Genomic DNA, 57,671 nt, shown 5'->3' on the forward strand with positions numbered 1-57,671 from the left:
TTATATTTGCGCGTTCGTTGACGGGTTTGTCCTCGTGCGTTAACAGCATTTTGGGTTTCGCCGTTGAGAGAGTGGGTGCCGGGGGGGGGGGGGGGCCCCCCCCCCCCCCGCCCCCGGGGAGATGACAGTGCAGAAACCGAAGCTGATCGCCGCTGGTGTCATCCTCGTCGTGGCCGTCGCCGCCGGGGTGTGGGCACTTGTGGCCACCGAGGACGAACCCGACGCGGGTCGCCCGGCGGCGTCGGCGGCCCCGACCGACGGGGTCGGTGTGCTCAAGGCCGCCGCCGGGAAGGTCGACCAGCAGACCTACAAGCTGACGTTGAGCAGCGGCGGGACGACGGGCGGGGACGGCACTGTGGTGCTCTGGGACCCGACGGCGAAGCGTGGTCTGGAAACCACCTCCCTGAAGGTGCCCACCGGCGAGGTGAAGATCGAACGGCTCACCACCGGGTCGGACGTCTACGTGCGGATCAGCGCCCCGGACCGGCGCGTTCCGGTCTGGGACGGCAAGACCTGGTGGCATGTCGGCGCTCCGGGTTCACCCCCCGCCAAGCAGGGCCTGGACAACACCAAGCTGGCCGACACGCTCAGCACGGCGACGGCCGTCCGGCAGACCGCCGCCCGGGAGTACGCGGGCACGCTGGACCTGCGCCAGAGCAGCGCGGTGCTGGGCGAGGGGGTCGGCGGCGTGCTCGGTGACCGGGCCGGGGCGGTGCCGTTCACCGCGACAGTCGACGAGCAGGGTCGGCTGGTCCGCTACCGCATCGAGTTGGACAGCAAGCAGTCGGAGGTCGCCCAGCTCGACCTGACGTACTCGGATTTCGGGTTGTCGGTGTCGGCGGACCCGCCGGCGGCCGACCTGGTGGGCGAGGATCCGCCGGCGAACATTCCCGGCGCCTGAGGTCGGCTACTCCTCGACCGCGCCATCGACCGGGGTGACCAGGAAGTCGTAGACGGTTCGGGCCATCCGCCGGACCGTCTCGTCGCCGGTGGCCATGGGTCCGGCGGTGAGGAACGCGACGGCGGTCTCGGTGCCGGGAATCAGGTAGTAGCCGACGTCGTGTGAGGCGTCCGGCAGGTCACCGGTCTTGTGGGCCACCGGCACGCCGGGTGGCAACGCCGCCGGGATCTTCGTGTTCAGGGTCTGTTCCCGCATGAACCCGATCATCAGATCGCGGGAGGCCGGGGTGAGGATCTCGCCGTCCCAGACGGCGCCGAGCAGTGACACCACGTCGTCCGGGCTGGTGTAGTTCTCCTCGCCGCGTTGCGCCGCCGCGCTGTCGAGCATCCGGCGGGCCAGGATGGTGGAGCGCTGGTTCATCGAGTCGATCAGCGCGTTGACCGGGGCGAACCCACCCAGGTAGGTGATCAGCACGTTCGCGGCCACGTTGTCGCTGTACTTGATCAGGTACCGGGCGAGCCGGTGCACCGTGACCACCTGCGGGAACGTCTCGAACTGCAGTTGGCCGGTGCCGCCGACCACGTCCTGGGGGGTGACCAGCACCCCGTCGTCGAGGAAGACCTGTCCACAGTCGACCCGGCGCAGCAGCTCGACGAGGATCCACAGCTTGATGACGCTGGCCGCCTTGGGGCGCAGCGATCCGTTGACGGCGATCTGCTGGTCGCCGTAGCGACCGGACAGGTCGCGGACGGTGACCCCGGCCGGGTTGAGGCTCGCGTCGGCGACCACCCGGGCGAGCTGCCCGCTGAGCGGGAACAGCCGGGCCCCGGCCACCGGGTCGGTGGGTGGCTGCGGGCTGGTGACCACCACGCCGGTCAGCGTCGTCGGCGGGCGATGCCGTTGGATCACCTCCAGCGTGCCCTCGCTGCGCCCGACCAGCGGCACCCGGTAGCGGTAGGCGGTGCCTCCGACGACGACAGCGCCGCTGGCCACCCCGGCGGCGACCCGCATGGTGGGGTCGGCGACCCGACCGGTGTCGCCGTCGCAGGCGCGGTAGCGCACTGTGCGCCCGAGCGAGTCCACGGCGAACACCCCGCCGGGAAACGACAGCCAGGACACCTCGCTGGTCGGTGGGCGCTCCGGCGTCGGGTCCACCCCGGGCTCGTGGCTCTGACCGTCACCGGGCTCAACCCCGTACCCCGGCCCGGTCGTCTGCGCCGGGTCCGCGACGGGCGCGCGGCCCGGACCGTCCGCGGTGGCCGGCCCGGTCGTCGCGAGCACCGCGAGCGCGACCGCCGTCGTCAGCATCTTCAGGGGTACGCGGGCAGAGTTCCCCAGCAGGGAAGATGAGCGCCTCTTGTCGCTTTTTCTCACGTTTGCACGATATGAAGCGCCGGAGGCTGGTGAGACCGGCGGGACCGGTGTCACCCGTCCGGGCGGCGATGTCCCGGCGAGCGTCACGCCCCACGGGTATAAAGATGACCCACAGGCATCAACCTGCTCAGCTACACAGCCCGGAGGACCCTTTGCTGATCATCGCCGGCAGTCTGCAGGTCGAACCGGCCAGCCGCGAGGCCTACCTGTCCGACTGCGAACAGGTCATCGCGCGGGCGCGCGCCACCGCCGGCTGCCTCGACTTCCTGCTGGCGGCCGACCCGTTGGAGCCCGGCCGGATCCACGTCTACGAACGCTGGGAGTCGCCGGAGCAGTTGGCCGCGTTCCGTGGCTCCGGACCGGACGACGCGCAGGAAGTGGCCATCCTCGACGCCGACGTGCGGCGCTACCTGATCGCCGGCGTCGAAGCGCCCTGACCCCACCGCTCACGTCGGTGGTGAGGGGCCGGTGGGGAGGCCGGGTGCCATCCGACGGATCGAGGCGAAGGTGGGCGTGAGGGCCTCGTACAGCTCGGCGAAGAGCGGCAGCAGCGCCGCGTAGGTGGCAGCGGCGGCCGGGTCCGGGCGGACCGTCTCCTCGATGCGCACCAGGTCGGCGGCGACGTCGATGCTGGGGATCAGCCCGAGCGCCTCCATGCCGAGCAGCGCCGCCCCGAAGCTCGACCCCTCGTGCGCGGACGGGAAGCTCACCGGCAGGCCGAGGGCATCGGCCAGCATCTGCCGCCACAGGCCGCTGCGGGCGAAGCCTCCACCGGCCCGGACCTCCCGGACCTCGTTGCCCGCCGCGCGCACCGAGCTGAGCACCAGCGCGAGCTGTTGGCAGACGCCCTCCAACGCGGCCCGCACCAGATGCTCACGGCGGTGTGCGTGGGTCAACCCCACGTACGCGCCGCGCGGCAGGGCGCTCCAGTGTGGTGCCCGTTCGCTGTGCAGGTACGGCAGCATGATGAGCCCGCCCGAACCGACCGGCGCGCGGGCGGCGAGGGCGACCAGGTCCTCCTCGGAGTGCTCGCCGAGGTCCGGGGCGAGCGCCGCGCCGGCCCACTTGAGCACGATGCCGCCGTTGTTGATCGCGCCACCGACCGCCCAGCGATGCTCGGTCAGCGCGTAGCAGAACACCCCGCCGAGCGGGTCCACGCCGGGCCGCTCGACCATCACCCGCATCGCGCCGCTGGTGCCGATCGAGCAGGCCACCATGCCGGGGTGCACCGCGCCCAGGCCCAGGTTCGCCAGCGGTCCGTCGCCCGCGCCGACCACCACCGGGGTGCGCTCCGGCAGGCCGGTCTGGGCGGCGGCCTGCGGGGTGAGGTTGGGCAGCACGGCGGTGGTGGCGACAAGCTGCGGGAGCTGCTCCGGGGTGATGCCGGCGATGGTCAGCGCCTCGCGGTCCCACTCCAGCTTGTGGATGTCGAGCAGGCCGGTGGCCGAGGCGATCGAGTGGTCGGTGACCAGCGCGCCGCAGAGCCGCAGCAGCACCCAGTCCTTGATGCCCACCCAGTGCGTCACCCGCTCGAAGAGTTTCGGCTCCTGCTCGGCGAACCAGAGCAACTTGGGCAGCGGCGACATCGGATGCATCGGCGTGCCGGTGCGCCGGTGCAGGGCCAGCCCCGACGGGACTGCCCGCAACCGCTCGGCCTGCCGGGTGGACCGTGAGTCGGCCCAGGTCACCGAAGGGGTCAGCGGATTTCCGTCCCGGTCCAACCCGATCAGGCTGTGCATGGCGGAGCCGAACGACAGCCCGGCCACCGGCTGGACCAGCTCGGCCACGACGATGCTGATCGACTTGAGCACCGCTTCGAGGATGAGTTGCGGGTCCTGCTCGGCGTAGCCGGGTTGCGGGTTGTCCAGTGGGTAGCCGAGCAGGTGACTGCCGAGCTGCCGCCCGTCGGTGTCGTACGCGACGGCCTTCGTGCTGGTGGTGCCGATGTCGACCCCGATCACGACCCCGGGCAGCGTGACTGCCGGCACGACCGCCACCCCCTCAGGAAACGTGAATCTACGACGATAATTCCGCCTCCGCGCCGCAAGGCGGCACTCCGGCCGGGATGAACGTCGGCAACACTATCCCCCTATCGTGCTGGTTGCTCCGCCGATCGGGTAGTTCGCCCGTTTCGGCGTGTCCGGGCGCCGCGCCGCACCTGTTAAACCTCGTGACACCCCAGATTGGTGGCCAGCGCGGCGAAGGAGTCGGCGTGGCGAAGACTGATTCGACGGGTTCCACATGGCGGTACCGGTGGGCGCACCGGCAGAACGTGCGGCGGGTCAGCACGTACCGCGGCGCTGAGGCGGCGTGGCGGCGACGCGACGACGAGTTACGGCGGCTGCGCGCCCTGGCCGCCGACTTCCAGGGCTCGGCAGCCGCCGGCGCCGGGCTGGCGTTGGAGTTGGCCAGCGACGAGGTGGTGCTCTGGGCACTACCCGCCGCGCAACTGGTCGAGGTACGGCACACCGCAGTGCTGCCCGCGCCGGACCTCACTGTCGCCCCGGGGACCGGGCCGCTGCGCCCGCGCCGCCCGGACGGCGTACGCGTCACCGACGCCGGCATGGCCGTGATCACCAGCCGTCGACTCGTGCTGCTCGGCGGGCGGGGCCGGCGCGACTGGGCGTACGGCCGGATAACCGGCCTGGCCCACGACCCGGCGGCGCCGGTCACACTGATCCAGGTGCTGGACCGGCGGCGCACCTCCGGGTTGTTGCTGCCCCCCGACGCCGCGCCGGACTTCCGCTTCAAGCTCACGCTGGCCTTCGCCGACGCGATCGAACAGCGCGCCGCGGTGATCGCCCAACTCGACGAGCTGATCGCCGAGCACGCTCAGCTCAAGCCGTTCCGGCCATCCGCTGCCACCCCCGGGCAGGCCCGACTGTCGTCGTTCGTGCCTGGTGGTCGCAGGACCATCGCGGTGGCGGCTGCCATCGCGCTGCTGGTGCCGGCGGCGCTGATCGAGTCGGACCCGTCCGACCCGACCGGTGGCGCGGAGGTCGCCGTCGCCGCCACCCCGGCGCCCACCACCAGCGTGGCACCGGCGCTGGTCCGCCCGGCCGGCCCGGCGCTCGCGCTGAAGAACCCACCGCCCAAACCGGCAAAGTCGCCACGCCCGTCGCCCAGCGCGACCCAGGGCCCGCGCTGCGGGGCACCGGAGAACCCGCTGGGGTACGGGTTCTGTGGCGGCACACGGATCCGCAAGCCGGCCGCCGAGGTGTGCGACTGGTTCGACTGCGTACCGCAGTTCTGGGCCGGACGCGGTTACCTGGTGCAGTGCCGCGACGGTTCGGTGAGCCTGGCCGGCGGCCGGTCCAACGCCTGCGCTGAGCACCGAGGCGTGCGGCGGATCATCACGAAGTGACCGATTCAGGACCTGAAGTCCGCTTCGCTCGGCCAGAATGATCGAGTGGAGATCCGGTCTGACGATGGCGCTCGGGTGCGGGTACGCCCCGTCGGCTACCAGCCCGGCATCGACCCGCCCGACGACCCCGACGGGGCCACGCCCGGCTGGCACGACTGGCTGCTCATCGAGGTGGACGCCCGCACCGCCGACGGTCAGACCTGGTCGCACCACTACCCGAGCCTCATGGTCGAGGAGGCCCGCGCGCTCGGCGGCTGGTTGCACGGGCAGGCCACCGCCGCCCTCGGGCTGAGCGCGCCACCGGCGATGGTCCGCTTCACCGAACCCAACCTGGCCCTGCGCAGCCGGGTGCTGCGCCGCCGCCGGCTGGAGCTGATCGTGGAGTTCTCCGCCGAGTCGCTGCCACCGTGGATGCGCCGCCCGTCCACCGCGATCTACCCGCTGATCCTCACCGTCTCCGCGGACGCCCTGGCCACCGCCGCCGAACACTGGGCCGAGCACTGCGAGGCGTACCCGCCGCGTACCCAGTCGCGGTTCCCGACCCACGGCCCACAGCCGTACCGGCGGCGGGCCGGCTGATCACCTGCGTCAACGGTTCAGCGACGCCTTGACGGCGTCGATGGCGTCGGACAGTTCCTCGTTGTACGGGAAGCCGTCCTCGACGATGGCCATGTCGACCCCGCATTCGCGCTGCCGCGCCCGCAGCAGGGTTTCCTCCACCGGGGCCACCGGGAAGGCCAGCGGGTCGAGACCCGGGGCAGAGTCCAGGTCCTTGATCTGGAGCCACTTGTTGTACTCGCCGTCGTAGACGATCAGACCGGCGGCGATGCCCCGGGTCCACTGGTCGAAGAGCGTGGCCAGGCTGGTGGCGGCCCGCACCGAGTCCCACGCGTCGGGTGAGATCTCGTAGCGCCAGATCTCACCCTCGTGCTCGCCCGCCAGGACGAAGGTGAAGATGGCGTACTCGAAATGGAACAGCGGCAGTTGCTGCCGCCAGGGAAACGGCGTGCCGATCGCCAGCCACAGATAGTCCAGCACGTCCGGGCCTTCCGGCCAGGACATCAACCATCCGCCGTTGGGCAGCAACCGCCGCTCGGGCCAGCGCTGCGCCTGCAACCAGGTCAGCTGCTCCGCCACGTGATCCACGCCGAAGATCCGGTGGACCTGCTCCGGCGGCTGTCCGGCCGGCGACTCGCTCTCGTCCGGCCAGTCGAGGCCGGCAGCCGTCGCCGCCAGGCGGTAGTCGCGTACCGCGTCGCGCAGCACGCGCATGTCATCAAGCATCGGGAAGCTCCTCGGCCGCCGGGGTCCTGGGCAGGCTAGCTTCGCCGCCCCGACTCTGGTGTCCGTCAATACTCTTCTTTCGGGCGCAACGGGATACATCGATACTGGTCGCGTTGCCTGTCACGTACGTGAGCGGTTGTACCGCGTGTGACCGTGACCTCTGTGGCCTGCGCACCCTGGCGGATCGCCTGGGCCGAGCGCGAGAACGAGCGCCGGCAGCGCGCGTACCGCGACGCCACCGACGCCTGGCGGCACCGCGACGACCACCTGGCCCGACTCCGCATCGAAGCCGCCAGCTTCCTCGGGTGTACGCAGCCCCGCACCGGTCTACCGGTGGAGCTCGACGACGACGAACTGGTCTTCCGTGTCCTCCCCGTCGCCCAGCTCGTCGAGGCCGAGGCGCGACACATCCCCGGCCTGCCCAGGCCGGGCGGCTTCTGTTCCTTCGCCGAGGCTTCTTCTCAGGCGTTGCCGGCGGGCCTGCGTGTCGTCGACACCGGCATGGCCGTCGTGACCAGCCACAGAGTGGTCTTCGGCGGCCGTGAGCACCCCCGCGAGTGGCGGTACGCGGACCTGGTCGGCCCAGCCCACCACCCCGACGTGCCGGTCACCCTGCTGCCCGACCGTGGTCGACTGCAAGGGCTGCTGGTCCCGGCCAACGCCGTGGTGAACTTCCGCTTCTATCTCACGCTCGCCGCTGCCGCGGATCGTGCTGCCGTTGTCGCACAGGTCGACGCCCTGCTGGACGATCATCAGGGTGCTCGGCCTGCTGTGCTGCCGCTGGTGGAACCCGACGAGGCGCCGCTGACCGCGGTACGCCCCGACCGGCGGGCGCTCGGCGCTGCCGCCGTGGCGGCCGTGGTGTTCGTGACGCTGGGTCCGGGCGCTCTGGGGCCTGACGCGTGGGGTCCTCGCGGGCCGGTGCACTCGGCGGAGATCGTGACCATGGAGGTTCCGAGGGCTGGGGCGGTCCTCGTTCCGATCGGTCCCGTCGGGCCGGTGGCACCCACGTCGCGGGTCGGCTCGGCCGACAGTGCCGTATGGAGCCCGCCGAATGTCCCGGCTGTACGGCCGTCGGCTATCTCTACAGTGGCGGAACCTGCTGTCGCGGTGGCGCTGCCGCCGGCTGCTCCGCCGTCCGCTGCTCCCGCACCGTCCGCCAGTTCGGTGCCGACGCCTGGGCCGGTTCCCACCACCGACCCGCCAGCGCCGGCCCTGCCGACGCCACCCGTCGCGCCGGCCTCGCCGACGCCGACCCCGACCGTTACGGCTACCGCGACGCCTTCGCCGGGCCCGGGGCTGCTGGCGATCTGCCTGGATCCCCTTCAACTGCCGTTGCTGGACCCGCTGCTCTGCCCGTCTGAGGCGCCCTGAACTGCGTTTTCTTTCCTGCCGGGCTTAGTTCGTGGCGCTGAAGTCGGGGACTGTGAGGGAGCCGTCCTCGGCGAGGGCGAAACCGGGGTTCCAGGCGATCTCCCAGAGGTGACCATCCGGGTCGGCGAAGTAGCCGGCGTAGCCGCCGTAGAAGGTCTCGCGCGCCGGCTTGGTCACCGTGGCACCGGCCTTGGTTGCCGTCGCGATCACCTCGTCGACCTCGGCCCGGGAGCGGACGTTCTGGGCCAGGGTCATCGCGCCGGTGCCCAGCTCTCCGACGCCCGCGTCGTCGGCGAGCTTGTCGCGGCCCCAGAGGACGAGGGCCAGGCCGCCGGCCTGGAAGAAGACCGTCTCCTCGACCTCCTGACCCTGCCAGCCGAGCTGCTCGTAGAACGCCTTCGCGCGGGCCACGTCCGCGACTCCCAGGGTGATCAGACTGATGCGCTGCTCCATGGTCTTCAACCTAACGCGCGATCAGGCGGGGGCGTGGCAGGTTGCCGTCGGGTCGCAACATAGACGTACGTTATAGGTCTTCGTCCGAAAAAGGCGGTGCGGCTCATTCGCGCGTTCCGTCATCTCCTGCACCCCCGCATAGCACTCTGCTACCGATCCGCGCCGTCCCGTAGCGCCATAGATTGAGGATGGCGAATTTTTTAATCAATGCAGGCAGTGAATCTGCTCAATGCTTGAGATCGTCCTCTCCGTTGTTGTCAGCCAGACGGGGGAGGAAAACTGACAATGCGCTATCTCAGCATGTTCACCGTCGCGGCGGTATCCGCCGCGATGCTTGCGGTACCGGCCGCTCCGGCGGCCGCGGACCCGCCGAGGACGGGTGGCCGGGCACAGTCGACTCCGGCTCAGCCAGGCTCTCCAGGCAAGGGCAAAGTGGCCCTTGGTCCGAGCGGCGGTCAAGTCTCGATGCTGGCCGGGCCGATCGAAGTGCCAGAGGGGACCGGTCCTCAGCACAACGCCACCTTCACCAGCTTCGACCTCAGCGACCGCGTCAAGTTGCAGGTCAACGCTGGCTCCGGCAACCTGCTCATCCAGACCACCGACCTCGTCCTGCCGGGCCTAAAGGACAATCTCGCGCTCGGCACCGCGTTCAACAGCCTCCTCGTCGGCAGCGACCTGGATGTCGGTGCCCACGGCCGCGGCTGGCGGTCACGTGGCGCGCCGGACCTGAAGCTGATCAAGGCCGACGACGACTCGGTCACCTACGTGGCCGCCGACGGCGTGGTGGGCCGGTTCACCTTGGCAGGCAGCGGCTACGACACGCCCAAGGAGTTCAAGGCCACCCTTCGGCGCGACGGCGAGGGGTGGAAGCTCACCGAGCACGAAAGCGGGCGTGACCTCTACTTCACCTCCGCCGGTCTGCTCGACAAGGTGGAGGATCGTAACGACAACGTCACCGACTACTCGTACGACGCGTCGGGTCAGCTCACCAAGGTCACCTCGGATCGGGGCAGCACGGGCGCCCGGACCGTGACAGTCAGCTACAGCAAGGGCCGGATCACCCGCCTGCAGCAGTCCATCGACTCCGTCAACGCCCGGCAGGTGCAGTACTCGTACAACGCCGCCGGCAACCTCACCCAGATCCTGCCCTCCTCGGGCCATGCGGTGAAATTCACCTACGACTCCTCGCAGCGGGTCGCCAAGGTCGTCACCGGGCAGGCCTCCGAGCCCGGCACCGAAACCCGGATCGACTACGACGGCCAGCACCGGGTCTCCGCGGTGTCCCGGGTCATCCAGAACGAGTCGACCGACAACCCGGACGGCCGACTGGCGATCACGCGGTGGGCGTACCTCTCGGCGACGGAGACCAAGGTTGCCGACGCCAACACCGACTTGACCAAGCGGGTCAGCGACGTCGCGCACACGACGTACACCGTGAACGGCGACAAGCGGATCACCAAGACGGTCGACCCGGACGGGCATGAGCGGGACCGTGAATACACGCCGTACCACGACGTGGCCACCTCCACCGATGCCATGGGGCAGACGAGTTCCAGCACGTACGGCGCGAACAGTGGGCAGTCGCTGACCCAGACCGCCTCACCGACCGGCGCGGGCGCCTCGGCCAGCTACGGCAACGCCGCGACGCCGACCAACCCGACCGGCAACTTCCAGCCTTCATCGAGCACGGACAGCCAGCAGAACAGCAGCACATACACCTACAACGGCGCCGGCAACAAGACCTCCAGCAAGGACGCCGAGGCGGCGGACGCGAAGGTCGACTACAACAGCGACGGTACGGTCAAGACCGCCACCGACCCCAACAACGGCACCAACTCGAGCAACTTCGGCTACGACGGCGACAAGCAGCTCACGTCGATCGCCCCACCGACCGGCAACAGCCTCGGTAAGAAGACGTTCACCTATGACGCCTTCGGCCGGATCCGTACCGCCTCCGACGGCGGCGGCCGGACCCTCACCTACGAGTACGACCTCGACGACCGGACCACCCGGGTCAGCTTCTCCGACGGCACCCAGGCGGTGGACTTCGAGTACGACGGCTCCGGCAACATGACCGTCCGCGACGACGCCCAGGGCTCCGAGACGTTCGTGTACGACCGGCTCAACCGCCTGGTGCAGCGGGGCGACGAGTGGCTGCCGATGCAGTACACGTACGACCCGGTGGGCAACCTGACCAAGCTCTACGACGCGTCGCGCGGTGCCACGGAGTACACGTACGACAAGCGCAACCTGCTCACCAAGATGGTCGTCGACGACTGGACGGAGTACACGTTCTCCTACGACGACGAGGGACGTCGCACCGACACGAAGATGATCCCCGCAAACGGGCCGGCGGTGAGCGCGCACACCCACGTGACGTACGACAACTCGGGCCGGATCACCCGCACCACCACCAAGCGCTGGGAGCGGATCTCCGGCACCGACCGGGAGTCGGTGGTCTACGACGTGTCGTACTGCTACGCCAAGCGGGTCGGCACCTCCGCCTGCTCGACGGCCAAGGTGGACGACACCGGGCTGCGCCAGTGGCAGACCGAACACCATCGGGGCGGCGTGGTGCAGGTGTACACGTACGACCGCAGTAACCGGCTGACCAAGGCGACCAACCTGGCCAGTGGTAGCTACGACTACACGTACGACAGCAACGGCAACCGGACCTCGGTGAAGCTCAACGGCACCGAGACGCAGCGCCTGACGTTCAACTCCGCCAACCAGATCACCTCCAGCGGCTACAGCTACGACGGAGCGGGCAACCAGACCAACGGCTCGGTGACCCCGGGGGCGACCTACAACGCGGCCGGGCAGACCACCGGCAAGAAGAACAGCGCCGGACAGATGGTCGACTACGAGTACAGCGGCCTGGACCAGGTGGAGCTGCGGTCGTTCTACCAGCACGACGATGACAACACCCAGGGCTATTACGACTGGGGTCGGGTCAACCAGCAGGGGCAGCCGAGCCTGGAGCGCTATCAGGCGGAGAACTACGACACGCACTACTTCGAGCGTGACGGTCGGGGCGACCCGGTCGGCGTTCGGGTGCTGTCGAAGAAGACGTACGACTGGACCGACTACTTCTACGTGCTCGACGGGCTCGGGTCGGTGGTCTCCATCATCAACGAGAACGGCAGCCTGGCCGGCCACTACACGTACGACCCGTACGGACGCACCACAAACGTCACCGCCAACGATCCGGTGGTGACGTACCAGCCGATCGGTTTCGGCGGCGGGCTGCGCACGGGCGACTGGGTTAAGTTCGGCAAGCGTTGGTACGACCCGAACACCGGTCGGTTCACCCAGCAGGACAGCGTGAACCGGATCGGCGACCCGGCCAGCGGGAACCGCTACGCGTACGCCGCGGACAACCCGGTGAACTACGTCGATTCGACCGGGTTGAGCTGGGAATCGGCGGTGGTCGGCGGCGCGGTGGGCTTCATCGTTGGTACGGCCGCATGGGGTCTGTCGGGCGGCAATCCCATCATCGCCGGCGCGGCTGGTGGTGCGGCGGCGGGCTTCTTCAGCGCGATGGTCTCCTCCTATCAGGAGGACGGCAGCGTGAACTGGGGTGAGGCCGCGATCGAGGGTGCCATCGGCGGTGGGTTCGGCGCGCTCGGCGGTTGGGCGACCAGCGCCAAGCTCGCCGGAATGACATGATAGATAGCCGACGATGCGGGGGGTTGTCATGACAGCGCGACGCACAGCCGGAAACGGCTCTCCGCGGGCCGGTCGGCTGTTCACCGCAGCCCTCGTGGGCTTGGTGATTGCCGCCATCCTGGTGATCTCGGCGGCCCGCGACCAGTTCGGCAGCGGCATCGCGGTGGCCGTCGCGGTGATCACGGTCTGGTTGCTGGCGACGTTCCTCCCGCTTCGTCGGCGCTGAGGATCGACGGCGTGCCGGCCGGGCTGCTGACCCGGCCGGCACGCCGACCCCCGCCGCCCCTACGGCGGCCCGTTTCCGGGAGTCGCGGTGCAACCCAAGAAACTCGACATGCGTACGGCGAACCTGTGGCTCGCCACCCTGCTGCCGTTCTTCATCGCCGTGGCGGTGGGGGTGCCGCTGCTGACCGGCGTCGACGGCACCGCCGAGCGCGTGACCCGGCTTGTGGTCGTGCTGCTCTGCCTCGGCGTCTGCGTCCTGGCTGGCTGGTCGTTGGCCCGTGGCCGAAGGCGAGCGGGCCGACCGTGATCCAGGAGGTCTCCATGTCCGAACCGGCCGACGGGCGACCGTCCGACCCGATCGCCCTCCGGCCAGCCCAGCAGGGGTACGACCGGGCCGGTGTGGGCCGACGGCTGGCAGCCGTCCTGATCGCTCTGATCACCCTCACCCTGGCCGGCTGGCTGCTCCGGTCGGCACCGCCCGGTGTGGCGGTCGCTGGCTCGGGCGGTGAGGCGCCCCGGGTCTCCGATCCCACGCCCGGCGAGGTCCCCACGGCGGGGTCCGGGCGGGATCCGTTGACACCGACGGAGGTCGCGCTGGCCACTCGGATCGCGACCGACCCGGCGCTGTCCGGCCAGGCCCGCGACGTGACCGGTGCCGCCGGACCGGAACTTCTGTCCGTGGAGCTGGCCGACCCGTCCGGCGCCGACCGTCGGCACGCCGACGTTCTCCTGTACGACTACGCCACCGATCAGCTCGTCAAACGCGTCATCGACGTGCCCGGCGGACGAGTCGAGGCCACCTTCGCCGCGACCCGGATGCAGCCACCCGCCACCGCGCGGGAGACCGAGGCGGCGCTCGCTCTGCTGCTCGCCGACCCGGCCGCCGAGCTGCTGCGGCAGCGCTTCCGTACGGCCACCGGCACGGAATTCACCTCGCCGGGCCAGCTCTCGATCGAGGCGCAGGTCTTCGTGGCCCAGGGCGGCGGCCCGAAGGCGCGGGGCGGGGCGGCGGCCGACGCGTGCGGCGAGCACCGGTGCCTGATGCTCCTGCCCCTCCCGGCGGGGCAGCCGTACCTGGACCTGACCGACGTCGTGGTGGATTTGTCCGGGCGCACCGTCGTCCGGCTCGGCTAAACGAACACCTCGGGGGACGACATGCGCAAGTTGACGATCGCACTGACTGCCGTGCTGGCCCTGACCACACTCGGGGCGGCTGCACCGGGCCGGACCGCGCCGCCCGCCGGGCAGTGCGGGGACGGCGCCATGGTGCGCGAAACGCTGCCCGGCGGCACCCGGTGGCAGCTCTGCTGGCGCATCGACGCTCGGACCGGCCTGGTGCTGGAGCAGGTGGCGGTCGCCTTCCGGGGGCACCCCGAGCGGTTGCCGGTGCTGAAGTCCATCACCCTGGCGCAGCTCAACGTCCCCTACGACTCCGGCATGACGGAGTGGAACGACATCACCTCCTTCGGCTTCGGCGGGGAAGCCGTGCAGCCGCTGGCACCCAGGGAATGCCCGAACGGGTCACGTCGACCCACCTACAGCGGCGCCGGAGAGCCAGGGGCCCGGGTGCTCTGCGTGGTCGTCGACGACCTTGGCCCGGCGCAACGATCGCTGGACACCGACTCCGGTCAGGCGCTCACCCGGCAGGGCCACGACCTGGTGCTCCGATCGGTCTCCAAGGTCGGCTGGTACGAATACGTCACCGAGTACCGCCTCGCCGACAACGGACGCATCACCGCCCGGCTGGGCGCGACCGGTGACTTGTCGCCCAACGACTACACGATCTCCAGGGCGGGATGGCCGATCGGCCCCGGCCAGACGGATTACGCCACCGCACACCACCACAACGCCTTCTGGCGGGTCGACTTCGACCTCGCCGACCAGGGCCAGGAGCGAGTCGAGCAGTACGACACCGCACCAACCGGCGACCAGGGCCGGCGCGCACCAATCCTGGCGACCACCCGTACCGACATCGCTGTCGAGGCGAACCTGCGGTCGGCCAACCGCCGGTGGTGGCGGGTGGCCAGCCCGAGCAGCCCGAACAGCGACGGACACCCCCGGTCCTACGAGATCGACCTGGGCGCTGGTGAGGTCTATGAGGCGCGCCCCGAGACGGTGCCAGACGTCACCTTCACCCAGCAGCGCAGCTGCGAGCGCTTCGCCACCTTCAACATCGACCCGGAGTGTGTCGGACGCTCGATCCTCCAGTACGTCGATGGCGAACCCTTGACCGATCCGGTGGCCTGGGTCCGGGTCGGTTTCCACCACATGCCGCGGGACGAGGACCAGAGCCCGATGCCCATGCACTGGCAGGGCTTCGACCTGCTGCCGCGCGACCTCACCGCGACCAACCCGTTGGCGCCCAGCGTCCGCGCCTCGATCAACGGCCGGCCATAACGGAGAACCCAAGCCAGATCCCACTCGACGACCCGACGGCGGTGGGGCGTACGACGAAGCCTGGCTAGGCGGCGATCGTTCGGGCGGTGGCGTACACGTCGGCGGGTAGGGGGTGGCGGAGCTGCCACAGGACGCGCATGGGTCGGTCACCGCTGTGCGACTCGTACGTCATGGTGCCGGCGTAGAGGTACGGCGGTGCGCCCAGGTCGCGGTCGGCGATGCGGGTTTCCCGAACGAAGAGGTGCACGGTCGAGCCGCCCGACGTGTAGCGCTGCCCGGTCGCCGATGACGCAGAAGTCGTGCTCTGCGACTCCCACTGGAACAGGGTGTCGGTGATGGCCCGGTCGGCGTACATGGTGGTGGGGGAGTAGTGGGCCTCGGACTTGACCAGGGTGACGAAGAACAGGTCGGCCTGGGCGTCGGGCAGCCACTTCACCCCCTCGCGCAGTGACCCGGGGTTCGTCATCCCGAAGGCGGCGCAAGCCTCGTTGCGGCTGTAGCGGGCGTGCACCCGCAGCGGCACCGCCCCCGGAGCCGCGGTCGGCGTCACCCGGTGGATGCGGTCCCGCAGCACCTCGGCGACCTGCCGCAACTCGGCACAGCGGGCCGGTTCTTTCCACAGTCGCGTCAGCCGTTCGTCGCGCGTTGCGAGGGGGACGTTCGGTCCCCAGAGGCTGAAGTGCAGCATGTCCAGCAGTCGGCTGTTGCCTGCGTACACCTGCTGACCTGGCGCGGACGGTCCGGCCGCGACCCTCGTCAGCAGCTCTAGCCGGTCGACGTCGTCGGTGTGCAGCATGCGACCGATGGCCCGGCCCAACTCCCGGTCATCGGGACCGGGTGTGACGTCTCGATGCCGGCGAACCGCCGCAGCCCCGTCCAGCCGCCGATGCTGGCCGAGCGGTACACGTCCTCGATCTCCAGGCCGGTCTCCCTGAGGAACGTCGCGAGGCTGACGTCACCGAGTTGCCGCAGCTCAGACACGAGGCCGGCCTTCGAGGTGGGCAGCGCCGATCGCAGGTTGGCGAGCACCACCTCCTTCGCCACCCGATCCAGCTCGACGTGACAGCCGCTGGGCAGGCTCGGGAAGTCGTCGCGGACCGCCTCGGTGATCGCCCGCCGGCTGACCCCGGTCAGGGCACGCCAGCGCAGGTCGAACCGGAAGTTCGCGTGCTGCCCACCGATGAAGTCGAGCACCGTGAGGCAGGGCTTGTCGTCGTCGAGGCGCAGGCCACGGCCCAGCTGTTGCAGGAAGATCGTGGCGCTCTCGGTGGGCCGCAGCATCAGGATCGTGTCGACCATCGGCAGGTCGACGCCCTCGTTGAACAGGTCCACGGTGAAGAGCACCCGCAGCTTGCCGGCCTTGAAGTCCCGCAACAGCCCAGCCCGATCGGTGCCGGCCCGCGAGGTCACCGCCGCCGACGGTACGCCGCGCTCACTGAACCAGGCGGCCATGAACTCGGCATGCCCGATGCTCACGCAGAACCCGAGCGCCCGCATCCGCCCGACGTCAACCTTCTCGCGGAGCGCCCGCAGCACCGTCCGCGCCCGCGCATCGTTGCCGGTGTAGATGTTGCTCAGCTGCGTCGGGTCGTAGCCCTGGCCGCGCTTCCAGGTGACGTGCGACAGGTCCACGTCGTCGTGCAGCCCGAAATACTGGAACGGCGCCAACAACTGCCGCTCCAACGCGTCCCACAGGTGCAGCTCAACGGCCGCGCGCCCGTCGAACCACCGGCGCACGTCGCCGCCGTCGGCCCGGTCGGGGGTCGCGGTCAGGCCCAGGAGTACGCGGGGACGCAATCGCTCCAACAGTCGCGTGTACGTCGGCGCTTCCGCGTGGTGGAACTCGTCCACGATCACCATGTCGTACGCCTCGGGGTCGACCTCGCGGCGGTGCAGCGACTGGATGGAGGCGAAGACGTGCTTCCAACCGTTCGGCTTCTCGCCCGCGACCAGCGTCTCGCCGAAGCTGCCGTCGCCCATGACCTGCCGGAACGTCGACAGGCTCTGCCGCAGGATCTGCTCCTGATGAGCAACGAAGAGCAGCGAGTCTGCGCGACCCGCCTTGTGTAGCCGGCGGTAGTCGAGGGCGGCCACCACCGTCTTGCCGGTCCCGGTGGCCATCACCACCAGGTTGCGCCAGCGCCCGTGCACCAGCCGCTCGGCGTCCAGGTCGGCGAGGATCTCGGCCTGATAGGGGTACGGGCGCACATCCAGGTTTGAGATCTCGGTCGGGGCATCGTCGCGGCGCTCGCCGCTCAACGCGTGCCGTAGCCGTTCGGCGTCCCTGGTCGCGTCGTACGCCTCGAACGCGGGGTCGTTCCAGTAGTCCTCGAACGTCGCCGTGAACGTGTCGATGACGTGCGGCTGCTCCATGTTCGAGATGCGGACGTTCCACTCCACGCCGTCCACCAGGGCGGTCTTCGACAGATTCGACGAGCCGACGTACGCGGTGGTGGTGCCGTTGTCGCGGCGGAAGAGCCACGCCTTGGCGTGTAGCCGGGTGGTCCGCGTCTCGTAGGACACCTTAACCTCGGCGCCAAGCTCTTTGAGCCGGTCCAATGCTCGCTGATCGGTCGCGCCGAGGTAGGTCGTGGTGATGACGCGGACTCGACCGCCTCGGGCGATCAGCTCGCGGATGGCCGGTTCGACGATGCGGAGGCCGTGCCACTTGATGAACGCGCAGAGCAGGTCGACGCTCTCGGCCGACGCCATCTCGTGGTTGACCTCGTGGCCGATGCGGGGCTGGTGGCGGCCGTTGACCAGGAGCGCGCCGGTGGAGAGCGGGGTGGTGGGGCGCTGCGGAAAGGCTGGTAGCGCCGGTGGTGTGGGTGGGGCGGCGATGGCGTGCAGCAGGTGCTTGGCGTCGGTCACCTGGTCCTGATCGGTCGCTGCCTTCGGGCTCAGGGCGGCGATGGCTTCCGCGATCTGGTTCGCCATCGCGATCTGATGGTGGAGCTTGTCGTCGCCGTTGGGGAGGGCTTGCAGGGCTCTCGCCGCCAGGGTCGCGATGTGGCGGGCGAGGGTGGTGTGTGCGTCGGCAGGGTCGAGTTTGTGGTGCTGGATCAGGGCGGGGTTGACGTGCTGGAGGCGATCAGCCAGCTCGCGGGTGATCAGGTGCTCGTAAACACCTCGCTCAAGATCCGTCATCCGAGCAAACTAACGGCGCCGGCCCGGGGGCGCTGCCCCCTGAACGCCTGTCTCCACTGTCGGGACGGCGACAAGAAGCCTCACGTCGATGCAGGTGTTGCTTGAGCGGGCGGCGAACCCTTCCTGCTCGACGCGCTCGTTGACAGGAAGGCCTACGGAGTCGTGAGCGACTTTGTCCTCAGCCAACCGGTCAGAAACTCGATCAAGTAAGGGGTGGTTCGGGGCCGTACGGTTCTCGCTTCGGGAGCGTGACGCTACGTATCGTTGCTTCTGCAATAGTCGATTGTCGGGGATTGCTGGGAAACACTGGAACTTGTACCATGCTGATCGTGGCTGACTCCATTGAGAACATCGAGCGCCGGATCGAGGAGCTGCGAGCCGCGGTCCGCCGGGCGGTGATGGCCCGTGACCCAGCCCGAGCCCGGGGGCTACGGGCTGAGCTGCGAAGTGCTGAAAGGGATTGGGAGCAGTCCCTGACGGACCTCGCCGACGAGGCGGAGCTTGACACCGCGCCGTCGAAGCCGCAAGCGCCGTTGGTGCCGGTGCGCGAGCAGGTCCACCACGCGCTCACCCTGCTGTCGGTGCCGGCCGCGCCGAAGCTGATCGCCGAGGTGCAGGCCGCCTTCTACGGAGCGAGTGCAACCGGGATCGTAGCGGGCAAGCTCACTCACCTGCGTCGGGACGAGGAGCGGTCCTTCCGTACGGCACGGCACTCCCGGCCGTACTACCTCTGCTCTGCGCTCACCGCCGAGCACCTGGCCCCGGCCCGGGGCCTGCTCGCGATTTCCACCTGGCCGCTAGAGCGGCGCATCATCGGGCCGCTCAGCCTCCGTGTCGACTTCCTGACAGCCGCCATCAAGGTGGCGGAACGGGCGACGAGGATGCTTGAGGAAGATTCGGGGGTTACCCGGCTGCTCTGGCGGTTCGCCACCACCATCCCGGGAGCGGCCCAACCGCACGGGGCGGTAGACGCGGCCACCGTTATCAAGGCCGCCCAGGCCGAACTCGACGTTCATGTGGTGGCCGACCAGTCGCAGCGGGAAGCGGCGGCCGACCGTGCCCGCCGGCAGATGGACGAGGCCGAGCAGCTTTTCGGCAGCAAGCTGCGCGTACTCAGGGGGACGGCATGACCAACGTTGGCCAGCGGCTGGCCGCGATTCGGGGCGGAGGCGTCCCGAGCCGGCACAACGCCCGGACCATCGCCGCCCTGACCACGAACCCGGGCTGCGCTCGTCGGGCGGTGCTCGACTGCGCGGGCGTCGACAAGCAGCGGCTGGCCGCCTACGTCGACTACCCGGCCCGCTTCGGCCAGTCGCAGTTCGCCATCACCCGCGGCAACGTCTTCGAGGCGCAGGTCAAGGCGAACGGCTGCGCCGAGCTGCTGCGGCTGCTGCGTGAGCGGCTCGACCTGGAGATCCCCGAGGTCTCCTACGACGACCTGGAGTCGGTCGCCGGCCACGAGAGCCAGGACCTTCGGTACGCCCGCTCGCGCGCCCTGCTCACCCGGGCCGCCGCCCAGGCCGAGGGTGCCGGCACCCTCTTCGACCACCCGCTGCTGCGGCTCGAGGTCGCCGGCCAGCAGGCCTACCTGGAGCCGGACCTGATCGCGTTCCAGCACGACGGGCAGTTCCACGTGGTGGAGATCAAGTCGTTCGCGGTCATCGACGGGCAGGCCGACCCGGGCAAGGTCGCGGCCGCCGCGATCCAGGCGGCCGTTTACGTGCTGGCCATGCGCGAGCTGCTCGGCGAGGCCGGGTACGACCCGGAGATCGTTTCGCATGACGTCGTACTGGTCTGCCCCCGGGACTTCTCCAACCAGCCGATGGCGGTGCGGATCGACGTTCGCAAGCAGCTCGCCGTGCTGCATCGGCAGTTGTCCCGGATGACCCGGATCGACGCGCTGCTGGCCGAACTGCCGGCCACGCTCAGCTTCGACTTCGCGCCCGACGACAACGGGGTGCCCACCCGCTCGCCGGCCGCGCTGGTCGCCGCCCTCGAGGCCGTCGAGGCCCGGTACTCGCCGGAGTGTCTGGCCAGCTGCGAGCTGGCGTACTTCTGCCGGCACGAGGCTCGCGGCTGCACGTCGGCGCTGGGCAAGTCCGCGCGGGATGAGATGGGTGGCATCGAGCGGGTGGAAACGGCGTTGGCTATCGCCCGCAACCAGCTCGCGCCGGCCGAGGATCAGCAGGAGGCCGCCGAGCTGCTGCGCGCTGCCGCGCGGCTGCGGGCCGAGCTGATGAGCGGGGTGGCCGGATGAGCACCCTGACCAGCCTGGCGCGGGCGGAGGCCGTGGTCGAGGGCGTCGCCCAGCGCACCACCACCGTGCGCCATCTGCACATCGCTGACCGACCCCTGGTCTTCATCCCGCTCACCATGGCGGGCGAGGCCAACGCGCCGCTCGCCGCGATGGTGGGCGACAACCTGAACGATCCAACGCTGCTGATCGTGCCGCAGCCCCGGAACCGCGACCAGCGGTTCGCGTTCGCCGCCGAGTTGGCCGGGGTCGTCGTTCCCTACGTCCATGGCTTCTACAGCGACGTGGAGGCGGTGCCGACAAATAAGGGCAAGGACACTCGCCACCGGTACGCCGACGCGCCACAGCTCCTCGTGCCCAACCCCGGCGGAGTCGGCTTTACCCGGCTCTTCGGCCGGTCCACCCGATTCCGCCGCACCGACGGCGACTACCCGGTGGATCCGTCGGTGCCGCTGCTCGGCCGCTGGCTAACCTATTTCGCCGAGCAAGCCGAACATCCTGGCTCCTCGACGCTGCTGGCGATGACCCAGTCGCTCTCGATGCACTGGGCCACCGGGCAGAGCCCACTCGAGGACGCCCAATTGGCCGCGCTCCTGGCCTGGATCACGCCTCCGCCGGGCATGACCGGCGCCGAAGCGGCTGTCGCGGCCGAGGATCCCGTGAACTGGCCGCCGGCGGGTCCGGCCACCGACCCGACCTTCGACAACGAGGTGCTGGCCCCGGCCATGGCCGCGTACGACCGGGCGGTGGCCACCGACTCGCAGGTGGCTCGGCGTCGAGACGAGCTGGAAGACATCCTGCGTTCGCAGCTTGAGCCGACCTGGCGACAGATGTGGCAGGCCATCTCGCTGCTGCGGGAGCTGCCCGCCGGAGCGCACGTGCCCAAACGCTGGGCGGAAGACCGGGACGCCTTCACCAACTTCACCGAGCACCTTGACGAGGACGGGTTCCCACAGCCGCGGCGCGACGGAGCGGTCGCCGCGGCCAGGAAGCTGCACCGCATGGAGCGGGCGCTGACCTCGTACGACGTGCAGCGGGCCTACGACGACCCGATGGTGATGGCCGACTACCGGCTCACCGGGGAGGCGTTCGTCGGGGAGGTGACCAGCGCCCACCCGACGCGGATTGACGACAGCGGGAAGCGGCGCGCGCTGCGGCCATGGATCGCGGTGACCACCGACGACCCGGTGCTGGTCACGCCGGGCACGACGCTGTTCTCGCCCGAGCAACCCAACGGGCAGAAAGCGCGGGTGATGTCGGTGGCTCAACGCGACGACGGGACGACTGCGGTCGTGTTGGAGCTGACCGGCGGGATGGGGCGCTCGCTCACCCCGGCCCCTGGCACCGTGCCGGAGGTGGGGAAGCTGATCTGCTACACCACGCTGAGTGACTCCTTCATGCCGCCGGGCGCCTTCCCGTCCCGGGAGGAGACGCCGTGGACCCACGGCGGCCCGCCGGCGCCGTACGAGGACAGCGCACCGACCGCCGAGGACGCCCGCGAGGATTGGTCGTGATCTAACCCGCACGCCGCACCAGCACTTGATGACCAAACGTTCAGATCCGTGGGGGAACTGACATGAGCAAGTTGGGCACCATCCTCGACCAGATCGACTCGGGCACCGTGCTGTTGCCCGAGTTCCAGCGCGGCTACGTGTGGAACCGGGATCAGGTACGCGGCCTGATGCGCTCGCTCTACCTCGGCTTCCCCGTCGGCGGGCTGCTGGTGTGGGAGACGGAAGCCGACCATGGCTCGGTGCGGGGCAGCGACCACGTCGGCGGTGGGGTGAAGCTGCTGCTCCTCGACGGCCAGCAGCGGATCACCTCCCTCTACGGAGTGGTCCGCGGCAAGCCGCCGGCGTTCTTCGAGGGTGATCCGGCCGCCTTCACCGGGCTGCGGTTCAACGTCGAGGAGGAGACCTTCGAGTTCTACGCGCCGGCGAAGATGAAGGACGACCCCACCTGGGTCGACGTCACTGCGCTCTTCGTCGAGGGACTGGAAGCGCAGATCGGGAAGCTGAACGCCGACCCGTCCGTTGCGCCGCGAATCGTGCCGTACATGACCCGGCTCAGCCGGCTGCGCAATCTCCTCGAGCGCGAGTTCCACCAGGAGAAGATCACCGGTGCGGACAAGGGTGTCGAGGTCGTCGTCGACATCTTCAACCGGGTCAACTCGGGCGGCACCAAGCTGTCCAAGGGCGACCTGGCACTGGCGAAGATCTGCGCCGACTGGCCCGAGGCTCGCTCGACGATGCGCAAGCACCTCGGCACCTGGTCGACCGCTGGGTTCCAGTTCAACCTCGACTGGCTGCTGCGGAACGTCAACGCGGTAGCGACGGGCCGGGCCCAGTTTGAGTTCCTGGAGGGGGTCGGCTCGACCGACTTCGCGCAGGCTCTGACCTCGAGCGAGCGCTACATCAGCGGCTTCCTCGACGTGGTCTCCGGCCGGCTCGGTCTGGACCACGACCGGGTGCTAATGGGTCGCTACGCCTTCCCGGTGGTCTCCCGCTTCCTGCACCTCAACGGCGGCACGTTCGCCGACGCGACCCAGCGCGACCGGATGCTCTTCTGGTACATCCACGCCGCGCTGTGGGGACGCTTCGCCGGCTCGACCGAGACGATCCTGACCCAGGACTACGAGACGGTCGCCCGCAGCGGCATCGACGGCCTGATCACCAGCCTGGCCCGTTGGCGCGGCGGCAACCTGGTCATCGACGGCCAGGACTTCGAGGGCTTCGGCCGCGGCTCCCGCTTCTACCCGCTGCTCTACCTGCTCACCCGGGTGCTCGGCGCCCGCGACTTCGGCTCCGGCCTGGAACTCAAGAGCGAGATGCTGGGCCACCTCACCTCGCTGCAGGTCCACCACATCTTCCCGAAGGCGCTGCTTTACAAGCACGGCTACGGCCGGTCCGAGGTCAACGCCGTCGCCAACTTCTCCTTCCTGACCCAGCAGACCAACCTCGCGATCGGCAAGCGGCCGCCGGAGGACTACTTCGCCGAGACCGAGCAGAAGCACCCGGGCGCTCTCGAATCCCAGTGGATCCCGACCGACCCGCAGCTGTGGCGGCCCGACCGCTACCTGGACTTCCTCGCCGCCCGCCGGGAGCTGCTGGCCAACGCCGCCAACGGGTTCCTCGCCGGCCTCCGGGACGGCACCAAGCCGGCCGCCGAGCCGCTGCGACCGGTGGTCGTGGTCGCCGAGGAGGAGGGCGACGACGTCCGCGCGGGGCAGGTGAAGGCCCTCGTGGAGGAGCTCGTCGGTGCTGGCTGTGCCGAGCCGGCGCTGGACAGCGAGATTGCCGATCCGGCCACCGGTCGGTCTCTGGGCGTCGCCGAAGCCTACTGGCCGGACGGGTTGCAGCCGGGGCTGGGTAACCCCGTCGTGTTGGAGCTGGACACCAACCCGGAGCTGGCCCGGATGGAGGAGCTCGGCTACGAGGTCTTCACCTCGGTCGACGCCCTCCGCGGTTACGTGGCCCGGCGCAACGAACAGGCGGCGGGACTCGCTGACGCTGAGCCGCTCGTCGAGGAGCCGGACGCCGACGCCGAGACGACCAACGGTTCGGAGGATGCGCCGATCGTGCCGGCCCAGTCCGGCGGCGGCCAGGGGACGGTCCCGGACTTCGAGCGGGCGATGCGCGGGGTGTACGAGGCGGCGCGGCGCGAGGCTGCCTACAACGCCACCTACTTCCTCGGCATGATCGCCGAGCACGGTGGGCTCACCACCGCCAGAAAGCTGCTCGCCAGCCCGGTCGTCTCGGACGGGTTTGCGGCGCTGTGGGAGCGCGGGCGACTCGACCTCACGGTGGAGGCCCTGGTGGTCACGGACGAGTACGCGTCGCTCTTCACCCCGGACGAGCTCGACATCGCCCGCCACCGGCTGCGGCAGTTCGACTTCGACACCGCGACGCGGCGGTGACCACCATGACCACCCTGCTCTTGCCGGACGCGCCGGCGGACCCGCCGTCGGTCCAGGCCGAGCGCGTCATCACCGACGTGCTGGCCGACCTACGCTCCGGCCTGCACCGCGGCGTCGTGGTCGATTCGCCGCCCGGGGCTGGCAAGTCGACCCTCGTCGTCCGCGCCGCCGCCGAGCTGGCCCGCGCCGGCGAGGCGCTGATCGTGATCGCGCAGACCAACGAGCAGGTCGACGACCTGATCGACCGCCTGGCGCAGAAGGCGCCCGAGCTGCATATTGGGCGGCTCTCGGCGACCGACTACAGGGCGACCGACCGGATCAAGCAGTACACCACCGTCCGGGTCGCCGCTAAGGTCGCCGACCTCGGCGGTCCGTCCGTCATCATCGGTACGGCCGCGAAGTGGGCCATGGTGTCCGAGGGCTGCTGGCCGTGGGCGATCGTCGACGAGGCGTACCAGATGCGGTCTGACGCCCTGCTGCGCGTGGCGGGCCGGTTCGAGCGGGCGCTGTTCGTCGGTGATCCCGGTCAGCTCGACCCGTTCTCTACCGTTGACACCGAGCGGTGGACCGGGCTGACCTGGGACCCGATGCAGTCCGCCGTCGCCGCACTGCTGCGGCACAACCCGGAGTTGCCGGTGCACCGGCTACCGGTGTCGTGGCGACTGCCTCCTTCGGCGGCGCCGGTGGTGGCTGAAGCGTTCTACCCCTTCACCGGGTTCCGGGCCGGGACGACCGATGGCGAGCGGTCGCTGTCGTTCACCACGACCGGGTTTGGGTATGGGCACGTCGACGCGGCCGTGGAGACGGCGGCGGCGACCGGGTGGGCGCTGTATGAGCTGCCAGCGCGGCACACGCTGCGGACGGACGCGGAGGCGGCCGGGGCGTGCGCTGCCCTGGCACGGCGGGTGTTGGAACGGGGAGCGGTTGCGGTCTCGGAGCGCGAACCGGGGGGAGCGCCGGTCACCGCGGAGCGAATTGCTATCGGAGCCGCGCACCGGGACCAGGTGGCGGCCATCCGCGCGCAGCTTGGCGCGGCTGGCGCGGACATCACCGTTGACACCGCGAACCGGCTCCAGGGCAGGGAGTACGACGTGACGATTGTGCTGCACCCGCTGTCTGGGCGACGGGACGCGAGCGCCTTCCATTTGGAGTCGGGGCGGCTGTGCGTACTGACGTCCCGGCATCGGCAGGCTTGCGTCGTGGTGGCCCGGGCTGGGATCGCGGAGCTGCTCGACGCCCACCCGTCGGCGGAGCCGATGCACCTAAACGTGCCGGTCAAGTTCCCCGACGGATGGGAAGCGAATCAGTCAGTGCTGGCTCGGCTGACGGCCCACAAAATCCCATCAGGCCATACGTGATCGTTCACTTCTATCCCGTCTGTTGCCAATGACCGCCGAGGAGTCGGCCGAGGGAGAAGAGAGTAATGGCCTTCCAGACCCCGGTAACGGTAGAAGAGATCCTGAGCGCAATCCACCGCAAGGAGTACCTTCTTCCCGCCATCCAGCGTGAGTTCGTTTGGAACCCTGACCAGATTCGCCAGCTCTTTGACAGCCTCATGCGTGGCTACCCGATCGGCTCCTTCCTGCTTTGGAAGGTAGGGTCGGAAATCGTCACCAACTTCACCTTCTACGACTTCCTCACCCACTACCACGAGCGCGACAAACCCTACGCAATGAGGGCAACTGTGCCGGCAGGCAGCGGCGTCACGGCCGTGCTTGACGGCCAACAGCGACTCACCGCTCTCAACATCGCGATCTATGGCAGTCACGCGGAGAAGCGGAAGTACGCGTGGTGGAGCAGTTCCGACGCGTTCCCCAAGAAGTCGCTTTACTTGAATCTGCAAGAGGCCGCGGACACTAATGAGTTGGGGCTGCGATACGACCTGAGGTTCCTCACCGACGAGGAGGCTCGGCCAAAGGGCGGCGAGCCTGACCGCTGGTACCGCGTGGGTAGGGTCCTCAACCTTGCTAACGCCGGACCGGCTCTGTATGGCGAGCTCACCAGCCGCAACCTCGACATGAGCAGTGCGGACTGCTACCAGCGGCTCTACGACCTCTATGAGGCGGTCCGGGTTCGAAAACCGATCAATTACTTCCTCGAGCAGACCCAAGACGCAGACAAAGTCCTCGACATCTTTGTGCGAGTCAACAGCGGCGGCACGACGCTGTCATACTCCGATCTGCTGCTGTCGATGGCCACCAATCAGTGGCGGCACCTCGACGCTCGCGAGGAGGTCCGCAAGCTGGTACAGGAGCTCAACACGGGGGGGTCGAGGGCATTCTCCTTCTCGAAGGACGTAGTTCTCAAGACCGCTCTGATGGTGGCAGGCGTCGACCTGCGGTTCCGGGTCTCCAACTTCACCGAGAGCAACATGCGCAAGGTCGAAGACTCGTGGGGTGCCACTCGGGCCGCTCTGACCCGGGCCGCCGCACTCCTTGAGACGTTCGGCTTCACCGCACGTACACTGACCGCGGCCAGCGTCGTGGTGCCCCTGGCCTACTATTTCGCTCGGCGCGAGCTCAGCGACAGCTACCTGGATACCGGCGCAGACGCAACGGACCGCCTTGCCGTCCGGCAGTGGGTTACGCGTTCCCTGGTTAAACGGGGCATCTGGGGTTCTGGCCTCGACAGTCTCCTCGGTCGTATCCGGCAGGTAATCGACACCCATGGGGCGGGCGGGTTCCCGGCCATCGAAATCGAGAAGGAGATGGCCGCCTTCGGAAAGTCGCTGGCGTTCGACCCGACTGAGATCGACGAGCTGCTGGAGCTCAAGTACGCGAGTCCCCGTACCTTCCCCGTGCTGGCCCTGCTCTACCCGGGGCTCAATCTCTCGAAGGAGTTCCACGAGGACCACATCTTCCCCCGCGTGCGGTTCCGCCGGAAGCAGCTCCGCGAGGCCGGCGTAGCCGAGGAGCTCATCGAGCAGTACGAAGCTTGCGCCGATCTGCTGCCCAACCTGCAGCTGCTCGGCGGCGTCCCGAACGTCGAGAAGCGCGCGAGGCTCCCCGCCGAGTGGCTTTCGACCGCCTTTGCCACCGACGCCGAGCGCGAGACATACGTGCGGGACAACGACTTGACCGGTTTGCCCGACGACATGGCCGGTTTTCTCGGCTTCTTCGGGGAGCGGAAGGCGCGGATGCGGAAGCGCCTCACAGCCGCGCTCGGCGTGAGCGCTGGCGAGTAGCAGGGGACATGGTGCGAGTCGTGACAGCCAGCCGGAGCTGCCGGCATGGGGTCTGGAAAGATGGGTCGGCTTCAGCGAGGTTGACAACTGAGTTGGCAGGGGCTCTGCCTCACCGGACGAGGTCGCACGAATGGCTGACCCCATCGCGCGACTGGCGGGCACGCGGAAGTGTCGGTGGGTCCGCCTTCGTTGATGGACCCCTAGCACTAGAAGGGAGGTGCTCCGTGGCGGACGAGTCCGCGGGGACTGCGCGGTACAAGCTTTCGTTCACCAGTGGCGCTCTTCTCATGCGAGAGGGGATCATTGCTGCACCTCTGTACTTGCGTGAAGGTGTCTGGTCTAAGGTCCGGGCGGTGATCGAGGAGGAGAACCTCCTGCAAGCCCGCACTGTCGCGTCGGGGCATCGCCTCGCGCGTGAGGTCACCCAGCGACTCGCTGTGCTCGCCGATGACGAGATCGAGCTGCTTGTCGACGCGACAACCACCGAGCGCGGGCACCTGCTTTGGGTGGCTGCCTGCCGTCGCTACGACCTGATCGGCGAGTTCGCCGAGGAGGTTGTGCGCGAGCGGTTCCTCCTGTTGGCCTCGACGCTCACATACGAGGACTTCGACAGCTTTGTCCGGACTAAGGCGCTGTGGCACGAGGAGCTGGCCCAAATCAAGGACTCGACGCTGCAGAAGCTGAGGTCAAACGTGTTCAAAATGCTGCAGGAGGCCGAGTTGCTGTCGGAGGCGCGCTTGATCATGCCTGCCGTGTTGTCCGAGCGAGTCGCCGCCGTGCTCAGCGCTCGCACACCGAGTGATTTGCGGTTCTTCCCGACCCAGCAGACCAAAGGACTGGGGGCTGCGCTGTGATCCCGAAGACACTGCCTGAGCAGGAGGAGCACCTGTTCGCGGTGCTCAGCGGCCGACGCTTCCTGCAGATGGAGGGCCTGAGCAACGAGGTTGCGTTCTTCATTTACCCGTATCCACCTGAGGATGCGCTCGTCGTAGCGGCCGCCAAGAGGCGGATCAGGAACCGGCTGTCCAACGTCGGCGTCACGGTCCTCGAGATCAACCTCTACGACTTGTCGGTCGAGCTACTCAAGGAGCGGGGCGTCTGGGACCGGGTCCTGGCTGTCGAGCCGGATCAGGGCAAGGCCGACTTTCGCGAGATGCTCCAGGGGATGCTCGACCCACAGCTGCACATCGCCCCGGCGATCCGGGACCGGCTCGCGCCGGTCGACTTCGACATCTTCTTCCTCACCGGGATCGGCGAGGTCTTCCCGTTCATCCGCTCGCACAACGTGCTGAACAACCTGCAGTCGGTGGTCAAGGGAAGGCCGATGCTCATGTTCTTCCCGGGCCGGTACGAGCAGTCGGACACGTTGGGCTCGTCGCTCGTGTTGTTCGGTCGGCTCAAGGACGACCAGTACTACCGAGCCAAGAACATCCTGGAACAGGAGGCGTGAGCCCGATGCAGCTCAGCGAGATCTTCGCCAAGAACATTCAGCGTCCGATCGAGGGCGTCATCAAGGCCGATGACGCCGCGCACCTGGGCACCGAGGTCGACGAGTACGTCTTGACCAACGAGGCCGCGAAGGGCCTGGAGATCCTCCTCGAGGAGTACACCTCCTACACCAACGCCAACGGCGTGTGGATCTCCGGCTTCTTTGGCTCCGGTAAATCGCACATGCTCAAGATGCTCGCCCACCTGCTAGGGGACGTCGAAGGCCAGGACTATCCGCGCCAAAACGTTTCCGACAGCTTCCGGGCCAAGACGCCGGACGCCTTCCTGCCCGGTTTGCTCGACAAGGCCGAACGCATCCCGGCCAAGAGCCTGCTGTTCAATATCGATCAGAAGGCTACCCTGATCAGCAAGGACCAGACCGACGCCCTGCTGAAGGTGTTCGTCAAGGTCTTCGACGAGAGCCGCGGCTACTACGGCAACCAGGGGCACGTCGCCCGCTTCGAGCGTGACCTGGACAACCGTGGACAGTACGAGGCGTTCAAGGAGGCGTTCGAGCGGATCGCCGGCATCCCTTGGACGCAGGGACGCGAGCAGAGCGCGTTGGAAGGCTTGAGCATCGACCGGGCCTTCGCCGAGGTAAACGGTGCGGCGGCCGACGGCATCATCAAGCAGTACAGCGGCTCATACTCAGTCTCGATCGAGGACTTCGCCGACGAGGTCAAGGTTTGGCTCGACAAGCAGGGCGAACGGAACTTCCGCCTCAACTTCTTCGTCGACGAGGTCGGCCAGTTCATCGGCTCGGACACCAAGCTGATGCTCAACCTGCAGACCATCGCGGAGTCGCTTAACACCAAGTGCGCTGGCCGCTCGTGGGTGTTCGTGACCTCTCAGGAGGACATGGAGAAGGTCATCGGCGACCGCACAAGGCGGCAGGGCAACGACTTCTCCAAGATCCAAGCCCGGTTCAAGACCCGCTTGAAGCTCACCAGCGCCGACGTTGAGGAAGTCATCCGCAAGCGCCTGCTGGACAAGAACGACGCGGGTGTGGGTGCGCTGAGCAAGATCTATGCAGACCAGCACGCCAACTTCAAGACGCTCTTTGACTTTGTCGACGGGGCCAAGACCTACCGCAACTACACCGATGAGGCGCACTTCGTCGGGACCTACCCATTCGTCAGCTACCAGTTCCCGCTGTTCCAGGCCGCGATCGAGGGCATCTCAGATCACAACGTCTTCGAGGGGCGCAACAGCTCGGTCGGTGAGCGGTCCATGCTCGGCGTCGTCCAGCAGGTGGCCAAGGACATCGGCAACGTCGATGTCGGCCAGCTCGCAACCTTCGACAGTATGTTCGCCGGCATCCGCGCCTCGCTGAAGTCCGCCGCCCAGCGTTCGATCGACGTTGCCGAGCGCAACCTCGACAACCAGTTGGCGGTCCGGCTCCTCAAGGCTCTCTTTCTCGTCAAGTACGTCGAGAGCTTTCAGGCGACCCCACGCAACCTCACGGTGTTGGTGTACGGCCGCTTCGGCCTCGACCTTCCCGCTTTGTCGGAGGAGGTGAAGGAAGCGCTGACCCTGCTGGAGTCGCAGACCTACATCCGGCGCAACGGCAACGCGTACGAGTACCTGACCAACGAAGAGCAGGTCATCGAAGAAGAGATCAAGAACGTCGACATCGACACCTCCGAGGTTAGCGCCCGACTGTTCAAGATCCTGTCCGGCGATGTCATCAAGACCAACAAGATCCGCTATGCCAAGAGCGGGCAGGACTTCCCCTTCGGGTTCAAGCTCGACGACCAGGCTCATGGCGCCCAGCGGGAGCTGGCGGTCCACTTCATCTCGCCGGAGTACCCGTACTCCCCAGAAGAGATCCGCATGCACAGTGCGGGCAAGGATGAGCTGCGCGTCATCCTCGACCCGGACGCCCGGGTGCTGTCGGACCTGCGGTTGATGATCAAGACCGAGAAGTACATCAAGCGCAAGCAGAGCACCTCGATCTCCGTGATCGAGGACCAGATTCTGCGCTCCAAAGGTGCGCAGAACATCGACCGGGAGAAGGAGCTCATCCAGCGGGTGCGCGGCTCGGTCGGCAAGGCCACCCTGGTCATCAACGCTGCGGACATCACCTCAAGCTCCCAGGACGCGCTCACCCGAGTGACAGATGGCCTTCAGGACCTCATCAGCCGCACCTACACTCAGCTCAAGCTGCTCGGCGGTGTCACCTTCAGCGAGCAGCAGGTCGTCTCGGCTGCGAACCCCGACAGCGGCCTGTTCGAAGCCGGCACCTTGACCAAGCTTCCTGCGGAGGAGGTGCTGTCGTTCGTCCTTCGCAAGGAGGCGCTCGGCGAGCAGGTCACGGTCAAGACCGTCGTCGATAGCTTTACGGCCAAGCCCTACGGCTGGAACCTGGCCTCGATCGAGGTTCTGATCGCGTACCTGATCGGCACGTCCAAGGTCACGCTGACCGTCGATGGCAACGTCCTCAAGCGGTCTGAGGTCGCCACGGTGCTGCGCAACACCCAGAAGCACGCCCACACCGTGGTGTCGCCGCAGAAGACCTTCGACGAGCGCAAGGTGTCCGCCTTCCGCAGGTTCTGCACCGACTTCTTCGACGAAGCCAACGCGCCCAAGGATCCGCTGGAGCTCGCCCGGCACGGCGCCGACAAGCTGAGGGGCAAGCGCGACGAGCTCAAGGCGACCGTGACGGGTTCTAAGTACCCGTTCGTGAGCCAGCTCTCCGCCCCGATCGAGCTGCTCGACCAGGTGGTCGGCAAGCCCGACGACTGGTACCTGACCGACTTCAACCTTGGCGACGACCTGCTCGACGCCAAGGAGAGCACCATCGACCCGATCCAGGCGTTCCTCAGTGGCGGGCAGAAGGTCATCTACGATGAGGCCGCCGATCTGCTGACCACTCACAGCAGCAACCTTGGCTACCTGCCGTCTGGCAGCGACGTCACGGTCCGTACGGCACTGGACGACCCGAACGCCTTCCGCGGCAACAAAATGGCCCAGCTCAAGCAGGCCACCGACCAGCTGCGCGCCCAGATCGACGAAGTGGTCGCCAGCAACCGCACCGACGTTGTCGAGGCGATCGAGGGACGTAGGGCCGAGATCGAAGCGAGCGCCTTCTACGCCAACGCGATACCGGACGCCCGGGAGAGCGTGCTGCGCCGGGTCGACCAGACGATCTCCCGTGTCCGCTCCCAGAACCAGGTCGCTCTCATCCGCGAGACCGGGTCGAGTTTCGAGGAGACCGTCTACCCGGGCCTGCTCGACCAGCTGGCCGCTTCCCAGCAGGGAGACGGCGACGGTGATGGCGGCACGCCACCTCCGCCGAAGCAGACCGTGTCGGTCAAGACCATCTCGGCCACCGGCGTTTCCGGGGTGCTGGAGACGGAGGAGGACGTCGACCGCTACCTCAACGCCCTGCGCACGGCACTTGTCCAGACCCTGAACGACGGAAAGCGAATCTCTCTCTGATGGAAACCGCACCGCTGAAGTCGTTCGCCGCCTGGGCACGTACGGCGCTCATCCGTGAGGTTACTGCCCGTATCGCCGTTGTGCTGGCCCCTGCCTCGCCCGAGCGGGTGGAGCAGCCCAAGGTCGTCGAAGCCCTGGAGAATAACGTCAGCGCAGCCGGTGGCGGCGACAAGGGCAAGGCAGCTGTCGCCGACCGGGTCGCCTACACCTGGTTCAACCGCATCATCGCCCTGAGATTCATGGACGCCAACGGCTATACCGGCACCGGCGTCGTCTCCCCACAGGCCGGCGTCGAAAGCGGTCAGCCAGAGATCCTCGCCGCAGCCAAGCGCGGCAACATCGACGCCACGGTCGTAGGCACCAAGACCCGCGAGACGGTGACGGATCTGCTCAACGGCACCCGTCGCAGCGAAGACCCTCAGGGCGAAGCCTACGCCCTGCTGTTAGCAGACTATTGCCGCTACTGGAACCGCTCCATGCCGTTCATGTTCGAGCGGGAGGGTGATTTCACCGAGCTGCTCATCCCCGCTAACCTGCTGGCGGACGACTCGGTACTCAACCGGGCTGTCAAGGTCCTGACAGCCAACGTTTGCCAGGACGTAGAGGTCATCGGCTGGCTATACCAGTTCTACATCTCGGAGCGGAAGAACGAGGTCTTCGCCGGGTTCAAGAAGAATAGGAAGGCCGGCGCTGACGAGATCCCCGCCGCCACCCAACTCTTCACGCCGCATTGGATCGTCCGCTACCTCGTGGAGAACTCACTCGGCCGACTCTGGATCCTCAACCGGCCGTCCTCCGGTTTGGTGAACCAGATGGACTATTACATCGCCCCGGTCGACGAGGAGGCCAACTTCCTCAAGATCACCAAGCCCGAGGAGCTGAAGGTCATCGACCCGGCCTGCGGGTCGGGGCACATGCTCACCTACGCTTTCGACCTCCTCTACGCCATCTACGAGGAGGAGGGGTACGGCCCGGCTGACATCCCCGGGTTGATCCTCGCCAACAACCTGCACGGCACTGAGATCGACCCGCGAGCAGGAGCGCTCGCCGCATTTGCACTCACGATGAAGGCCCGTGCAAAGCTGCGTACGTTCTTCAACAAACAGATCGAGCCCAACATCCGCGTGATCGACCCGATCTCGTTCGGACCTTATGAGCTCGACTTCTTGGTTACTCGTGGAGGGGACCGTCACGAGGAGGTCGCCTTCTGGAACCAGTTCGCCGAGGCAAACACCTTGGGCTCACTCATTCAGCCCGATCCCGACGTCACGGCTCGACTGGCGCGTCACCTGGAGACGCTCGACGACGGTGGCGACATGCTCAAAGCCGAGGCAAACGAGCGGGCACACAGAGTGGTCAGGCAGGCTATGTCTCTCAGTTCCGGCTACTCCGTGGTGGTCGCGAACCCGCCGTACATGGGATCGAACAACATGGGCGGGGCCTTGTCGGGCTGGCTGGCTGACAACTATCCGCTAAGCAAGGCCGACCTGATGACCGCGTTCATGGAACGGGCTGCGGTGTTGACCGCGCGAGGCGGTTATTGGGGAATGATCAACTTGCCTTCCTGGATGTTCTTGACCTCCTTTGAAGGTCTGAGGCGTTTTCTGCTTCGAGCGCAGCGCTTTGAGTCGCTCTTGCACCTTGGGCGTGGGATCTTCGGCTCCGATTTCGGATCGGTGGCCTTCGTCGCATGCAATTCACCGCATGTGGGGGGTCATCACGGCGTCTATCGTCGACTCTTCGAGGAGCATGTTGACGTTCGATCGGTTGAAAAGATTCGGGCCCTTTTCTTGGACACAAACTACGGCTCCTACCGGGCCAACCAGGAGGACTTCCTTGAGGTGCCGGGTGCTCCAATCGCCTACTGGTTGAGTGAAGCCTTTCTCGCAACGTTTGAGAGCCTGCCAGCGCTGTCCCAAGTCGCCACGCCGAAGCAGGGGCTTGCCACCGCCAACGATGGTCTGTTCCTGAGGTATTGGTATGAGGTGGCCGACAGCAAGCTCGGCAGAGGGTTTCCGAACCGGCGTGAGGCGGAGGCATCCCGCCTCAAGTGGTTCCCATTCAATAAGGGCGGAGCCTTCCGGCGTTGGTACGGCAATATCGAACATGTCGTCAACTGGGAGCGCGACGGGCACGAGATCCGCACTACGACGGGTGAGAATGGACGAGTCCGAGCACGCCCGCAGAATCTGGACTACTACTTCCAACCTGCGGTCACATGGTCGAATGTGAGCTCGGGCGCGCCAGCGTTTCGAGCCGTAGACGCCGGCGTGATCTTCGGGCACGTAGGGCAGAGCTTGTTTGGCAGTGAGCGGGCTCGCATCGCCTCTATCGGAATTCTGAACTCTACAGTCGCATCCAAGGCGTTGGAGGTGCTGGCTCCAACGATCCATTACGAGGTCGGCTCTATCGCCAAGGTCCCGATCGACCTCGCGTTGACGGAGTCACTTGAGCCGATGGTCGAGAGGCTTGTCGAGATCTCCCGGCAGGACTGGAACTCCCAGGAGACTGCGATGGAGTTTGACGGTTCGAGTTGGCTCGGCCGTGGGGACGGAGGGTTACTGAGTGACGTTATCGCCCGTCGGCTCGACGACTGGATGGCACTGACGGAGGAGGTTCGAGCGAAGGAGACCGAACTCAACGACGTCGTCGCGAAGGCGTATGGCCTTCATGGAGAGGTTTCGTCTGCAGTTGGGATCGACCGTGTCTCACTAACAAACAACCCGTGGTTTCGCTTCGAGAATCTCAGCACCCCCGCCGAGGCGCGCCGCGCATACGAGAGGACGGCAGCTGGCGACCTTGTCTCCTACGCCGTCGGCTGCATGTTCGGGCGCTACAGTCTCGACGAGCCGGGGCTGATCCTCGCGGACCAAGGCACGACCTTGCAGGACTACCTCGTGAAGGTGCCGACGCCGACCTTCGTGCCGGACGCCGACAACGTCATCCCAATCGTCGATGGCGACTGGTTCGAGGACGACGTTGTGGAGCGCTTCCGCCAGTTCCTCCGCGATGCCTTCGGTGAGCAACACTTTGAGGAGAACCTGCGGTTCGTCACCGAATCGCTCGGTGTGAGGAACCTGCGGGACTACTTCGTGAAGTCCTTCTATAAGGACCACGTCCAGCGGTACAAGAAGCGTCCGATCTACTGGCTGTTCTCCAGCCCCAAGGGTTCGTTCAACGCGCTGATGTACATGCACCGCTACACGCCGTCCACGGTCTCGACCGTGCTCAATGAGTATCTGCGCGAGTTCCAGGCCAAGCTCTCGTCGAGCCTGCAGCAACAGGAACGCCTGGCCGCTGGCGGCGGCACGCCGCGCCAGCAGGTGGCCGCCCAGAAGGAGGCCGATCGGTTGCGCAAGGTGCTGTTGGAGCTCGAGGAGTACGAGCACGACGTGCTATACCCGTTGGCGTCCCGTCAGCTCGCGATCGACCTGGACGACGGTGTGAAGGCCAACTACCCGAAGTTCGGCACCGCCCTAAAGAAGATCGTCGGTCTCGAGGCAAGCGATGAGTGACTCCGCCACAGTCCGCCCGCACCTGCTGCGCTGGTTCGACAGCCGCCGGGTCGTCTTCTGGCACGACCCGGACGGCCAGTACGCCGCGGACATGGACGGTCTCGACCTGCCGGGCATCCAGACAATCCGCGTGGCCAACGATGAGTTCGCCGTCAAGAACCGGTTGCTGCACGACGCGCCGGAGGGCAAGTTCCTCGTCTACCGCTCAGGCCAGGTGCCGAGCGGCATCGGGAACTGGCTGCTCGACTTGGAGCTGGCCTACGGAGTCTTCACGGCCGATCGCACCGCCCTCGTTGCGCAGGATCTCGGCCTCACTGGCACGGGCATCGACGAGGTCGTCCAGACCCACGAGAAGTTCTTCAACGCGACCAAACGCGTCCAGAGCCTCAAGGCTCTGCTGAGTCCGGAGGACGATTCCACCGACCTGCGCGCCAAGATGACCGCGGTGCTACTTGGTCTCAAGGACTCCCACAGTTTACTGGAGATCACCCGCACGCTGCTCACCGAGAACGCTCGAGGGCTCCACGCGAAGTACGACGCGCTCGTCGACTACGGCCTCGACGACTTCTACTGGCGCGGCGTCGCCAGTATTTACGGCTACGAGTCGCCGTCGCCGAGCATTGACGATCTGGTGCTGTGGATCTTCCGCAAGGCCATTGAGGGCTTCAAGTCTGACCGGCAGGGTGGGCTGCAGAACATCCAGCTCGACTTCGCGAGCGTGCGCAACGACCGGCGCAGCCAGGAGGCGCTCGCCACGCTGGCCAAGCGGGCGGCACGTAACCTCGACTATGCCTCGCTGATCGAAGACGCGAGCTTCCGTGATCTGGTGGCGGTCGACCTGTTCGAGGAGACCGACCAGAAGATCATCAGCGACCTGGCGCGTGCAGTGGCTGAGCAAACCGTCACCCCGCGCGAGGTCGCCGAAGTGGTGCGCGCGCGGCAGAGCAGCGTGTGGATCGACGGGTACAGACAGCTCTACACGGCGGTCGCCAGCGCCTCCGAACTGCTGGGCGGGCTCGCCTCGCTGAACCTCGGGATGCAGTCGTTCGACGACGGGCTGGAGCGCTACCGCCGCGAGTGGTTCCGCATCGACCAGCTCTACCGGCAGTTCGTCTACGCGACGCGCACGGTCGAATACCCGAAGCCACTAGAGGCATTGCGCGAGCAGGTCGAGAAGCGCTATACCAACAAGTTCGTCTACGGGCTGGGCAATGCCTGGCAGCAGCAGGTGGACCAGGTCGACAGGTGGCGCTCAGCCGTACTCCGCTCCCAGACGGGCTTTTACGCTGGTTATATTGAGCCACTCGTGCGCGACGGCGACAAGAAGGCCGTCGTCATCATCTCCGACGCGCTCCGGTACGAGGTGGCCGATGAACTCGGCTCACGCATTCGGAAGGAGGACCGCTTCGACGCCACGCTCGACGCCGTCCTCGGGGTGTTGCCGAGCTGCACGCAGCTCGGGATGGCGGCGCTTCTGCCGCACTCAACGCTCAAGCACTCCGCCGACGCGAGGACCGTACTCGCGGACGGTCAGCCGACGAACGGTACCGCCTTCCGCGGAAAGATCCTCGAAACCATCGGCGGCGCAGCTATCCAGGCCGAAGACTTCAAGGCCCTGAACGCCGACGAGCGGCGCGAGCTCTACAAGGCCAACCGAGTCCTGTACGTCTACCACAACCGAATTGACGCCATCGGTGACAAGCCCGGCACCGAACGGCAGGTGTTCGAGGCCGTCGAGGACACGCTGCGTGACATTGTCGACCTGGTGAAGAAGCTGGCCAGCGCCAACGCCACGAACATTTTCATCACGGCTGACCACGGCTTCCTGTTCCAGGACGAGACCCTAGGCGACACATTTTTCCTGTCCACTCAGCCGCAGGGCGACGACATCAAAGTCGTCAACCGACGGTACGTGCTAGGGCGCGGCCTCAAGGTCCACAACGCCTTCGCGACCTTCGATGCCGCCCAGCTTGGGCTCGAGAGCGACCTCGAGGTGCAGATCCCCAAGTCGATCCACCGACTCCGCCTCGCCGGCGGGGGATCACGGTTCGTCCACGGTGGGGCGACGCTCCAGGAGATCGTCGTCCCCGTGCTGGCCGTCAACAAGAAGCGCAAGAGCGACACCCGACTGGTTAACGTCGAGGTATGGCCCGAGTCCGACAAGATCACTACCGGGCAGGTCGTGGTCCGACTGTTCCAGTCCGAGCCAGTCACCGACAAGGTCCAGCCACGCACGCTTCGGGCCGGGCTCTATGTCGGCGAGACCCTGATCTCGAATCTCGCCCACCTAACCTTCGACCAAATCTCGGCCGACAAGCGAGACCGGTACCACAGCGCACGGATGCTGCTCAGCCAGGACGCCAACGACTACAACAACCGTGCGGTCGAGTTCCGTCTGGAGGAGCGCATTCTCAACACCAACCAGTGGCGCGTCTACGCGAAGGCGATGTACACGCTGAAGCGCTCGTTCACCTCGGACTTCGACTTCTAAGGAAGGGGCGGCCGTGAGTGGGACAGTCGAGGAAGCAGCAGTGGCCGACGTGCCAATCCAGAGCGAGCTGGACCGTAAGATCAACCAGCTCTTCCCAGGCGTCGTCGTGCGCAAGGATCTCGTGAAGGCGGTCAAGGGCAACGCGATCGTGCCGTCCTATGTGTTGGAATACCTGCTCGGTCAGTACGCGGCCTCGGACGACGAAGCCACGATCCACGCGGGCATCGACACCGTGCGGAAGATCCTGGCCGACCATTACGTGCACCGGAACCAGTCCGAGCTGGTGAAGTCTACGATCCGCGAACGGGGGCGGCACCGGATCATCGACAAGGTCACGGCCACGCTCAACGACAAAGCCGACGTGTACGAGGCCGAGTTCGCCAACCTCGGCATCAAGGGCGTGCTTGTCGAGCCCGCGACGATCAAGGCGCACCCGAAGCTGCTCGTCGGCGGCGTCTGGTGCATCTGCGACATCGAGTACCTCCACAGCGACGACGCACGGGTCGTGCCTTGGATCCTCGGCTCGATCAAGCCCATCCAGTTGTCAAACTTCGACTTCGAGGGCTACCTGGCCGCCCGGCGGGAGTTCACCACCGACGAGTGGATCGATCTGCTCGTGCAGTCCATCGGGTTCAACCCCGAGCTGTTCGGCCGGCGGGCCAAGCTCATCCAGCTCGTGCGGCTCATTCCGTTCGTCGAGCGCAACTACAACCTCGTCGAGCTCGGTCCCAAGGGCACCGGCAAGTCGCACATCTTTTCCGAATTCTCGCCCCACGGCATGCTCATCTCTGGTGGCGAGGTCACGGTGCCGAAGTTGTTTGTCAACAACGCCAACGGACGCATCGGCCTGGTCGGCTACTGGGATGTAGTCGCCTTCGACGAATTCGCGGGCAAGAAGAAGCGCGCGGACAGGGCGCTCGTCGACATCATGAAGAACTACATGGCGAACAAGTCGTTCTCGCGCGGCGTCGAGACACTCGGCGCGGAGGCGTCGATGGTGTTCGTCGGCAACACCTCGCACACCGTGCCGTACATGCTGAAGCACTCCGACCTGTTCGACGAGCTGCCCGACAGCTACCACGACTCGGCCTACCTCGACCGGCTGCACCACTACATTCCGGGATGGGAGGTCGACACCATCCGCGGGGAGATGTTCTCAAACGGCTATGGGTTCGTCGTCGACTACATCGCCGAGGTGCTCAAGTCGATGCGGTCCCAGGACTACTCCGACCGCTACCAACAGCTCTTCACGCTGTCGCCGGACATCTCGACCCGCGACCGTGATGGCATCCACAAGACGTTCTCCGGGCTGATGAAGATCATCTACCCACATGGGGAGGCCACGGCCGAGGAGATTGAGGAGATCCTGCGGTTCGCGATCGAGGGCCGCAAGCGCGTCAAGGACCAGATTCTGCGCATTGACTCGACGATGGCCGACGTCAAGTTCGGCTACCTAGACGCCAGTGGAGGCTGGTGCCCAGTCTCGACTCTTGAAGAGGATGAGTACCCGGCCTACTACTACCGCGACCGCCGCGAGGGTGCCGAGACCGCGGACGATAGAGGCGAACCAAGGCCAGGTGGCTCGGCGCCGACCGTGAAGACAGAAGCACAGCGCCGGTCCGAGCCAGTCGCCGAGCCGCCCCTGTTCGAAGGGTACCGAGAGTTCCAGGAGAATCAGCGTGGCGTCTCTTTCGACAGGCTCATCATCCCGTACCTGCGCGGTGCGGGGCTGATCACGATCATCGACCCCTACATTCGTCAGTTCCATCAGGCACGCAACCTCATGGAACTCATCGAGGCGATCGCCAGGACGAAGGACGCAGCCGACGAACTCAACATCAAGCTGATCACTTCGGAGAACGCCGAGGGGGGCGCGGACAAGCTGCGTAAGCAGCTTGAGTTTCTTCTCAAGATCAAGCAGGGTGCGGCGGTCGGGGGCGTCAACTTTGACGTCGCGTTCGACAACACTATCCACGACCGCTCGATTGTCACGGACACGGGCTGGAAGATCCTCCTCGGCCGCGGCCTCGACATCTTTCAGTACGTCACCGGTGACGCATTTGACCTCGCGACCAAGCTTCAGGAGTTCCGGCAAGTCAAGGCATTCGGGGTGACCTACATGCGCGAGGGCGGGTGACCGACGTGAAGGTACCTGCGGTGCTGTGAGGGTTAGCGTGGTAGGACCGCCACGCCTCACGCAGTGGTTCGTCAATTCATCTGATCGGTGATCGCCTGGTCTCCTTGGTCCGTCAGGGAAAGGAAGTAGCGGTCGGGGGTGGGGGTGGGTGTGCCCGGCTCGACGTACTGGGCCACGCCGGAGTGAACCTTGATCAGGCCGGCGTCCTCGAGTTCACGCGCCATCGGGTTGGTGCCGTGCCAAGGTGCCTGAGCAGCCCAGAAGTAGGGGCCACCACGTTCCTTGTAGATGGCCAGCAGTCGCTGTCCGACGTCGACCGTCGAGGGCAGATGGTCGTTCAACTCGTTCTGCAGGAGCTGGATGGCCTGCAGGAGCGCGATTTGATCCTGGCTCAACTCCATAGGACGATCATATTCGAGTTAGCGAAAACCGTCCTGGCCGGCGGGTCCGGACGCTGAGCTGCCGGGACCGAGGACCGAGCCCTCTGCCCCGGGGTGGGCTATCTGCCAGCTCGTTGGGCGACGAAGACGCCCCGACCTGGTGCGCCGACGACGATGCCCCGGTCGCGTAGTAGGGCGATGGCGCGGGCGGCAGTGGAGAACGACACCGAGTAGAGGTCGGCGAGCTGTGAGTACGAGGGCAACTTGGCGCCAGTCTCGTGCTCGCCTGTTTTGATCCTCTCGGCGATGTCGGCCGCAATGTCGGTATAGCTGAGCGGGATCGGGGACACGTAGATCCTTTCGGGCTGGCACCTGACTCCGATCCTCTCACCTCGTCCTCGTGGTTGACCTATGGCGCGCCTAGTGACATAGGTTGCTCTTTCGGCTGATCGCGGCCTCGTCAGTGGTGAGGCCTTCGACAAGGCTCTCGGCCACGGCGCCCGCGTCGGCGGTGGGCACGACGGCGTCGGTCGTCCGTTGTGCGTCGTACCAGTGCAACCGCGCTCCGATGGCCATGCCGCGCAGCGGTTCAACGACGTGGGCGCCCTTTGTCGTCAGGTGAGAGGCGATGACACGTCCTGCCATACCCGCTCGGCCGCGACCAGGCGAGGCTCGACAGGCTCAAGGCAGACCTGGTTGTGTACCGGCTGGCGTTCGGGCAGCCACGCCAGGAGGACCTGCTAACCCTGCTGCGGCGTCAAGAGACCGGCGCAGAGGGGGTGCCCGACATTCTCGATCTGCGACCATCCCCACACAGAGACCGGTCTTGAGCTCCGAACCGTTTGCGGCGAGGCGACCCGTTGCCGACGAATCTCGTGCTTCAGCCGTCTGCGTCGAGGATTTCGCCGGCTCTGGCTAGTACGGACTCCCACAGATTCGGCGCGACAGTTCCGCGGAGTAGCGCGACCACCTCCTCCGCCGCCAGGTCGACGAATCGCTGGGAGACGTGTCCTCGTCGTGCCGGGGCGTCGGAAGGCTCCACCATCGTCGCAGGACGGACACGCGGGCCGTCCTTGCCGCCGGCCGCATCTGATCCATTGGCTGCAGCGAAGTTCGGACCGAGCACCTCATGGAGGACTGGTCCCCATGGGTCCGGCCTGAAATCCGAATGTTCCTCTGCGTGGGTGGCGGCGTCGCCGGCCGCCGCAGAGGGCTCGTCGGTGTCGTCCGACGCGCGGTCGTCGTCCCCCATGGCGAGCGGGTCTCCGACGCAGACGATGTCGAGATACCGCGTGGTTCTCGTCAGTGCGACATACAGCAAGCGGTGGCCCCGGTCGTCCTCGGCGACGATGTCTTCCGGCTCCATGACGACGACCGCGTCGAATTCGAGGCCCTTGGCTTCCTGAGGACCGACCAGGTTGATTCCTGGGCCGAGTTCACCGGCGGACGCGGCACGCCAGGCCACGTCTTTGGCCTTCAGCTCTCGTTCCGTGTCCGGGCGGCAGGAAGCGGGGCAGATGATGGCTACGGATCGGCCGTGGGCGGCGTGCCCCATCGCGACGCGGACGGCCTCAGCCGCACGCTCGTCCCCGTCGACCCGGTGGACGAGAGGATCGGCCGGACCGTCCCGCACGATTTGCGGTGCCTGCACCGTGGGAGCGGCGAGCGGCAGGAGGTGGGCCGCAAGCTCGAAGACCTGTCGGGGTACCCGGTAGCCGTAACGCAGTTCTTCCCGGACCTGGGGCAGATTGACGGGCAGGTGAGCGAGCACCTCGTCCCAGTCGTCGTGCGCCCAGTGGCCGGTCGACTGAGCGATGTCCCCGACGATGGTCATGGATCCGTTGGCAGAGCGGCGGGCGATGGTTCGCAGTTGCATGGGGGAGAGGTCCTGCGCCTCGTCGACGACGATGTGCGTGTAGCGGGCCTCCACGCTGTTGATGAGGTGCTCGACCTCGTCGAGCACCGCAAGGTCGGCGTCGCTCCACGTCTCTTCGGAAAGCCGATCGGCGGGCCGCCGGTGCATCAGTGAAACTTCCCGGGCCGTGAATTCGTCGCCCGCCGCTGCCATCAGCCGGTCCCGCGAGCCGTAGAACTCACGCAGGAACGACGCGGCGGTGAACGACGGCCAGAGCCGGTCCATGACGGGATCGAGTGCCGTCCGTAGTCGCTGCGGACTCATGCGGACCCGGGGGGAGACGAGATCGGTCAGCAGATCCCGGAACAGGTGCCGGCGCTCGGAGTATGTGCCGGCGCTGGCACAGCACCGCGCTATCAGCGGTTTAAGCTCCTCGGCGGCCATCGGCACGGGGCGGCCCTCGATCTGCGCCTCAACCCAATGCTGTCCCTCGGGCGGGCCGACCCGAGCATAGAGCGCCCGCCGTAGAAGCCCAGCCATCCTGCCGTCGCCCTTCAGCCTCACGACTTCGGGGTCCTCTTGGCGACCACGTTTCACCGGTGGATGCAGTTGGTTGATGTCGCGTTGTTCGATGTTCGTGTCACCCAGGCTGGGCAGCACGGTGCGGGTGTAGCGCGTGAACGTGGGGTTCGGGCCGATAATGAGGACATCCTGGGCCGAGAGTCGGCCCTGACTGTTGAACAGCAGCCACGAGACCCTGTGCAGCGCGACTGCTGTCTTTCCGGTGCCCGGCCCTCCCTGAACGACCAACAGCTGGTCCATCGGGGCACGGATGAGATCGAACTGCGCCGCCTGGATCGTCCGGACGATGTCCTGCATCGTGCCGGTGCGGTTGCTGTTGAGGTCTGCGAGCAGCGCATCGTCGACGACGTCCTCATACGCCTCCAGCTCGGCGACGTCGGCGGCCAACTGGGCGAACACCGTGTCGCTGAACGACGTGATCGTGTTGCTCGAGCACTCGAAATTGCGCTTGAGGCTCAGCCCAAGCGGGTCGGCATGACTTGCCTCGTAGTAGCGGGCTGCGGCGGGTGCCTGCCAGTTCATGACGAGCAGCTCAGCATGATCATCAACGATCACGTGATGGCCGATGTAGAAGACCTCGCCGTCCTCGTAATCCATCCGGCCGAAGGCGACAGGCTCATCTGATCCGCCTATGCGGTCCAGTCGCGCTTGGGTGTCCTGCCTGATCCTCGCGGCGGCGCCGCTGTTGGCGGCAGCGCCTGCGGCGAGACCCAGAGTCGTGCGCATGCGCTCCCGGTGGTCCCAAGCCGCGTCGAAGTACTTCTGCTCGCGACTTAGCTCTTCCGAATCCGCAAACATTGTGGACCTCCCGCTCACATGACGCGCACCGTAGCGTCTCGCTACGGCAAATTGGCCCTTCTCGTGCGGAGCCGAGAAAGCCCAGGTCGCTCAGCGGGTCCGCTCAAGATCCCTTGACGGTACGGTCGGTGAACGGTTCTGTCGCTCGGTCGAGTGCATGTTTGCCCGCTCAACCTTTCGGCGCCGGGGGCGACCGGCCGGGCCGATGGACGAGCGCGATCAGTACGTTCATGGGCAACGAGCTTTCAGCTGTGCCCCGATCTGCCGGATGCGCTCGGGATGTTCTCTTCAGTTGACGTCGCGGCGGGCGAGGCTACAGAGACGGATGGCCGTTCACAAGATCCAACCTTGCGATTGGAGCACCGGCAACGTCAAGATCAGGCCGGGTGGCTGTCGCGAGCCACCGTTCGGTTCACCTGGCGCCATCCGCCCCGACGATGCGCCGCTGCCTGCCCTGGTGGAAGATCATCAAGCCCTGGGGCGGCGGCATGATCGAGAAGGCACGTTCAGCGTCCTGCCGATCCTCCTGCCGCTGGCCGAAGCCGCCGTGACGGCGGACCAGGGATCGCTTGGACGGTCGAGACACGAGGACCAACGTGAACGTGCAGTGCCTGCAGGAGGAGCGGAATGTCGAGCGTGTCTAACGGGGGTTGGCAACCTCCACTAGCGCCTCCGAGTCCGGCGGCGAACCTCGGCTGGCGGATCCGGCACAGCCTCTGGCTGCTGCTGCCTGTCGCCGGCTGCGGCTTCCTGGCCGGCGCAGGGTTCCTCTACGTTGGCCTGCGTGCCCGGCGGCCGGCCTGGTGGATTGCGGGCATCGTCTACCTGGTGATCGGCTGGACGTCCTTCGCCACTGTCGGTGAGGCGGACAAGACAAGCACCCTGAGCACGGTGGCGGCCGTCGTGCTCATGACGCTGTGGGTGGCGAGCATCGTGCACGGTCTCGTCATCAACCCGTCCTGGCTGCGTTGGCGGGCCGGCCATGTTCCCTGGTATGCCAGGCCCCAGGCGCCACCCCCCACCTGGACCGGCAGCGAGCACCCACCAGCGCCGGCAGGGCCACCGTCCCTGCCTACATCCGTGCCTGCCGCCGTCGCGGAGATGATGCCGCAGCCTGACGCCTACTACGGATACGAGACCGCAGCCGCGCCCGTGCCCTTTCAACCGTTGCCGCTACCACCGCCGTCGGCGCCAATGGTTGCGCACCTAGAGGTCGTGGATGTCAACACGGCGACGATCGAACAGCTCGCCGCTCTTGCGCACTTTCACCCTGAACGTGCGCAGCGGGTGGTGGCCGAGCGGCAGGTGCGCCACGGGTTTGGCAGCGTGGAGGAGTTCGCGGCCGTCGCGAATCTCGCGCCGCACGAGTTCGCTCGTCTCAAAAACCTGGTGATTTGCGTACCGCAGCAGGGGCTGCCCGCCAGCTAGCGACGCATGCGGCTTGCCGCGTCGGCGCCCCACCACGGCCCACTCCTCGATGCGGCTCAGCAGTGGTCGGCCTAACGGAAGCGCGGCGACTCGACAAAATCGACATGGAACGCCGTCAAGGCAATCTTCTCGAGCGCAGGGTCTCGATGACCACACCCCAACGATCCGGCCCGTGCGCCCGGTTCAGCGGGTTCCCGTCCCCGACGACCACACCGACTTCGCGCAGCACCGTCAGGTAGCCCGCATACGCCGGATGAGCGGCCAACTCCGCCTTAACGTGCGGGAAGGCGAAGATCGGTAGGCCCGCGCCCATCGACTCGTTGAGGACGCCGAGCGCCAGGGTGTCGTTGATGCCCAGCGCCCACTTCGTCACCGTGTTGAACGTGACCGGCGCCGCCAGCACCAAGTCAGCCGGCGGATGTGGCTCGGGGTCGCTGGGCATCCGCCACTCGACGCGTACGAGATAGCCGGTCTTGTCTTGCAACGCCGCCCGGTCGAGCCACGGCGCGGCGGTCGGACTGACGATCATGCACACCTGCCACCCGTCGGCGAGCAGCAGGTCGACCAGCTCGTCGATGTGTTCCGCCGGCCCCGCGGCGCAGACGACCAGATACAGCACCGGGCGTTCCGTCATGCCCGCAGTCTGCCCGACGCGACCGATGCGGAGTCGAGCGCATACCGATCGCGTATGTCGCCGACGATTACCGGGACATGCCGTTGTACCTGGTCAGTCGCGACAGTCGACGCATGGCCCGGGCGGGTGCCTTGTCCCGGAGCTGCGCGGACCCTCAACCGCGCACACAGCTGGCGCTGCCTCGCTACGGCTCGGTGTCAGGGTGCCCGACGGCCGGGAATGATTCCCCGACGAGCGGTATACCTGTGAGGCATAAACATGACCCACAGGTATACCGCTCGTCAGGACAAGGCCGCCCGGACGCGGCTCGCGCCGGACGCCAGGCGCGCGGTCAGGAGTAGGTGTCTCCGAACTCGCGTACCCCGTCGACGTCCAGCGTGATCCGGTCGTTCTCGGTCCACTGACCGGAGGCGGCGAGCCAGCTCGGGTCGTCGCGTTCGTCGATGTTGCTCCAGCTGTGTCGGTGGTGCCGTAGCTGGATCGGTCCGGTCGACTGACCCGGCGCGAGCGTCCCGTCGGTGAAGGTCAGCTCCACCCGGCCGGGGACCGGCGTTCCCGGGATCGGGTAACCCGGCGGCGCCGGCGTCGTCATCCCGCCGGGCGGCCCGCCCGGCGGGATGAAGAACTGCACGGTCTGCCGGATCCGGTCACAACCCAGCGCCGCCCAGTCGCAGTTCGGCACCAGCGAGGTGTTGGCGCCCTCGAAGCGCAGGTGGTAGCGCACCTGCACCGTGCTCAGGTCGAGTGGGGCGGTGCCGGTGTTTGTCACCTTCAGGAGGTGCTGGATCTGGTTGTTCGTGGGGGACCAGTCCAGGTTGAGGTAGCTGACCGTCGCGCGACCGGCCGCGGTGCGCACTGTGGTGGTGGGCGAGGTGTCGGAGTAGCCGCCGAGCGCGCGGGCGGCAATACCGATCCGGTACGTCGTGCCGGGCGCGAGGTCGGTCAGCGTGATGGTGGTGTCGGTGGTGGAGCCGAGGAATCGGTACGTGTTCGGCCCCAACGGCACCTGCACCTCGTAGTTGATCGGCTGCTCCGCACCGGGCTCGACCCAGGCGGAGGGCGTCCAGCTGAGCGTGAGCTGATGCGGTTCGTTGACCACCACCGTGGGGGTGCCGGGGGTGCTGATCGCGGGGCCGTCGGCATAGGCGGCGTTGACGGCGAGCAGGCTCGCCAGCGCGGCGAGGGCGACGGTGGCGGTGACGCGGCGAGCAGGCATAGCCGAATGGTATGCACAGACGTCGATGTCTGCGCATCGTCCGTCAGTCCAGTGACGCCGACGAACGGTCCAGTCCGTTACGCGACGTAGTCGGCTTGGAGATAATGCCTGGTCAGGTGGCTACCTAGCGTGAACCCGTCATCACGAACGGCCTGGACGTCGGCGTCTCACCTGCCGCCCGTCTGGGCCTCAGACGGGAGAAACGCATGCGTCCTCAGAACAAAAGTCGGCCGTACAGCGCCCGAGCGTCCGTACTCGTGCTCGGTCTTGTCGCGGCCGGAGCGGTGCTCGCCCCGGCGAGTCCGGCGTCCGCCGCGGTCCCGGGTCTGGTGCGGATCGCCGCGACCAGCGTCAACGACTCGGCCGACTACCACAGCGTCACGGCGATCTGCCCGGTCGGGAAGGTGCTCACCGGCACCGGCTACGAACTCAACGGCGTCACCGGCGAGGGCGTCGTCGACGACCTGCGCCCCAACGGTGGCGTCGCCACGGCACCGACAGCGGTCACCGTCGGCGCGTACGAGACCGAGCCGTTCGCGGGGAACTGGTCGGTGACGGCGTACGCGATCTGTGCCAACCCCCTCGCGGGCCTGGTCCGGGTGGCCACAACCAGCGTCAGCAACTCGACCGACTTCCGCAGCGTCACCGCGACGTGCCCGGTCGGGAAGGTGCTGACCGGCACCGGCTACGAGCTGAACGGGGTCACCGGCGAAGGTGTCGTCGACGACTTCCGGCCCAACGGTGGCATCGCCACGGCGCCGACCGCGGTCACCGTCGGCGCGTACGAGTCGGACGCCACGGCCCTGAACTGGTCCGCGACCGCGTACGCGATCTGCGCCAACCCCCTCGCGGGCCTGGTGCGCGCCTCGGCCGTGGGGGCCAGCACCTCCCTCGACTTCCGCAGCGTCACGGCCACCTGCCCGGTCGGGAAGGTGCTGACCGGCGCCGGCTACGAGCTGAACGGGGTGACCGGCGAGGGCATCGTCGACGACTTCCGCCCCAACGGCGGCCCCGCGACCGCCCCGACGACCGCAGCGTCCGGCGCGTACGAGGAGGACGCCTTCGCCGGGAACTGGTCCGACACGGCGTACGCCATCTGCGCCACGCCGTAGTAACCGCTCAGCCGGTGCAGCCGCCCTGCGAACGTGGGAGCCGCTGCACCGGCTGAGTGCTCGGCTCAGGAGCCGCCCTGGCGCTGGATCCGCTCGTCGCCCGAGACCTTGGCCCGGCCCAGGTCGCGTTCGGTGCCGGCCGGGCCGGTCGCGGTGCGGCGGTGCCGTTGGTCGGGCGAGCGCTCCATGGGCGAGCCCTGGCGGCCCGGAGCGCCGCTGCCCGAATGCCGCCGGCCTCGCGCCGACTCGCCGCCGCTGTCGTGTTTGTTCTGCTTGTGGCTACCCATGGATCGCGCGTACCCGGTCACTGTGCGGCTAGTCCTGAGCCCCCGTCAGCTCCAATGCCGTCCCGACCGGCTCGGTCCACTGGCTGGCAGCGATCGGCCCGGACGACGCTCACGGGAGCGAGCGGAGTCACGGATTCCAGTAGACGAGGACGCTGGCCTGGTCGAAGCGTCGCTCCTTCAGGTCGGCACGCTGGATCACCCAGTGGATGCTCGCGCCGCCTTGTCTGCCGCCGTGGAACTCGGCCAGCAGAACCCAGTCACCATGGTCGGGCGGCCCACCACCGCGCACCGGCCCGTCGTAGTCGGACCAGCCCGAGGGGTTGGCGCCCAACCAGGCGGGGTTGAAACCGTTGCAGTCAGTGCCGTAGCCGCCCAACAGCAGCGGCGTCGTCTAGCCACCATGGGAGAACGGGCCGTCCGGCACCTTGTTCAGGACGTCCTTCCACACCTCGGTCATCTCTTCGAACGGGGGATTCCCCGGCAGCGGCGGAGACCACGGGGGCCCCGGGATCGTCTCGACGTAGGGCAGAGAGATATCGACAGTGAGGTGCAGATCGCCCTGCGGGATCTCCGCGTAGACCTCGGCGCACTCCTCGTCGTCCGGAGAGAAGCCCGGCAGATGCTGTTCCCGCTCCTCGACGGCCACGCCCGCCGGCACATACATCACCTGGCCGTAACCGTGCTCTTCGGGCCAGCCGAACAGCAGCAGTTGGCCGTCGGCCGGTAGCGGAAGGTCGGTCACGTCTGCCGGGAGGGCAGCGCAGTCGATGGTGGCGATCAAGGGGAACTTGGGGTCCTTGGCGTCGGCCGGAAGCATCACGGGCCCACGGATGGCACCCACGACCGGCCCGTCACCCCCCTGTGTCAGGAGCGCCGAGGGGCGGGCGAGTTCCAGCCAGCGCTCCACGTCGGCAGCGGGTATGCCGCGGCGCAGCGCCTCGGCTCGGACCTGATCGATGATCTTCACGTTTCGGGGAAGCACGGGAGCACCGTAGATCAATCGTGCGACGTTCTCGGTCCCGCCAGATGCTGGCTGCCCGGAAGGCAGGCGCCCATGCGGTCGATACCGCGATGTGCCGTCGGCGGGCGGCGTGTGGAAGCGCCCGACCATAGCGTCCGAACCACGGAGTTCCGCGAGCGCGCGATCTGTGGGAGGCGACAATGCAGACGACCGAAGCTGTGGTGTTACCGGGCGAGCGGGCCCCGGTCACCGTGAACGTCGACCGCTGGCGGGCGGGGCTGCCGCCCGACGCGTGGCCCGGGGGCCTTCCGGCGACCGGCGAGATCTGGCGGCGGGACGTCTTCGCGGTGGCCGACGCGTACCGGGCGGGGTCCGCGAGCCCGCGGCACCTACTGGCGGCCGTGCTGGCCTGGGCTTACGGCCCCATCGGGTACGGTCCGTGGCGCGCCGCCAGGTCACTCGACGCCGATCCGCACGGCAAACGCCTGGCGTACGCGCTGGAGGACGTGTCCACGACAGCTCCCGACGAGGACGCGCTGCGTACGGCGTACCGCCGCTTCCGCGACCCGGACCACGCTCGCCTGCCCTGGTTGGGGCCGGGCCTGTGCACGAAGGTCCTCTACTTCGTCGGCTACCGGCGCGGGGTGGGCGGCGTGCAGCCCCTGATCCTCGACCGTGTCGTGGCCGGCCAACTCCCCGCCGAGGCGGGTGTTGGCCGGCGTAACGGCTGGTCGTCCGAGGAGTGGCTGGCCTATCTGCGATGGGCGGCCGAGCAGGCTCGGATCAGGGGAGTGGAGCCGGACTCGGTGGAGATGGCGGTCGTGTCCGACCGCTGAGGGCGCTATCGCACCGTGCGGAGGCGGGTGTCGAGCGCGTCGAGGTCGGGGACGAACCAGATCTGCCCACCCTGGTTCGACTCGTGCACCAGCGCGCGCAGCGCGGAACTCTCCGCGAGCTGCGCCGAGATGTCGCCGACGACGGCCAGCCGCACCCGGTAGTTGACGAACTTCTGCATCACGTCGCCGGCGAAGCGGGTGCCCAGCGAGAAGAAGCGTTCGTCGAGTCGGTTGGCCGGCACGGCGACCACCTGGGCGCCGAGGAACGCCGCCCCGATCAGGTCCAGCGCGTCCTGCTCGGTGGCCACCGGCGGCCCCGCCGGGTCGCAGACCAGCACCGGCACTCCGGCGCGTTCCTGGATCTCGTCAGGCATCGTGGACCTCCCGGTCGAGCAGGCCGTTGTCGGCGTTGAGGACGGCGTCGAGCAGGTGCAGCAATTCGGCGGTGGCGGCCGGGTCACCCAGGATGATGATCTTCATGCGATGGCGTTGCTCGTCGTACACGGTCTGCACCCGCAGCGGGTTGGCCTGGTCGTGGCCGGTGTTGGCGCTGGTGAGCACGAGCGTGCCGAGCCGGTCGGCGGCGGCTCTGTCGACACCGTCGATCTGGACGATGCTCGACACCTCCGCCTGCCTGGCGACGCTGGGCGCGGCCGGGGCCTGGCCGGTGAGCGCGTCGAGGTCGCTGGCGGCGATCCGGTACTGCTTGCCGATCCGCACCGCGCGCAGCCGGCCCGAGCGGATGTAGCCGCGCACGGTGCGCACATGCAGGTTGAGCCGGTCGGCCACCTGCTCAACCGAGTACATTTCTTCCGTCATCGTTCCCTAGCGTACCCGAATAGGGAAGCATGGGGAGTGATGAGGCCGACTCGTTGGCGACATCAGCTCCAAAGGCTCCGTATCCGCCTGGGCCGGCGACACCCCGCGAGGCGTTCGGCCGGCTAACTCGCTCGCGCTGTCGGACGGGTCCAGTACCGTCTGGGAACCATGGACGCGCGGCGCGGCGACGCCATCATCGGGCGGGATCACCCCGCGGGTCTGCTGCGCGCCGAGTTGGACCGCGCCACCACCAGCCACGGCGGTCTCGCCCTGGTCACCGGCGAGCCGGGCATCGGCAAGACGACCCTCGTCACGTCGGCCGCCCGCGAGGCCCGCCAGCGGGGCGCGCTGGTGCTCGGCGCCGCCTGCTGGGATTCCGACAGCGCCCCCGGCTACTGGCCGTGGGTGCAGGTGCTGCGTGCCCTGCGGCGCTCCGCCGACGACTGGGCCGTGGCGCGGCAGTCCGCCGAGCCCGCTCTCGCGGCCCTGCTCGGCCAGTCCGGCGCCGGCGGCGAGCAGGCCGGTCGCCTCGTCAGTTGGGCCGGCGTCGACCCCGGCCCGGACGCCGCCGACCAGGAGGCGTTCGCGCTGTACGACGCGGTGACCGCCGCCCTGGTCGCCGTCTCCCAGCACCGGCCGGTCGTGGTCGTCCTCGACGACCTGCACTGGGCCGACCCGGCCTCGCTGCGGTTGTTGAGCTTCGCCGCCCAGCACACCTGGTTCGAGCGGCTCCTGCTGATCGGCACCTACCGCGACGCCGAGGTCGAGTCGGGCGAGCATCCGCTGCGCCCGCTGCTGATGCCGCTGGTCGCGAAGGCCACCACGATCACCCTCACCGGTTTCACCCGCGACGAGGTGGCCGCACTGATGACCCGGACCGCCGGCCGGGAGCCCGAGGCCAGCCTGGTCGACGAGGTGCACCGGCGCACCGGCGGCAACCCGTTCTTCGTCGAGCAGACCGCGCGGCTGTGGCACGCCGACGACGCTGTCGGCACGATCGCACCCGGCGTACGGGAGGCGGTGCGCCGCCGCCTGGCCCAACTGCCCGCCGCCGTGGTGGAGGCGTTGACCGTCGCCGCCGTACTGGGTCGTGAGTTCCACCGTCAGGTTCTCGCGGCCTGCGCGCCCGCACCGGCGGCGCAGGTCGACCGGCTGCTCGACCGGGCGGTGACCGCCCGACTGGTGGTCGCCCGGGGCGGTGGCCGCTTCGCCTTCGCCCACGACCTGGTCCGCGAAACCCTCTACGACGGGCTGACCGACGACGACCGGCGGGCCCGCCACGGCGCGGTCGTCCGGGCGGTCGACGACCTGCGGGAGCTCACCGACCGGCTGATCCCGGCCGACCTCGCCCGCCACGCCTACCTGGCCGGCCCCGCGCTCGATCGGGCCCGGGTGGCCACGCTGCTGGTCGCCGCCGGGCGGGACGCGTTCGCCCGGCTGGCCGGCGACGAGGCGGCGGTGCACTTCCGCCGAGCCCTCGAAGTCGTCGAAGACCCGGCACAACGAGTGCGGATCCTCGTCGAGTTCGCCGAGTCGCACTATCACCACGCCGGCCGGGAAGAGGTCACGCGACTGCTGGCCGAGGCCGCCAGGCTGGCCCGTTCACTCGACGACCCGGTGCTGCTGGCCCGGGTCGCGCTCACCGTGAACCGCTCCCGCCAGGTCGACACCGCCCAGTCGATCGAGGCGGCGGAGTTGGTGCGCGAGGCGTACCGCCGGTTGATCGGCGAACCGGACGCCACCGCGACGGTCGGCGTCCTGGTCGCCGACCTGATCACCGCCAGCGAGACGATCGCCCGTCGAGGGCAGGACGACGAGGCGCTCACCTTCAGCCTCTGGGCCCGTCACGACACGACCTGGGGGCTCGGCACCGCCGCGACCCGAGCCGCGCTCACCGCCGAGATCCGGGACGTGGCCCGTCGGACGGGCGACCGGGAGACCGAGCTGTGGGCCACCTCGCTGCGCTGGGTGGCGCTGCTGGAGCTGGGCGACCCTCGCTTCGCCGAGGAACTGACCACCTTCGTCGACGCCGAACGGCAGGGCGACTTCGCCCGGCACCGGATGGCCGCGGCCGTCGACAGCGGGATCATCGCGGCGTTCCGGGGCGACTTCGCCACGGCCGACGAGCGGTTCGCCGTCCTCACCGATCAGACCGACCCGGGCCACATCGAGTTCGGGTTCATGGGCCACCACCTGCGCTGGTCCCGACTGCTGCTTCAGGGCCGGGTCGCCGAGGCCGCCGCGCTGGTGGACGGGCTGGCCCCGGTCGACTACCCCTACCGGGAGCTGCTGCGGGCGATCACCGCGGCCGAGCGGGGCGATGGTGAGACGGCGGTCCGGCTGACCGCCGGCATCGAGGCCGCCGGCATCCGGTACCCGCGCCCGGTGTCACCGCTCTGGCTACGGCTACGCGCGCAGGCCGCCGCCGCGTCCGCCGAACCGCAGCGCTGCGACGCCGCGCGGGCCGCGCTGGCCCCGCACCGTGGAGAGTGGACGGTAGGGCTCTTCGGCTGCGATATCAGCGGCCCTGTCGACCACTGGCTGGCGCTGGTCGACGCCGCTCAGGAACGCTGGGACGACGCCATCGCCGGCTTCACCGCCGCTCGGGACTCCGCCGACCGGCTGGGCTCCCGACCCTGGTCGCTGCTCGCCCGCACCGGCCTCGCGAACGCCCTCGCCGGCCGAGGCCACCCGGGCGACACCGCGACGTCGACCGCGCTGCGCGCCGCCGCCGTCCAGGAGGCGACCGCCCTCGGCATGACGCAGGTGCTCCACCGGCTCGCCGCCCCGGCAGCCCCCGACGCCGACCGCCCGGACCAGGCCGTCGTGTCGGTCCAGGCTGCTGGGTCGGGCCGGGCCGTCGCATCGGGCCAGGTTGCTGATTCGGGCCGGGCCGTCGGGTCGGGTCAGGTCGTCGCGCCCGGCCAGGCCGCGCCGGTCGCGGCTGTGATCGAGGGGTACGAGTTTCGGCGCGACGGGCCGGTCTGGCAGCTCGCGTACGACGGTGTCGTGGTGCACCTGCCCGACGCCAAGGGCCTGCACGACCTGCACCTGCTGCTCAGCCGTCCGGGCAGCGACGTACCGGCCGTCGAGTTGCTCGACCCGGCTGCCGGGCCGGAGCTGGTCGCCGCCCGCCGGATGGGCGCCGACCCGGTCCTCGACGACGAGGCGAAGGCCCGCTACCGGCGGCACCTGGCCCGCCTCGACGAGGAGATCGACCGGGCCGCCGCCCGCGACGACGACCGGAGAGTGTCCACGCTGGACGCCGAACGGGGTGCATTGCTCGACGAGCTGCGTGCTGCGGCGGGCCTCGCCGGCCGGAGCCGCCGCCTGGGCGACGAGGCCGAACGGGCTCGCAAGACGGTGACCGCGCGAATCCGCGACGTGCTACGCAAGCTCGACGACCGGCACCCGGCGCTGGCGAGCCACCTGCGTGACGCCGTCTCCACCGGCACCACCTGCCGCTATCTGCCGCCGGAGCCGCTGCGCTGGCGGCTCTGAGCCCCGTGGCCGGCGCGCCGGCTGGTCGGCGCCGGCCACGGCCCCGGCTCAGTCCTTGAGACCGGGGCTGGGGTCCAGAACCCGGGCGAGCCAGTCGGTCTGGGCGCGTCGTGCCGCGGCCGACACGCGCACCTCGGGGAACAGCGCCGAAAACCCGTGGAAGCCGCCGGCCCACAGGTGCAACTCGGCCTGACCACCGGCGGCCCAGATCCGGCTCGCGTAGCTGACATCCTCGTCGCGAAAGACCTCGGCGGACCCAGCGTCGATGTATGTGGTCGGCAGACCCGACAGGTCGTCCGCCAGCGCGGGTGAGACGTAGGCGCTGACGTTCCGGTCGGTGTGCTCGCCGAGGACGCTACCCCACCCGAACTCGTTCATCTCCCGGGTCCACACGCCGTCCAGCCCGCTGTACTGACGGCTGGAGGTGGTGTCGTTGCGGTGGTCGAGCATGGGGCACGACAGCAACTGGGCGGCGATGGTCGGGGTGTTGCGGTCGCGAGCCATCAGCGTGACTCCTGCCGCCAGGCCACCTCCGGCGCTGGCACCGGCTACGACGATGCGGGCTGGGTCGATGCCCAGGTCCGCGGCGTTCTCGGCGACCCAGAGCAGGCCCTGGTAACAGTCGTCAACCAGGGTCGTACCGGTTACCTCCGGGGCCAGCCGATAGTCCACCGTGACCACGACGGCGCCGAACCGGTCGAGCCATTCCAGCGGGACATCGATGTTCGAGTAACGGTCGCCCCACATCATCCCGCCGCCGTGGATCCAGTAGACGCAGGGTGCGCCGGCGGCACGATCGGTGGGGCTGAGGATGGACAGCGGGATCGGCGTTCCGTCAGTGGCGGGAACGGTGACCTCGCGCCGCTCGACCGCACGGCCTTGCAGATGACTTTCGATCGACGGTTGGGGAAATCGGCGCAGCTGCTCGATCACCTCGGGGCCGAGGGGCGGCATCGACGGCAGTTCAACCAGGGGCACGAGCAACTCGGGGTCGATGCCCGGTCGGGGGAAGTTCATCAGGATCCTTTCGCTGACACAGGTAGGGGTGATCGGTGCGGTCGCCGGTTCAGAAGGTCGCCTTGCCGCCCACCGGCACCGCGTCGGTGTACGTCGAGTCGCCGGCCAGCAGCGGCTGAAGCTTCGCGACCAGGGCCTGTGCCTGCTTGCTCGCGAAGAACGCGCTGTGCGCCTCGGCGCTGGTCCAGCCTTCGATGACGTGGACGACGTCGTGGTCGGACGCCGAGCGGGACACGAGGAAGACCACGCAGTCGTCGTGCGGCAGGGACGGTGCGTCGAGCAACAACTGGATCAGCTCGTCCGCCTTGCCCGGCTGAGCGGTCATGGTGGCCTGGAACCCGTGGTGGACGGACATCGGTGAGACTCCTATTCGTTGAGCTGCGATGCGCTCCTCGGGAAACTGACACTCCTATGGAAGCCCATTGACCAGCAAAAACGTTAGAAGAATGCTCTCCAGGCCTTGCTTGATTCTCTCACTCTGGCGAGGATCGGTTCTGTGGCATAATCGCGTCGTGAACCTCGATGAGCTGCGGGTGCTGCTGGCCAGGCATGCCCGACCGGACATGAGCACCGCCATCGAGGGGGTGTTGATCTCCAAGGTCGAGCAGCAGACGACACCCACCACGTCGATGTCGGGCACCGTGCTGGCACTCATCGCTCAAGGCGCCAAACAGATGGCGCTGGGCGACCGCGTGTACGAGTACCGGGCCGGCCAGTACCTTGTCGCGTCGGTCGACCTGCCGGTCACCGGCCGTTTCACCCAGGCGAGTGCCGACGCGCCGGCTCTGGGTTTCGGGCTGGTGCTACATCCGGCCATGGTCGCGGAGTTGCTGCTGGAGGTGGCGCCGGGCGACCTCCCGCCCCTGACCGGGCCGACGCCGTCGGGGCTGCTGGTCAGCGACGCTCCCGACGAACTCGGCGACGCGGTGATCCGCCTGCTCCGGCTGCTGGATCGGCCCCGGGACGCCACGGTGCTCGCGCCCCTGATCAAGCGGGAGATCCTGTGGCGGCTGCTCACCGGGGAGCAGGGTGCGGCCGTCCGGCAGCTCGGTCTGGCCGACAGCAGCCTCAGTCACATCGCCCGGGCGGTCCGGTGGATCCGCGACCACTTTGCGCAGCCGTTCCGGGTGGAGGAGCTGGCGCGGCTGACCGGAATGAGCGTGTCGGCGTTCTATCGCAACTTCCAGGCGGTGACCGCGATGAGTCCGATCCAGTTCCAGAAGCAGATCCGATTGCAGGAGGCGCGGCTCCTGCTCGCCACGCACCCCAACGACGTCACCGGGGTGGGCATCCGGGTTGGCTACGAGAGCCCGTCGCAGTTCAGCCGCGAATATCGTCGCCAGTTCGGCGCGCCTCCCAGTCAGGACGCCACCCGCCTGCGGGGCACCATCCGAGCCGAGGTGCCGGCGGTCGTCTGACCGCCAGCGTTCACCCGGGCATCCAGACGACAGTCGACGGGCGCCGCCACAACCGTGGCGGCGCCCGTCGCATGAGTCACTGTCAGCGGCGGTTGTACCTGTACATGGTCAGGGTGCCGAAGACCAGGACGAAGCCGGCGCTCCACAGCAGCAGCCACATCGTTGCCGACGGGTCCGAGTCGCCGCTCATCGCTCCGCGGATCGCGGCCACTA

The 57,671-nt window shown here is 68.0% G+C and carries 45 protein-coding genes and 1 pseudogene (1 of these 46 running past the window's edge); 27 read left to right on the plus strand and 19 right to left on the minus strand.

What is annotated here, in order from left to right; all coding sequences use genetic code 11:
* The first annotated feature begins 127 nt into the window (after positions 1 to 127).
* Positions 128 to 901 carry a hypothetical protein gene (locus ABTW72_RS29980; RefSeq protein WP_350864539.1) on the plus strand — a complete coding sequence of 258 codons (774 nt, stop codon included), beginning with the start codon at positions 128 to 130 and terminating at the stop codon, positions 899 to 901.
* A 6-nt stretch (positions 902 to 907) separates the two neighbouring features.
* On the opposite strand, the gene ABTW72_RS29985 is transcribed toward ABTW72_RS29980, so the two are convergent.
* A complete protein-coding gene (locus ABTW72_RS29985; protein WP_350864542.1) occupies positions 908 to 2,209 on the minus strand; it encodes a serine hydrolase in 1,302 nt (433 codons plus the stop codon).
* 170 nt (positions 2,210 to 2,379) lie between these two features.
* On the opposite strand from ABTW72_RS29985, the gene ABTW72_RS29990 reads away from it, so the two are divergent.
* Positions 2,380 to 2,712: a putative quinol monooxygenase gene (locus tag ABTW72_RS29990; RefSeq protein WP_350864544.1), complete on the plus strand. Its 333-nt coding sequence runs from the start codon at positions 2,380 to 2,382 to the stop codon at positions 2,710 to 2,712.
* A 9-nt stretch (positions 2,713 to 2,721) separates the two neighbouring features.
* On the opposite strand, the gene ABTW72_RS29995 is transcribed toward ABTW72_RS29990, so the two are convergent.
* Complete coding sequence (locus ABTW72_RS29995; RefSeq protein WP_350864547.1) at positions 2,722 to 4,263, minus strand: gluconokinase; 1,542 nt, start codon at positions 4,261 to 4,263, stop codon at positions 2,722 to 2,724.
* 224 nt (positions 4,264 to 4,487) lie between these two features.
* Here ABTW72_RS29995 and ABTW72_RS30000 point away from each other — a divergent pair, with 224 nt between their 5' ends.
* Together ABTW72_RS30000 and ABTW72_RS30005 are read left to right on the plus strand one after the other, a co-directional pair.
* On the plus strand, positions 4,488 to 5,639 hold the full coding sequence (locus tag ABTW72_RS30000; protein ID WP_350864550.1) for a DUF3761 domain-containing protein: 1,152 nt from the start codon (positions 4,488 to 4,490) through the stop codon (positions 5,637 to 5,639).
* Between the two features lie 45 nt (positions 5,640 to 5,684).
* Positions 5,685 to 6,218 (plus strand): WapI family immunity protein, encoded by a 534-nt coding sequence (locus ABTW72_RS30005; RefSeq protein WP_350864552.1) that lies wholly within the window; start codon positions 5,685 to 5,687, stop codon positions 6,216 to 6,218.
* 9 nt (positions 6,219 to 6,227) lie between these two features.
* Here ABTW72_RS30005 and ABTW72_RS30010 read toward each other — a convergent pair whose 3' ends face one another.
* Entirely contained in the window at positions 6,228 to 6,923 is a 696-nt protein-coding gene (locus ABTW72_RS30010; RefSeq protein ID WP_350864555.1) for a hypothetical protein, read from the minus strand.
* Between the two features lie 147 nt (positions 6,924 to 7,070).
* Here ABTW72_RS30010 and ABTW72_RS30015 point away from each other — a divergent pair, with 147 nt between their 5' ends.
* Positions 7,071 to 8,297 carry a hypothetical protein gene (locus ABTW72_RS30015; RefSeq protein ID WP_350864558.1) on the plus strand — a complete coding sequence of 409 codons (1,227 nt, stop codon included), beginning with the start codon at positions 7,071 to 7,073 and terminating at the stop codon, positions 8,295 to 8,297.
* 24 nt (positions 8,298 to 8,321) lie between these two features.
* Here the strand turns inward: ABTW72_RS30015 and ABTW72_RS30020 are convergent, their stop codons facing one another.
* Positions 8,322 to 8,750: a VOC family protein gene (locus tag ABTW72_RS30020; RefSeq protein ID WP_350864561.1), complete on the minus strand. Its 429-nt coding sequence runs from the start codon at positions 8,748 to 8,750 to the stop codon at positions 8,322 to 8,324.
* Between the two features lie 486 nt (positions 8,751 to 9,236).
* Here ABTW72_RS30020 and ABTW72_RS30025 point away from each other — a divergent pair, with 486 nt between their 5' ends.
* The 5 genes from ABTW72_RS30025 (at position 9,237) to ABTW72_RS30045 (ending at position 15,041) form a co-directional block, all read left to right on the plus strand.
* Positions 9,237 to 12,419 (plus strand): RHS repeat-associated core domain-containing protein, encoded by a 3,183-nt coding sequence (locus ABTW72_RS30025; protein WP_350864564.1) that lies wholly within the window; start codon positions 9,237 to 9,239, stop codon positions 12,417 to 12,419.
* A gap of 28 nt (positions 12,420 to 12,447) precedes the next feature.
* Positions 12,448 to 12,645 carry a hypothetical protein gene (locus tag ABTW72_RS30030; protein WP_350864567.1) on the plus strand — a complete coding sequence of 66 codons (198 nt, stop codon included), beginning with the start codon at positions 12,448 to 12,450 and terminating at the stop codon, positions 12,643 to 12,645.
* A gap of 87 nt (positions 12,646 to 12,732) precedes the next feature.
* Complete coding sequence (locus ABTW72_RS30035) at positions 12,733 to 12,951, plus strand: hypothetical protein (RefSeq protein ID WP_350864570.1); 219 nt, start codon at positions 12,733 to 12,735, stop codon at positions 12,949 to 12,951.
* 14 nt (positions 12,952 to 12,965) lie between these two features.
* On the plus strand, positions 12,966 to 13,778 hold the full coding sequence (locus ABTW72_RS30040) for a hypothetical protein (protein WP_350864572.1): 813 nt from the start codon (positions 12,966 to 12,968) through the stop codon (positions 13,776 to 13,778).
* 21 nt (positions 13,779 to 13,799) lie between these two features.
* Positions 13,800 to 15,041, plus strand: a complete 1,242-nt coding sequence (locus tag ABTW72_RS30045) for a copper amine oxidase (protein WP_350864575.1) — start codon at positions 13,800 to 13,802, stop codon at positions 15,039 to 15,041.
* A 64-nt stretch (positions 15,042 to 15,105) separates the two neighbouring features.
* Here ABTW72_RS30045 and ABTW72_RS30050 read toward each other — a convergent pair.
* Positions 15,106 to 18,188 (minus strand): annotated as a pseudogene (locus ABTW72_RS30050) (DUF3427 domain-containing protein).
* 329 nt (positions 18,189 to 18,517) lie between these two features.
* Between ABTW72_RS30050 and ABTW72_RS30055 the strand changes: the two are divergent.
* The 12 genes from ABTW72_RS30055 (at position 18,518) to brxL (ending at position 40,614) form a co-directional block, all read left to right on the plus strand.
* Entirely contained in the window at positions 18,518 to 19,318 is an 801-nt protein-coding gene (locus tag ABTW72_RS30055; protein WP_502892268.1) for a hypothetical protein, read from the plus strand.
* A complete protein-coding gene (locus ABTW72_RS30060; RefSeq protein WP_350864578.1) occupies positions 19,315 to 20,445 on the plus strand; it encodes a hypothetical protein in 1,131 nt (376 codons plus the stop codon). The genes ABTW72_RS30055 and ABTW72_RS30060 overlap by 4 nt, the downstream gene beginning before the upstream one ends.
* Entirely contained in the window at positions 20,442 to 21,956 is a 1,515-nt protein-coding gene (locus ABTW72_RS30065) for a hypothetical protein (protein ID WP_350864581.1), read from the plus strand. Before ABTW72_RS30060 ends, ABTW72_RS30065 begins: the two co-directional genes overlap by 4 nt.
* 62 nt (positions 21,957 to 22,018) lie before the next feature.
* Positions 22,019 to 24,358, plus strand: a complete 2,340-nt coding sequence (locus tag ABTW72_RS30070) for a GmrSD restriction endonuclease domain-containing protein (RefSeq protein WP_350864584.1) — start codon at positions 22,019 to 22,021, stop codon at positions 24,356 to 24,358.
* Between the two features lie 5 nt (positions 24,359 to 24,363).
* Complete coding sequence (locus ABTW72_RS30075) at positions 24,364 to 25,716, plus strand: AAA domain-containing protein (RefSeq protein ID WP_350864587.1); 1,353 nt, start codon at positions 24,364 to 24,366, stop codon at positions 25,714 to 25,716.
* A gap of 65 nt (positions 25,717 to 25,781) precedes the next feature.
* Positions 25,782 to 27,542, plus strand: a complete 1,761-nt coding sequence (locus ABTW72_RS30080; protein WP_350864589.1) for a DUF262 domain-containing protein — start codon at positions 25,782 to 25,784, stop codon at positions 27,540 to 27,542.
* Between the two features lie 8 nt (positions 27,543 to 27,550).
* Positions 27,551 to 28,396 carry a DUF1819 family protein gene (locus ABTW72_RS30085; RefSeq protein ID WP_502892269.1) on the plus strand — a complete coding sequence of 282 codons (846 nt, stop codon included), beginning with the start codon at positions 27,551 to 27,553 and terminating at the stop codon, positions 28,394 to 28,396.
* Complete coding sequence (locus ABTW72_RS30090) at positions 28,393 to 28,992, plus strand: DUF1788 domain-containing protein (RefSeq protein ID WP_350864595.1); 600 nt, start codon at positions 28,393 to 28,395, stop codon at positions 28,990 to 28,992. The genes ABTW72_RS30085 and ABTW72_RS30090 overlap by 4 nt, the downstream gene beginning before the upstream one ends.
* A gap of 5 nt (positions 28,993 to 28,997) precedes the next feature.
* The gene (gene brxC, locus ABTW72_RS30095; protein ID WP_350864598.1) at positions 28,998 to 32,471 is read left to right on the plus strand and encodes a BREX system P-loop protein BrxC; all 3,474 of its coding nucleotides are present in this window, start codon (positions 28,998 to 29,000) and stop codon (positions 32,469 to 32,471) included.
* Entirely contained in the window at positions 32,471 to 35,986 is a 3,516-nt protein-coding gene (gene pglX / locus ABTW72_RS30100) for a BREX-1 system adenine-specific DNA-methyltransferase PglX (protein WP_350864601.1), read from the plus strand. Before brxC ends, pglX begins: the two co-directional genes overlap by 1 nt.
* On the plus strand, positions 35,979 to 38,477 hold the full coding sequence (gene pglZ, locus ABTW72_RS30105; RefSeq protein WP_350864604.1) for a BREX-1 system phosphatase PglZ type A: 2,499 nt from the start codon (positions 35,979 to 35,981) through the stop codon (positions 38,475 to 38,477). The genes pglX and pglZ overlap by 8 nt, the downstream gene beginning before the upstream one ends.
* Before the next feature lie 40 nt (positions 38,478 to 38,517).
* Entirely contained in the window at positions 38,518 to 40,614 is a 2,097-nt protein-coding gene (brxL, locus tag ABTW72_RS30110) for a BREX system Lon protease-like protein BrxL (RefSeq protein ID WP_350864607.1), read from the plus strand.
* A gap of 71 nt (positions 40,615 to 40,685) precedes the next feature.
* On the opposite strand, the gene ABTW72_RS30115 is transcribed toward brxL, so the two are convergent.
* The 4 genes from ABTW72_RS30115 to ABTW72_RS30130 form a co-directional block, all read right to left on the minus strand.
* A complete protein-coding gene (locus ABTW72_RS30115; protein WP_350864610.1) occupies positions 40,686 to 41,015 on the minus strand; it encodes a hypothetical protein in 330 nt (109 codons plus the stop codon).
* Positions 41,016 to 41,113: 98 nt separating this feature from the next.
* A complete protein-coding gene (locus tag ABTW72_RS30120) occupies positions 41,114 to 41,344 on the minus strand; it encodes a winged helix-turn-helix domain-containing protein (RefSeq protein WP_350864613.1) in 231 nt (76 codons plus the stop codon).
* A 70-nt stretch (positions 41,345 to 41,414) separates the two neighbouring features.
* Entirely contained in the window at positions 41,415 to 41,639 is a 225-nt protein-coding gene (locus ABTW72_RS30125; RefSeq protein ID WP_350864616.1) for a hypothetical protein, read from the minus strand.
* 235 nt (positions 41,640 to 41,874) lie between these two features.
* Positions 41,875 to 44,229 (minus strand): HelD family protein, encoded by a 2,355-nt coding sequence (locus tag ABTW72_RS30130; protein ID WP_350864618.1) that lies wholly within the window; start codon positions 44,227 to 44,229, stop codon positions 41,875 to 41,877.
* 627 nt (positions 44,230 to 44,856) lie between these two features.
* On the opposite strand from ABTW72_RS30130, the gene ABTW72_RS30135 reads away from it, so the two are divergent.
* Positions 44,857 to 45,657: a helix-hairpin-helix domain-containing protein gene (locus tag ABTW72_RS30135; RefSeq protein ID WP_350864621.1), complete on the plus strand. Its 801-nt coding sequence runs from the start codon at positions 44,857 to 44,859 to the stop codon at positions 45,655 to 45,657.
* A gap of 115 nt (positions 45,658 to 45,772) precedes the next feature.
* On the opposite strand, the gene ABTW72_RS30140 is transcribed toward ABTW72_RS30135, so the two are convergent.
* A complete protein-coding gene (locus ABTW72_RS30140; RefSeq protein ID WP_350864623.1) occupies positions 45,773 to 46,291 on the minus strand; it encodes a flavoprotein in 519 nt (172 codons plus the stop codon).
* Positions 46,292 to 46,622: 331 nt separating this feature from the next.
* Positions 46,623 to 47,507 carry a cellulose binding domain-containing protein gene (locus tag ABTW72_RS30145; protein ID WP_350864625.1) on the minus strand — a complete coding sequence of 295 codons (885 nt, stop codon included), beginning with the start codon at positions 47,505 to 47,507 and terminating at the stop codon, positions 46,623 to 46,625.
* 206 nt (positions 47,508 to 47,713) lie between these two features.
* Between ABTW72_RS30145 and ABTW72_RS30150 the strand changes: the two genes are divergently transcribed.
* Positions 47,714 to 48,619: a hypothetical protein gene (locus ABTW72_RS30150; RefSeq protein WP_350864628.1), complete on the plus strand. Its 906-nt coding sequence runs from the start codon at positions 47,714 to 47,716 to the stop codon at positions 48,617 to 48,619.
* Between the two features lie 65 nt (positions 48,620 to 48,684).
* Here ABTW72_RS30150 and ABTW72_RS30155 read toward each other — a convergent pair whose 3' ends face one another.
* The 3 genes from ABTW72_RS30155 to ABTW72_RS30165 all read right to left on the minus strand — a co-directional run bounded on the left by ABTW72_RS30155 (position 48,685) and on the right by ABTW72_RS30165 (position 49,888).
* Positions 48,685 to 48,906 carry a hypothetical protein gene (locus ABTW72_RS30155; RefSeq protein WP_350864631.1) on the minus strand — a complete coding sequence of 74 codons (222 nt, stop codon included), beginning with the start codon at positions 48,904 to 48,906 and terminating at the stop codon, positions 48,685 to 48,687.
* Between the two features lie 127 nt (positions 48,907 to 49,033).
* Positions 49,034 to 49,282 carry a hypothetical protein gene (locus tag ABTW72_RS30160; protein WP_350864634.1) on the minus strand — a complete coding sequence of 83 codons (249 nt, stop codon included), beginning with the start codon at positions 49,280 to 49,282 and terminating at the stop codon, positions 49,034 to 49,036.
* A 15-nt stretch (positions 49,283 to 49,297) separates the two neighbouring features.
* Positions 49,298 to 49,888 (minus strand): hypothetical protein, encoded by a 591-nt coding sequence (locus ABTW72_RS30165; protein WP_350864637.1) that lies wholly within the window; start codon positions 49,886 to 49,888, stop codon positions 49,298 to 49,300.
* Between the two features lie 179 nt (positions 49,889 to 50,067).
* Here ABTW72_RS30165 and ABTW72_RS30170 point away from each other — a divergent pair, with 179 nt between their 5' ends.
* The gene (locus ABTW72_RS30170) at positions 50,068 to 50,703 is read left to right on the plus strand and encodes an 8-oxoguanine DNA glycosylase OGG fold protein (protein WP_350864640.1); all 636 of its coding nucleotides are present in this window, start codon (positions 50,068 to 50,070) and stop codon (positions 50,701 to 50,703) included.
* A gap of 5 nt (positions 50,704 to 50,708) precedes the next feature.
* Here ABTW72_RS30170 and ABTW72_RS30175 read toward each other — a convergent pair whose 3' ends face one another.
* Positions 50,709 to 51,077, minus strand: a complete 369-nt coding sequence (locus ABTW72_RS30175) for a DUF4180 domain-containing protein (protein WP_350864643.1) — start codon at positions 51,075 to 51,077, stop codon at positions 50,709 to 50,711.
* Positions 51,070 to 51,522 (minus strand): helix-turn-helix domain-containing protein, encoded by a 453-nt coding sequence (locus ABTW72_RS30180; RefSeq protein WP_350864646.1) that lies wholly within the window; start codon positions 51,520 to 51,522, stop codon positions 51,070 to 51,072. The genes ABTW72_RS30175 and ABTW72_RS30180 overlap by 8 nt, the downstream gene beginning before the upstream one ends.
* Positions 51,523 to 51,690: 168 nt before the next feature.
* Between ABTW72_RS30180 and ABTW72_RS30185 the strand changes: the two genes are divergently transcribed.
* The gene (locus ABTW72_RS30185) at positions 51,691 to 55,023 is read left to right on the plus strand and encodes an ATP-binding protein (RefSeq protein WP_350864649.1); all 3,333 of its coding nucleotides are present in this window, start codon (positions 51,691 to 51,693) and stop codon (positions 55,021 to 55,023) included.
* A gap of 48 nt (positions 55,024 to 55,071) precedes the next feature.
* On the opposite strand, the gene ABTW72_RS30190 is transcribed toward ABTW72_RS30185, so the two are convergent.
* Together ABTW72_RS30190 and ABTW72_RS30195 are read right to left on the minus strand one after the other, a co-directional pair.
* Positions 55,072 to 56,040, minus strand: coding sequence for an alpha/beta hydrolase (locus tag ABTW72_RS30190; RefSeq protein ID WP_350864652.1), 969 nt, complete (start codon positions 56,038 to 56,040; stop codon positions 55,072 to 55,074).
* Between the two features lie 49 nt (positions 56,041 to 56,089).
* Positions 56,090 to 56,395: a putative quinol monooxygenase gene (locus ABTW72_RS30195; RefSeq protein WP_350864655.1), complete on the minus strand. Its 306-nt coding sequence runs from the start codon at positions 56,393 to 56,395 to the stop codon at positions 56,090 to 56,092.
* Positions 56,396 to 56,552: 157 nt separating this feature from the next.
* Between ABTW72_RS30195 and ABTW72_RS30200 the strand changes: the two genes are divergently transcribed.
* A complete protein-coding gene (locus ABTW72_RS30200; protein WP_350864658.1) occupies positions 56,553 to 57,458 on the plus strand; it encodes an AraC family transcriptional regulator in 906 nt (301 codons plus the stop codon).
* A gap of 82 nt (positions 57,459 to 57,540) precedes the next feature.
* Here the strand turns inward: ABTW72_RS30200 and ABTW72_RS30205 are convergent, their stop codons facing one another.
* Positions 57,541 to 57,671, minus strand: partial view of an ABC transporter permease gene (locus tag ABTW72_RS30205; RefSeq protein ID WP_350864661.1) — the end only. The gene runs 727 nt beyond the window's last position; only the last 131 of its 858 coding nucleotides appear in the window; its start codon lies off the right edge, out of view — the gene reads right to left on this strand; its stop codon occupies positions 57,541 to 57,543.

The organism is Micromonospora sp. NPDC127501 (genome assembly GCF_040302185.1).
Taxonomy (GTDB): domain Bacteria; phylum Actinomycetota; class Actinomycetes; order Mycobacteriales; family Micromonosporaceae; genus Micromonospora.

Coding starts and splice junctions, on each gene's coding strand:
- ABTW72_RS30135 (WP_350864621.1), top strand. CDS start 44,857: ATGTCGAGCGTGTCTAACGGGGGTTGGCAACCTCCACTAGCGCCTCCG.
- ABTW72_RS30010 (WP_350864555.1), bottom strand. CDS start 6,923: ATGCTTGATGACATGCGCGTGCTGCGCGACGCGGTACGCGACTACCGC.
- ABTW72_RS30185 (WP_350864649.1), top strand. CDS start 51,691: ATGGACGCGCGGCGCGGCGACGCCATCATCGGGCGGGATCACCCCGCG.
- ABTW72_RS30040 (WP_350864572.1), top strand. CDS start 12,966: ATGTCCGAACCGGCCGACGGGCGACCGTCCGACCCGATCGCCCTCCGG.
- pglZ (WP_350864604.1), top strand. CDS start 35,979: ATGAGTGACTCCGCCACAGTCCGCCCGCACCTGCTGCGCTGGTTCGAC.
- ABTW72_RS30115 (WP_350864610.1), bottom strand. CDS start 41,015: ATGGAGTTGAGCCAGGATCAAATCGCGCTCCTGCAGGCCATCCAGCTC.
- ABTW72_RS30030 (WP_350864567.1), top strand. CDS start 12,448: ATGACAGCGCGACGCACAGCCGGAAACGGCTCTCCGCGGGCCGGTCGG.
- ABTW72_RS30065 (WP_350864581.1), top strand. CDS start 20,442: ATGAGCACCCTGACCAGCCTGGCGCGGGCGGAGGCCGTGGTCGAGGGC.
- ABTW72_RS30085 (WP_502892269.1), top strand. CDS start 27,551: ATGGTGCGAGTCGTGACAGCCAGCCGGAGCTGCCGGCATGGGGTCTGG.
- ABTW72_RS30080 (WP_350864589.1), top strand. CDS start 25,782: ATGGCCTTCCAGACCCCGGTAACGGTAGAAGAGATCCTGAGCGCAATC.
- ABTW72_RS30175 (WP_350864643.1), bottom strand. CDS start 51,077: ATGCCTGACGAGATCCAGGAACGCGCCGGAGTGCCGGTGCTGGTCTGC.
- ABTW72_RS30145 (WP_350864625.1), bottom strand. CDS start 47,507: ATGCCTGCTCGCCGCGTCACCGCCACCGTCGCCCTCGCCGCGCTGGCG.
- ABTW72_RS30140 (WP_350864623.1), bottom strand. CDS start 46,291: ATGACGGAACGCCCGGTGCTGTATCTGGTCGTCTGCGCCGCGGGGCCG.
- ABTW72_RS30075 (WP_350864587.1), top strand. CDS start 24,364: ATGACCACCCTGCTCTTGCCGGACGCGCCGGCGGACCCGCCGTCGGTC.
- ABTW72_RS30190 (WP_350864652.1), bottom strand. CDS start 56,040: ATGAACTTCCCCCGACCGGGCATCGACCCCGAGTTGCTCGTGCCCCTG.
- ABTW72_RS30130 (WP_350864618.1), bottom strand. CDS start 44,229: ATGTTTGCGGATTCGGAAGAGCTAAGTCGCGAGCAGAAGTACTTCGAC.
- ABTW72_RS30070 (WP_350864584.1), top strand. CDS start 22,019: ATGAGCAAGTTGGGCACCATCCTCGACCAGATCGACTCGGGCACCGTG.
- ABTW72_RS30020 (WP_350864561.1), bottom strand. CDS start 8,750: ATGGAGCAGCGCATCAGTCTGATCACCCTGGGAGTCGCGGACGTGGCC.
- brxC (WP_350864598.1), top strand. CDS start 28,998: ATGCAGCTCAGCGAGATCTTCGCCAAGAACATTCAGCGTCCGATCGAG.
- ABTW72_RS29985 (WP_350864542.1), bottom strand. CDS start 2,209: ATGCTGACGACGGCGGTCGCGCTCGCGGTGCTCGCGACGACCGGGCCG.
- ABTW72_RS30170 (WP_350864640.1), top strand. CDS start 50,068: ATGCAGACGACCGAAGCTGTGGTGTTACCGGGCGAGCGGGCCCCGGTC.
- ABTW72_RS30195 (WP_350864655.1), bottom strand. CDS start 56,395: ATGTCCGTCCACCACGGGTTCCAGGCCACCATGACCGCTCAGCCGGGC.
- pglX (WP_350864601.1), top strand. CDS start 32,471: ATGGAAACCGCACCGCTGAAGTCGTTCGCCGCCTGGGCACGTACGGCG.
- ABTW72_RS30125 (WP_350864616.1), bottom strand. CDS start 41,639: ATGGCAGGACGTGTCATCGCCTCTCACCTGACGACAAAGGGCGCCCAC.
- ABTW72_RS30150 (WP_350864628.1), top strand. CDS start 47,714: ATGCGTCCTCAGAACAAAAGTCGGCCGTACAGCGCCCGAGCGTCCGTA.
- ABTW72_RS30060 (WP_350864578.1), top strand. CDS start 19,315: ATGACCAACGTTGGCCAGCGGCTGGCCGCGATTCGGGGCGGAGGCGTC.
- ABTW72_RS30045 (WP_350864575.1), top strand. CDS start 13,800: ATGCGCAAGTTGACGATCGCACTGACTGCCGTGCTGGCCCTGACCACA.
- ABTW72_RS30155 (WP_350864631.1), bottom strand. CDS start 48,906: ATGGGTAGCCACAAGCAGAACAAACACGACAGCGGCGGCGAGTCGGCG.
- ABTW72_RS30180 (WP_350864646.1), bottom strand. CDS start 51,522: ATGACGGAAGAAATGTACTCGGTTGAGCAGGTGGCCGACCGGCTCAAC.
- ABTW72_RS29990 (WP_350864544.1), top strand. CDS start 2,380: ATGACCCACAGGCATCAACCTGCTCAGCTACACAGCCCGGAGGACCCT.